Origin of the sequence: Thiocystis violacea, assembly GCF_016583565.1 — a bacterium.
Lineage (GTDB): Bacteria > Pseudomonadota > Gammaproteobacteria > Chromatiales > Chromatiaceae > Thiorhodococcus > Thiorhodococcus violaceus_A.
In genome coordinates, this window is the sequence record NZ_NRRF01000025.1 from 1 (window position 1) to 57,671 (window position 57,671).

At 64.2% G+C, this 57,671-nt stretch carries 49 protein-coding genes (1 of these 49 running past the window's edge); 28 read left to right on the plus strand and 21 right to left on the minus strand.

Annotated elements, in window-relative coordinates:
- The first annotated feature begins 149 nt into the window (after positions 1-149).
- Positions 150-1,028, plus strand: a complete 879-nt coding sequence (locus CKO23_RS11780; RefSeq protein ID WP_200331308.1) for a DMT family transporter — start codon at positions 150-152, stop codon at positions 1,026-1,028.
- Between the two features lie 7 nt (positions 1,029-1,035).
- Here the strand turns inward: CKO23_RS11780 and CKO23_RS11785 are convergent, their stop codons facing one another.
- The 3 genes from CKO23_RS11785 to CKO23_RS11795 form a co-directional block, all read right to left on the minus strand.
- Positions 1,036-1,977: a CysB family HTH-type transcriptional regulator gene (locus CKO23_RS11785; protein WP_200331310.1), complete on the minus strand. Its 942-nt coding sequence runs from the start codon at positions 1,975-1,977 to the stop codon at positions 1,036-1,038.
- Between the two features lie 71 nt (positions 1,978-2,048).
- Positions 2,049-3,488, minus strand: coding sequence for a methyl-accepting chemotaxis protein (locus CKO23_RS26375; protein ID WP_274600211.1), 1,440 nt, complete (start codon positions 3,486-3,488; stop codon positions 2,049-2,051).
- On the minus strand, positions 3,478-3,996 hold the full coding sequence (locus tag CKO23_RS11795) for a PAS domain-containing protein (protein ID WP_242482388.1): 519 nt from the start codon (positions 3,994-3,996) through the stop codon (positions 3,478-3,480). Before CKO23_RS11795 ends, CKO23_RS26375 begins: the two co-directional genes overlap by 11 nt.
- Before the next feature lie 795 nt (positions 3,997-4,791).
- On the opposite strand from CKO23_RS11795, the gene CKO23_RS26565 reads away from it, so the two are divergent.
- From CKO23_RS26565 to pabB, 3 genes are read left to right on the plus strand one after another with little or no spacing between them, the layout of a single operon-like run.
- Positions 4,792-4,986, plus strand: a complete 195-nt coding sequence (locus CKO23_RS26565; RefSeq protein WP_200331314.1) for a hypothetical protein — start codon at positions 4,792-4,794, stop codon at positions 4,984-4,986.
- The gene (locus CKO23_RS11805) at positions 4,976-6,025 is read left to right on the plus strand and encodes a hydantoinase/oxoprolinase family protein (RefSeq protein WP_200331316.1); all 1,050 of its coding nucleotides are present in this window, start codon (positions 4,976-4,978) and stop codon (positions 6,023-6,025) included. Before CKO23_RS26565 ends, CKO23_RS11805 begins: the two co-directional genes overlap by 11 nt.
- A complete protein-coding gene (pabB, locus tag CKO23_RS11810; protein WP_200331318.1) occupies positions 6,022-7,410 on the plus strand; it encodes an aminodeoxychorismate synthase component I in 1,389 nt (462 codons plus the stop codon). The genes CKO23_RS11805 and pabB overlap by 4 nt, the downstream gene beginning before the upstream one ends.
- Here the strand turns inward: pabB and CKO23_RS11815 are convergent.
- The 9 genes from CKO23_RS11815 to CKO23_RS11855 all read right to left on the minus strand — a co-directional run bounded on the left by CKO23_RS11815 (position 7,395) and on the right by CKO23_RS11855 (position 16,484).
- Positions 7,395-7,595, minus strand: a complete 201-nt coding sequence (locus CKO23_RS11815) for a hypothetical protein (RefSeq protein WP_200331320.1) — start codon at positions 7,593-7,595, stop codon at positions 7,395-7,397. The genes pabB and CKO23_RS11815 overlap by 16 nt on opposite strands.
- Positions 7,596-8,144: a chemotaxis protein CheW gene (locus tag CKO23_RS11820; RefSeq protein WP_200331322.1), complete on the minus strand. Its 549-nt coding sequence runs from the start codon at positions 8,142-8,144 to the stop codon at positions 7,596-7,598.
- Positions 8,134-8,538 (minus strand): hypothetical protein, encoded by a 405-nt coding sequence (locus CKO23_RS11825; protein ID WP_200331324.1) that lies wholly within the window; start codon positions 8,536-8,538, stop codon positions 8,134-8,136. The genes CKO23_RS11820 and CKO23_RS11825 overlap by 11 nt, the downstream gene beginning before the upstream one ends.
- Entirely contained in the window at positions 8,535-11,471 is a 2,937-nt protein-coding gene (locus CKO23_RS11830; protein WP_200331326.1) for a hybrid sensor histidine kinase/response regulator, read from the minus strand. Before CKO23_RS11830 ends, CKO23_RS11825 begins: the two co-directional genes overlap by 4 nt.
- A 15-nt stretch (positions 11,472-11,486) precedes the next feature.
- Complete coding sequence (locus CKO23_RS11835; protein ID WP_200331328.1) at positions 11,487-13,277, minus strand: methyl-accepting chemotaxis protein; 1,791 nt, start codon at positions 13,275-13,277, stop codon at positions 11,487-11,489.
- 28 nt (positions 13,278-13,305) lie between these two features.
- Positions 13,306-14,469, minus strand: a complete 1,164-nt coding sequence (locus CKO23_RS11840; protein WP_200331330.1) for an ABC transporter substrate-binding protein — start codon at positions 14,467-14,469, stop codon at positions 13,306-13,308.
- A gap of 161 nt (positions 14,470-14,630) precedes the next feature.
- A complete protein-coding gene (locus tag CKO23_RS11845) occupies positions 14,631-15,179 on the minus strand; it encodes a chemotaxis protein CheW (RefSeq protein WP_200331331.1) in 549 nt (182 codons plus the stop codon).
- Positions 15,180-15,206: 27 nt separating this feature from the next.
- Positions 15,207-15,563 carry a response regulator gene (locus tag CKO23_RS11850; RefSeq protein ID WP_200331333.1) on the minus strand — a complete coding sequence of 119 codons (357 nt, stop codon included), beginning with the start codon at positions 15,561-15,563 and terminating at the stop codon, positions 15,207-15,209.
- Positions 15,564-15,677: 114 nt separating this feature from the next.
- Positions 15,678-16,484, minus strand: coding sequence for a response regulator (locus CKO23_RS11855; protein WP_200331335.1), 807 nt, complete (start codon positions 16,482-16,484; stop codon positions 15,678-15,680).
- Between the two features lie 304 nt (positions 16,485-16,788).
- Here CKO23_RS11855 and CKO23_RS11860 point away from each other — a divergent pair, with 304 nt between their 5' ends.
- Positions 16,789-16,938: a hypothetical protein gene (locus CKO23_RS11860; protein ID WP_200331337.1), complete on the plus strand. Its 150-nt coding sequence runs from the start codon at positions 16,789-16,791 to the stop codon at positions 16,936-16,938.
- Positions 16,939-17,181: 243 nt separating this feature from the next.
- Here the strand turns inward: CKO23_RS11860 and CKO23_RS11865 are convergent, their stop codons facing one another.
- Genes CKO23_RS11865 through CKO23_RS11875 form a run of 3 tightly spaced genes read right to left on the minus strand, consistent with a single transcriptional unit; the run spans position 17,182 to position 19,640 of the window.
- Positions 17,182-17,916 (minus strand): DUF4388 domain-containing protein, encoded by a 735-nt coding sequence (locus tag CKO23_RS11865; protein ID WP_200331339.1) that lies wholly within the window; start codon positions 17,914-17,916, stop codon positions 17,182-17,184.
- A 43-nt stretch (positions 17,917-17,959) separates the two neighbouring features.
- Positions 17,960-18,796: a phosphate/phosphite/phosphonate ABC transporter substrate-binding protein gene (locus tag CKO23_RS11870; protein WP_200331341.1), complete on the minus strand. Its 837-nt coding sequence runs from the start codon at positions 18,794-18,796 to the stop codon at positions 17,960-17,962.
- A gap of 13 nt (positions 18,797-18,809) precedes the next feature.
- On the minus strand, positions 18,810-19,640 hold the full coding sequence (locus CKO23_RS11875; RefSeq protein WP_200331343.1) for a HAMP domain-containing protein: 831 nt from the start codon (positions 19,638-19,640) through the stop codon (positions 18,810-18,812).
- A gap of 573 nt (positions 19,641-20,213) precedes the next feature.
- Between CKO23_RS11875 and CKO23_RS11880 the strand changes: the two genes are divergently transcribed.
- Positions 20,214-22,523, plus strand: coding sequence for a hypothetical protein (locus CKO23_RS11880; RefSeq protein WP_200331345.1), 2,310 nt, complete (start codon positions 20,214-20,216; stop codon positions 22,521-22,523).
- A gap of 67 nt (positions 22,524-22,590) precedes the next feature.
- Here the strand turns inward: CKO23_RS11880 and CKO23_RS11885 are convergent, their stop codons facing one another.
- Positions 22,591-23,298, minus strand: a complete 708-nt coding sequence (locus tag CKO23_RS11885; RefSeq protein WP_242482390.1) for a DUF447 domain-containing protein — start codon at positions 23,296-23,298, stop codon at positions 22,591-22,593.
- Between the two features lie 171 nt (positions 23,299-23,469).
- A complete protein-coding gene (locus tag CKO23_RS11890) occupies positions 23,470-23,808 on the minus strand; it encodes a hypothetical protein (RefSeq protein ID WP_207168528.1) in 339 nt (112 codons plus the stop codon).
- Between the two features lie 365 nt (positions 23,809-24,173).
- Here CKO23_RS11890 and CKO23_RS11895 point away from each other — a divergent pair, with 365 nt between their 5' ends.
- From CKO23_RS11895 to CKO23_RS11905, 3 genes are all read left to right on the plus strand, one after another.
- A complete protein-coding gene (locus CKO23_RS11895) occupies positions 24,174-25,607 on the plus strand; it encodes a DUF1800 domain-containing protein (protein WP_200331347.1) in 1,434 nt (477 codons plus the stop codon).
- Between the two features lie 18 nt (positions 25,608-25,625).
- Entirely contained in the window at positions 25,626-26,789 is a 1,164-nt protein-coding gene (locus CKO23_RS11900) for a DUF1501 domain-containing protein (protein WP_200331349.1), read from the plus strand.
- 278 nt (positions 26,790-27,067) lie between these two features.
- Positions 27,068-27,349, plus strand: coding sequence for a hypothetical protein (locus tag CKO23_RS11905; RefSeq protein WP_200331350.1), 282 nt, complete (start codon positions 27,068-27,070; stop codon positions 27,347-27,349).
- Between the two features lie 163 nt (positions 27,350-27,512).
- Here the strand turns inward: CKO23_RS11905 and CKO23_RS11910 are convergent, their stop codons facing one another.
- Positions 27,513-28,565, minus strand: a complete 1,053-nt coding sequence (locus tag CKO23_RS11910; protein WP_200331352.1) for a phospholipase A — start codon at positions 28,563-28,565, stop codon at positions 27,513-27,515.
- A gap of 351 nt (positions 28,566-28,916) precedes the next feature.
- Here CKO23_RS11910 and CKO23_RS11915 point away from each other — a divergent pair, with 351 nt between their 5' ends.
- The 6 genes from CKO23_RS11915 (at position 28,917) to CKO23_RS11940 (ending at position 36,920) form a co-directional block, all read left to right on the plus strand.
- Positions 28,917-30,242, plus strand: a complete 1,326-nt coding sequence (locus tag CKO23_RS11915) for a ribonuclease J (RefSeq protein ID WP_200331354.1) — start codon at positions 28,917-28,919, stop codon at positions 30,240-30,242.
- Positions 30,243-30,407: 165 nt separating this feature from the next.
- Entirely contained in the window at positions 30,408-30,836 is a 429-nt protein-coding gene (locus CKO23_RS11920; protein ID WP_200331419.1) for a YqaA family protein, read from the plus strand.
- Between the two features lie 408 nt (positions 30,837-31,244).
- A complete protein-coding gene (locus CKO23_RS11925) occupies positions 31,245-33,458 on the plus strand; it encodes a peptidoglycan-binding domain-containing protein (protein WP_242482391.1) in 2,214 nt (737 codons plus the stop codon).
- A 127-nt stretch (positions 33,459-33,585) separates the two neighbouring features.
- Entirely contained in the window at positions 33,586-34,122 is a 537-nt protein-coding gene (locus CKO23_RS11930; RefSeq protein ID WP_242482392.1) for a TRAP transporter small permease subunit, read from the plus strand.
- Position 34,123: 1 nt separating this feature from the next.
- Positions 34,124-35,578 carry a TRAP transporter large permease subunit gene (locus CKO23_RS11935; RefSeq protein WP_200331358.1) on the plus strand — a complete coding sequence of 485 codons (1,455 nt, stop codon included), beginning with the start codon at positions 34,124-34,126 and terminating at the stop codon, positions 35,576-35,578.
- A 391-nt stretch (positions 35,579-35,969) separates the two neighbouring features.
- Positions 35,970-36,920 (plus strand): Hpt domain-containing protein, encoded by a 951-nt coding sequence (locus CKO23_RS11940; RefSeq protein WP_200331360.1) that lies wholly within the window; start codon positions 35,970-35,972, stop codon positions 36,918-36,920.
- Between the two features lie 95 nt (positions 36,921-37,015).
- Here the strand turns inward: CKO23_RS11940 and CKO23_RS11945 are convergent, their stop codons facing one another.
- Positions 37,016-38,101, minus strand: coding sequence for a TRAP transporter substrate-binding protein (locus CKO23_RS11945; protein WP_200331362.1), 1,086 nt, complete (start codon positions 38,099-38,101; stop codon positions 37,016-37,018).
- Positions 38,102-38,533: 432 nt separating this feature from the next.
- On the opposite strand from CKO23_RS11945, the gene CKO23_RS11950 reads away from it, so the two are divergent.
- Positions 38,534-41,716, plus strand: coding sequence for a response regulator (locus CKO23_RS11950; protein ID WP_200331364.1), 3,183 nt, complete (start codon positions 38,534-38,536; stop codon positions 41,714-41,716).
- Here the strand turns inward: CKO23_RS11950 and CKO23_RS11955 are convergent.
- The gene (locus CKO23_RS11955) at positions 41,698-43,002 is read right to left on the minus strand and encodes a cation:proton antiporter (protein WP_200331366.1); all 1,305 of its coding nucleotides are present in this window, start codon (positions 43,000-43,002) and stop codon (positions 41,698-41,700) included. The genes CKO23_RS11950 and CKO23_RS11955 overlap by 19 nt on opposite strands.
- 50 nt (positions 43,003-43,052) lie before the next feature.
- Positions 43,053-43,535: a Crp/Fnr family transcriptional regulator gene (locus CKO23_RS11960; RefSeq protein WP_200331368.1), complete on the minus strand. Its 483-nt coding sequence runs from the start codon at positions 43,533-43,535 to the stop codon at positions 43,053-43,055.
- Positions 43,536-43,963: 428 nt separating this feature from the next.
- Between CKO23_RS11960 and CKO23_RS11965 the strand changes: the two genes are divergently transcribed.
- The 12 genes from CKO23_RS11965 to CKO23_RS12020 form a co-directional block, all read left to right on the plus strand.
- A complete protein-coding gene (locus tag CKO23_RS11965; RefSeq protein ID WP_242482393.1) occupies positions 43,964-45,880 on the plus strand; it encodes a sensor histidine kinase in 1,917 nt (638 codons plus the stop codon).
- 181 nt (positions 45,881-46,061) lie between these two features.
- Entirely contained in the window at positions 46,062-46,679 is a 618-nt protein-coding gene (locus tag CKO23_RS11970; protein ID WP_200331370.1) for a response regulator transcription factor, read from the plus strand.
- Positions 46,680-46,952: 273 nt separating this feature from the next.
- On the plus strand, positions 46,953-47,210 hold the full coding sequence (locus CKO23_RS11975) for a type II toxin-antitoxin system ParD family antitoxin (protein ID WP_200331372.1): 258 nt from the start codon (positions 46,953-46,955) through the stop codon (positions 47,208-47,210).
- Positions 47,197-47,490 carry a type II toxin-antitoxin system RelE/ParE family toxin gene (locus CKO23_RS11980; protein ID WP_200331374.1) on the plus strand — a complete coding sequence of 98 codons (294 nt, stop codon included), beginning with the start codon at positions 47,197-47,199 and terminating at the stop codon, positions 47,488-47,490. Before CKO23_RS11975 ends, CKO23_RS11980 begins: the two co-directional genes overlap by 14 nt.
- Before the next feature lie 749 nt (positions 47,491-48,239).
- Positions 48,240-51,014: a sulfatase-like hydrolase/transferase gene (locus CKO23_RS11985; protein ID WP_200331376.1), complete on the plus strand. Its 2,775-nt coding sequence runs from the start codon at positions 48,240-48,242 to the stop codon at positions 51,012-51,014.
- A gap of 365 nt (positions 51,015-51,379) precedes the next feature.
- On the plus strand, positions 51,380-51,742 hold the full coding sequence (locus CKO23_RS11990; protein ID WP_200331378.1) for a hypothetical protein: 363 nt from the start codon (positions 51,380-51,382) through the stop codon (positions 51,740-51,742).
- A gap of 61 nt (positions 51,743-51,803) precedes the next feature.
- Complete coding sequence (locus CKO23_RS11995) at positions 51,804-52,661, plus strand: hypothetical protein (protein ID WP_200331380.1); 858 nt, start codon at positions 51,804-51,806, stop codon at positions 52,659-52,661.
- A 113-nt stretch (positions 52,662-52,774) separates the two neighbouring features.
- Positions 52,775-53,317 carry a hypothetical protein gene (locus tag CKO23_RS12000; RefSeq protein ID WP_242482394.1) on the plus strand — a complete coding sequence of 181 codons (543 nt, stop codon included), beginning with the start codon at positions 52,775-52,777 and terminating at the stop codon, positions 53,315-53,317.
- 85 nt (positions 53,318-53,402) lie between these two features.
- Positions 53,403-53,828 (plus strand): response regulator transcription factor, encoded by a 426-nt coding sequence (locus CKO23_RS12005; protein WP_274600212.1) that lies wholly within the window; start codon positions 53,403-53,405, stop codon positions 53,826-53,828.
- Between the two features lie 189 nt (positions 53,829-54,017).
- Positions 54,018-55,685, plus strand: a complete 1,668-nt coding sequence (locus CKO23_RS12010; RefSeq protein ID WP_242482395.1) for a DUF1254 domain-containing protein — start codon at positions 54,018-54,020, stop codon at positions 55,683-55,685.
- A gap of 115 nt (positions 55,686-55,800) precedes the next feature.
- Positions 55,801-57,072 carry a DUF1214 domain-containing protein gene (locus CKO23_RS12015; RefSeq protein WP_200331384.1) on the plus strand — a complete coding sequence of 424 codons (1,272 nt, stop codon included), beginning with the start codon at positions 55,801-55,803 and terminating at the stop codon, positions 57,070-57,072.
- Between the two features lie 280 nt (positions 57,073-57,352).
- Positions 57,353-57,671, plus strand: partial view of a DUF1214 domain-containing protein gene (locus tag CKO23_RS12020; RefSeq protein ID WP_200331386.1) — the beginning only. It continues 1,433 nt past the right edge of the window; only the first 319 of its 1,752 coding nucleotides appear in the window; it begins with the start codon at positions 57,353-57,355; its stop codon lies beyond the right edge, outside the window.

Genomic DNA, 57,671 nt, shown 5'->3' on the forward strand with positions numbered 1-57,671 from the left:
CCGATGCTAGTGTGGGGCCTCCCCATGCGAAAGTAGGTCACCGCCAGGGCCTCTCCCAAAAACCCCCTCCACTTATCAGCGGCGGGGGTTTTTCCTTTGGGAAATCCACAGAATCGGCGACTCGGCGAGGATCACGGCCTGGTCCGCCTATGACTTTGCCCAGCTGGCTCTTCGCCCTGCTTCCGCCCTTGTTCTGGGCGGGCAATGTAGTCCTCGGTCGTGCGCTGCACGCCGAACTGCCACCGCTCGCCTTGGCGTTCTGGCGCTGGCTACTGGCGCTGATGATTCTGCTGCCCTTCGCGGCCAGGACGTTACGGGGCCAGTGGCCGATCCTGCGCCGCTCCTGGCCCATCCTGTCCTTGCTCGCGTTGCTCGGTGTCAGTGGCTACAACACGTTTCTATACGTCGGTCTGCAGACGACGACCGCAACCAACGCCGTCCTGCTGACCTCGACTATTCCCGTCCTCATCCTGGGGCTGTCCTTTCTGATGCTGCGCCAGGGCATCGGCCGGTCCCACGTCTTGGGGATCTTGCTGTCTTTGCTCGGCGTTGTGGTGATCATGACCCAAGGGGCGACGGCTCGGCTCTTCCATCTCGTGCTTGCCCCGGGCGATCTCTGGATTCTGGCTGCGGCAGCGATGTGGGCGCTCTACTCGGTCTGTCTGCGGTGGCGTCCGCCGGATCTGAGTCCCCTCGCGTTCCTCGCGGCGATCATGATCCTGGGGTTGATCCCGCTGTTACCCCTCTATCTCTGGGAGCTGTCTCAAGGCCGTCGGCTCGACCCCGACCTGCTCAACCTCGCGGCAATCGGCTACGTTGCCCTCTTTCCGTCGGTGATTGCGTACATCGCCTGGAACCGCGCCGTCGCGGTACTTGGCGCCAACCGAACCGGCCTCTTCATTCATCTGATTCCCGTCTTCGGCGCCTTGTTGGCGATGCTCTTGCTGGGCGAGCGTCTGTTCTGGTTCCATGCCCTGGGTAGCGGCCTCATCGTCGCGGGCATCTGGCTCACCGCTCGTCGTCACTGAGGCGTGCTCAGATGGCGTAATCGCTGCCGCACGCGTGGATTGCCAGGTCGATGACCTTGCGTGTTAGATGGGGCGCGAAGAGCTCGATGAAGTCGTAGGTGTAGCCGCGCAGCCAGGCATTGCGGCGGATTCCGAGGTGGGTGACGCTGGAGTCGAACAGGTGGCTCGCGTCCAGCATCTCCAGCCCGATGTCCATCTCCCGATCGTAGGCCATCCTCGCCAAGATCCCGATTCCCAGTTGCATCCGCACGTAGGTCTTGATGACGTCGGCGTCCAAGGCGGTCAGGACGACGCGCGCCTCGAGCCGGTGGTTCTGGAAGGCGCGGTTGATCTGATTGCGACCGGTGAAGGCGGAGTCATAGGTGACGATCGGCCAGCGCGCGATCTCCTCCAGGCTGAGCGGCCGAGCGTTCAGAATGGGATGGCCGAGCGGTGCAATGACGGAGTGATTCCACTCGTAGCAGGGCAGGCTGAGCAGCTCCGCATAGTCGGCGACCGATTCGGTCGCGATGACCAGATCCGCCGCACCCGAGCGGACCAGCTCGCAGACTTGGGGCGGATTCCCCTGCTGCAGCGATAGAGCGACCTCGGGGTAGCGCGCGATGAAGGCTTGGATCACGGGCGGCAGGACGTAACGCGCTTGGGTGTGCGTCGTTGCGATGGCGAGCGTGCCGGCCGATTCCGCGCTGAACTCGGCACCCACCTTCTTTAGGTTGTCGAGGTCTCCGAGCATCCGCGCCGCGATAGCAAGCACCTCGCGGCCCGGCTCGGTGACGGCGACGAACCGTTTTCCTTGCCGCGCGAAGATGTCGATTCCCAACTCCTCCTCGAGCTGGCGGATCTGTTTGGAGACCCCGGGCTGAGAGGTGAAGAGCGCGTCCGCCGCGGCCGAGACGCTGAGTCCATGGCGAGCGACCTCCTGAATGTACCGCAGCTGTCGGAGATTCATGTGCCGAGCCTGCTTCATGACTGCGGCCTATTCTAGCCAAGTCTGAAGGACTGCTGGACTGCTTAGGGCACTCAGGCGCCGTGCTTCTCCAGCACCATCCGGTCGACGATCTGCATCACCTCGGCACTGGCGGTCTCGGTTTCCCGCATGGCCTCCAGGATGCTTCTCTGAAGCGCGAGATCGTTCTCCCAACCTGTCCCGAGATGCTCGAGCATGCGGTGGACGCTGGAGTGGACGCGCGCGTGCGGTGCCTCCAGGGTTCCGTAACTGCGGGTTTCCCCGAAATGCTCCCGCCCGCTCGCGTCGTACCATTTTCCGAGTCGGCAATGGTGGTGATCGACCTGGATCGCGGCGGTGTGCTTCTCGTCCTTGCCGTCGGTGCCGATCGCCATGTAGGCGCGTTGCTTGTAGATAACGTGGTCGACCTTGACCAAGGTGCCGAAGCCCAGATCCTGGGCGCGTGCCGCCCGGCTTTGCGTCTCCCGGGCCGAATGCGCGAAATGGGCGAAGCGGCCTTCCATCTCGCCGATCACCTGGCTCGAATTGCTGGCCATGTCGCGCATGGCGTCCGAGTCCTCCAGCATGCGCTCGGTCTCGCCCTTGAGGGTGCCCATGATGCGTGCGATAGACGTGGAGGCCTCCTTGGTGCTCTCCGCCAGCTTGCGCACCTCGTCCGCGACCACGGCGAAGCCCCGGCCGGCTTCGCCCGCGCGGGCGGCCTCGATGGCGGCGTTCAGCGCCAGGAGGTTGGTCTGGTTCGCGATGGCTGTGATGAGCTGGACCGCCGTGGTGATCTCCTGTCCACGCTCGTTCAGCTCGACAGCGGTATCGGCGACGTGATTGATGCGCTCGGTGATGGCGCCGAGGTGGGTCACGACCTGGCTGACCGATGTCTGACTCTCTTCGGCATCGCCGGCCGTGGTCGTCGCCAGTTCCAGCACGGCCTGCATCTCTCGGTTCACCCGCATCAGGTCCTCCTGATTCGAGGCCAGATTGGTTAGCAGGTTCTTGCTGTTGAGCTGCTGGACCTGCGTGATCAGCTGGTTGCGCATCTTCTCCTGTTGCACCTCGGCGACGCTGCCGAGGAGTCGGTTGTGGCTCTGCAGTCCGCGCTTGAAGCCGCCATGCAGACCGTCCGGGAATGCTTTGCGGAAGACATGGCCATCCATGTGCAAACGGAACGCGGTGCCTTCTTCTCGGAAGTAGGCCTCCAGTTGATCCAGCATGTCGTTCATGCTCCAGCACAGCCGACCGATCTCATCCTGTTGTCGGATGCCGGTGATGCGCTCGTCGAAGCGGCCTTGGCTCACGTTGTTCGCGAGTACGCTCAGTTGGCGCATGGGTTCGAGGCAGCGCGCCAGCAGGGCTTGTCCCCAGACCGCAATGGCGATTCCGATGCTTGGGAAGACGACCATCCAGGGGTCGATGCCCGCCTGGATCCAGGTGTAGGCCGGTGCGAGGAGGGTCAGAGCGGCAAGCGCCCAGAGGAGACCGGAGATCTTAGATTGCAAGGACAAGCGCGTCATAGGTCATGCCCTTTTCGGTCAGAAGGTCGGTGAGGATCCGGGTCGATGCCTGGATGGCGTCCCTGGCGCCGGCCGCTTGCTCGGCGGCGCGCATGCTTCGGTAGAGATCGGTGACGGCGGCGACGGCGGATGCCCTTGGCTTGCGGCGAACCGAAAAATAGCCGGTGATGTTGCCGTGAGCGTCCAGATCGGGCGTGATGTTGGCGAAGACCCAGTAGAAGCTGCCGTCCTTCGCCATGTTCTTCACATAGGCGTTGCACTCACGCTTGTCCTGGATGCTGTCCCACAGGAGCTTGAAGACGCCCCTGGGCATGTCCGGATGGCGGATGATGTTGTGCTGGCTGCCGATCAGTTCTGACTCGGTATAGCCGGAGAACTCGATGAAGATGCGGTTGCCATAGGTGATGCGCCCTCTGGGGTCCGTCTTGGAGACGATGAAGTCATCGTCGCGCAGCACCTTTTCCACGGTTGTGGGAGTGATCGTTCTTTTCATGTGTGTCCACTCGTTGCGAGAGGCCGTCGGCCATGGCCGGCCTGTCGAGCTGGAGCGGAGGTGGTGCGTCGGGATGCGGCGAAAGGCGCTCCCGACCGATCAGGTCGACGTGACCGTTGATGAGGTCTCAGTACAGCAGATCGCCGAACGTGATAGGCCAAACCTACGCAGGTCAGGTCGACGCGCGAGCCAATGCCCGCAAGCCGATGATCCGGTCGTCTCCGCCGGCGTCGCGCGGATTCGACCAAGATCGGGCAGACAGCGAAACCAATGTGCCTCTTTGACTGCGGGTGGGATCAGGCTGCTCCCAATTGAGCGGCAGAGCGCTGGCGCCGCTGCTCCGCCGCGAAGGGGCAAGACCGAGTCCCTGTCAGAGGCTGAGTCGAATCCTAAGATGGCCAATCGGGCGTCACAAGCGGCGTCACGCCAAAGCGTGACGCGCGTCCAGATTTGCCCCGCTCGTCGCTCTATCGGCTATCGCGGCCTCTCGCCCTCCCTGGCGCGCGAGGACGATCTCATGCTCAGGGTCCTCGCCTCCGACCTTGGCCCCTGGACGGTGTAGACTGTCTCAGGACATGAGATGCCCGCCTCGAAGCCTGCGGCGAGGTGCTGGATCTGGTGGATGCGGTCTAGCCCATCCTTCCTGGGCGTCCGTCCACACGAGCGCATGACGGGGCCATTCTGGCGTCCGGGCGCGGATCGGCACGCTCCAGACGCTGTGTCCGCGCGAGTCGGCCGGCATCGCCGTCGTGTCGATCTTCGGCCCCGGCGTTGTACTGCCCGATCTCAAGGGGCGTGACGTCCGATGTGCCGCGGGTGCTTGAAGTCAATCCGCGCCTCACGACCTCCTACGCCGGGCTCGCGGAGGCGCTGGGGATCAACCCGGCCGAGCTGGTGCTCGGCCTTCAGGCCGGTCGCCGACCGGCGCCGAGGCAGGCGCCCGTCGGTCGATCGGTGGAAATCTGTCTGGAGTACGCCGGTGTCGCTTGATGCATGGATTGGCTGGGATCTGGGTGGCGCGAATCTGAAGGCGGTTCAGCTCGATGCCGCGGGCGCCGTGCGTGCGGTCGTCCAGGTCGCCTGCCCGCTCTGGCAGGGGCTGGACCGACTGCGCGCCAGCATCGATCAGGTGCTGGAGAAGCTCGGGCCGCGGCCCTCTTGTCACGCCCTGACCATGACGGGGGAGTTGGCGGATCTCTTCGATAACCGGGCGCAGGGTGTCGCGGCACTGGTCGCCCTCATGCGCGAGCGCTTTCCCGGCGAGACGCTCATGGTCTATGCCGGCACGGCCGGTTTCGTCGGGCCAGACGCGGCGGGCGCGCTCGCGTCCCAGGTGGCCTCGGCGAACTGGGTCGCGACGGCATCGCTGGCGGCGGCCGAGTTGGGCGATGGCCTGGTCATGGATATCGGGACCACCACCACCGATGTCGTCCCCTTCCTCGATCAGGAGGTGGCTGCCTGGGCCTTCAACGACCACGAGCGTTTGGTCCATGGCGAGCTGGTCTACGCTGGCGTTGCCCGCACGCCGGTCATGGCCCTGGCTCGACAGCTGCCCTTCGATGGCGCCTGGGTGCCGGTCATGGCCGAGCCGTTCGCCACCACCGCGGACGTCTATCGCCTCACCGGACTCCTGCCCGAGCATGCCGATCTCCTGCCGTCCGCCGACGGGCGTGACAAGACGCGCGCGGCCAGTGCGGCGCGCCTCGCGCGCATGCTTGGCATGGATGCGGACGCGGCCGATTCGAGCGCTTGGGTCAGCGTTGCCGACTACATCGTCGAGTGCCAGCAGCGCCGTCTCTTCGACGCCGCCTCCTGTGTGCTCTCGCGTGGCCAGATCCCGCCTGGCGCGCCCGTCGTCGGCGCCGGCGTGGGGCGGTTTCTCGTGAGACAGCTGGCGACTCGGCTCGGTCGGCCTTACGTGGGCTTCGAATCGCTGTTCACATCGGATTGGAACGGGGTGCCCGATGTCTCCGACTGTGCGCCGGCGGCGGCCGTGGCCCGTCTCGCCGCGGAGATGAGCTTGAGATGACCCCCTTCGCGGTCCGCGCCTTTCCTTACCGGGCGGATAGCACGCGGTTCTTCGATGCCTTGGTCAGACGTTTCTGGCCGGTCTTTCTCGACAGCGGCCGACCGACCAGCACGCAAGGCCGCTTCGACGTCTTGAGCGCGGATCCCTCGCGCACCCTCGTCACCCGCGGACTCAAGACCGAGGTGCGGGGCGCGGGGGAGAGCTTCGCCTCCTTGGCCGATCCCTTCGCCCTGCTCGCCGAGTCACTCGGCCCGGCCCGGCCCGGCCTGCCGGGGCTGCCCTTCTGTGGCGGTGCCATCGGTTATTTTGGCTACGACCTGGCCCGGCGTCTCGAACGCCTGCCAAGCCTGGCGCTGGACGCCGAGGGCATTCCGGAGATGGCCGTCGGCATCTACGACTGGGCCTTGATCGTGGATCACGGGCTGCGTCGCAGCCACCTGGTCGCCCGCGACGCGGACTTGCTAGGCGCCTATTGGGGGCTGCTCCACGGCGCGCTCCAGGGGCAGGCCCACGTCAGGCAGCGGGGCGGTTTTCGCGTGCTCGACAGGGTCATGTCGAATATGACGCACGGCCGTTATTTGGCGTCCATCGCGCGGATCAAGGACTACCTGCGCGCGGGCGACTGCTACCAGGTCAACTTCGCGCAGCGCTTCGCGGTGCCGGCCGAGGGCGACCCCTGGCACGCCTACAAGGCGCTGCGCGAACTCAATCCAGCGCCCTTCGCCGCCTATTTCGAGACGCCCGAGGTCCAGGTGCTCTCCTCCTCGCCCGAACGCTTCCTCCAGGTCCGCGATGGCGCCGTTGAGACCAAGCCGATCAAGGGGACGCGGCCGAGAGGCGCGAACCCCATCGAGGATCTGCTCCTGGCCGATGAGCTGCGCCGGAGCGCCAAGGACCGGGCAGAGAACGTCATGATCGTGGATCTGCTGCGCAACGACCTGAGCAAGGTCTGCGCCTTCGGTAGTGTTCGCGCTCCGCGACTCTTCGAGATCGAGCGCTTCGCGCGCGTCCATCACCTGGTGAGCACGGTCACTGGGCATCTCGCGGAGGGCCGCGCGGCGGTCGATCTGCTACGGGCCTGTTTCCCCGGCGGCTCCATCACGGGGGCGCCCAAGGTGCGCGCCATGGAGGTCATCGATGAGTTGGAGCCGCATCGCCGTGGTGTCTACTGTGGGGCCATCGGCTATCTCGGCTTTGATGGGGCCATGGATACCAATATCGCCATCCGCACCCTCGTCCACTCCGGCGGCCTCACTCGGCTCTGGGCGGGCGGTGGCATCGTGGCGGACTCCGACCCCGAGGCCGAGTATCGGGAGACCTATCACAAGGCCGCGCCCCTGCTCGATCTGCTTGAGCGCCTGCGCCTCGGTCATGTGGGTAGTTGAGCTCGGCGCTTCACCGAGATCGCCCAGCGCGACAGCCGTTCCCTGCGCGGGATCTCCCGGAGCTTGCCGGGCGGCACCGGCTTGTCCGCGATGTGCGGCACGTCCTCCATGGCGAAGCCGATGTGCGTCTCCCCGAGATAAACCGCCAGCGGCAACCGTTCATGCTTGTTGTCCGCGGCCTCCACTCAGATAGGCATTCGCGATGCTCGGGCCGGTTGCGTCGTAGCGACCGAGACGCCGCTTCCAGGGCGCACGTCAAAGATGGGCTGGCACGCGCCGGACATCTCACTCGGGCGTGAAGAAAAGACCCTGTCCAGATCGATGATCGGCACCGGTTCATTCTGATGTCCAAAACAAGCGAGCACCACGCCCTGCGGTCCTCGAAGCTCGTCCGAAACAGCGATCGCCTCTGCCGACGTAACCACGATGGGCTCCGGTGCCTGTGTCAGCAGGATGCCGCCAAAACCAATGCTTGTGTCGCCCGATGAATAGCGCACCAACGCGCAGTGCGAAAACGTGACGGTATTGCAGGGTTCTGCCGTTCGTAAGACATGGCGCAGGTCAACCAAAGGGATCGGCTGATCGCGCCAGATCAAGATCCCCGCGCACCAAGGGGGCAATGCCGGAAATGGCTCCGTCACCGGATGGCGTATCACCTCCAATAACTCAGGCACTGCGATCGCTGCCTGACCCTGGCCATATGACAGCAACCAGGCTTGAGCCTCAGTGGTCATTGAGGAAACCTCCTAGCGAATCCGCAGTAGCGACACCGAAAACGGCCCCATCGCTCGACAGACCAATACCGGTCAGGGGCGAGTTCCCCCAGGCCATCACCGGCGGCGTCTCGAACACCTTGATCTGTTTGTAAGCCTCGCTGTCCACGCCAAACACGACAAGCCACAACGTCTGCTCCGCGCTGGCGATACGGACCAGGCATCGATGTTTACCCGGCTGCGGTGTGCACAGCTGCAAGCTGTCGTCGATGCAATAGCTCGAACCATGAGCATCGACAAAACCTTCGTCGACCAAGTTCGTTCCGAGCCACTCGATATGCTCGACGTGATCTTCAGGCACGGCGATGGTGAAGCTTCCCAAGCGCAAGAGCACCCAATCGCTCGGCTGGCTCATGAGGCATACCTACGCAGCAAGTCGAGGACTTCGAGCTCTTGGTATGGCTTCGTCAGATACGCATTGACGCCTGCTTCCTGCGCCCGCTTGCGATGTTTGTCCTGTGAACGGGACGTAATCATGACAATCGGTAATGACTTCGTCGCCTGTCGGCCACGCAGATGCTCGGTGAGCTCGATTCCGTTCATCCGCGGCATCTCCAAGTCCAAGAGCACCGCCGCGGGGTGTCTCGCCTCGATGGCGTCCGCCGCTTCCAGACCATCCTTCGCCGTACGCACGCGATAGCCCGCATCATTGAGCATTTGGCTTAGGCTGTTGCGAACGCTGAGCGAGTCGTCGACCACCAAGATGTCTTTTTCGTCTCGTGGGTTGTGAAGCGGGCGCCCCCGTGGCAGTGCATTGGACGAGACGGTTTCGGAGCGCAGCAGCAAACGCCCGGCATCGACCAATGGCACGACATGCCCATCTCCCAGGACCGAAATCCCGATCAAGCCTGGGATATTCTCGAGATAGCGACCTGGCTGTTTGAGCACCAAATCGTCGGCGTCCAGCACGCGATCCACGACAAGTGCGAGCAAGCCCGCGGTCCCGCCATTGACGAGAAGCACTGGCCGCGCGTCCGTCGCGTCGTCCTCTAGGGCGCGTTGCCCGGCGTAGGCGAACAAATCACCCGCCAGTTTGACCGAGCTCGCCGTATCGTCTATCCGAAAGATCCACTCCGACCCCATCTTCGCGATGTGCCGCGTCCCCCCGTGAACGACACGCTTCACGGCGTCCACCGGTATCGCCACGGTCTGTTGTGCCACCTCGATCAACATGGCATGAACGACCCCCAGCGTCAGCGGCAGCCGCAGTGTCATGACCGCGCCTTGCCCGGTGCGGCTGGAAATGCCAAGGCTTCCCTTGAGTTGCTGGACGCTTGAATTGACGATATCCATTCCGACACCGCGCCCCGACACTGGAGTGACTTCGGCCGCGGTCGAGAAGCCTGGTTGCAGGATCATATTGGCCAGCACGCCTTCGCTGGGGTTCTCATCTTCACGCATCAGACCGAGTGACAGTGCTTTCTCGCGAAGTCGCACATAGTCGAGACCACGGCCATCGTCTTGGCATCGAATGACGACCTTGTCGCCTTCCCGTGCAAAGCGGACTTCAACCGCTCCCTGTGGCGACTTTCCGAGCCGCGCTCGTTCTTCCGGCGACTCGATCCCATGGTCGATGGCGTTGCGAATGAGGTGGATCAGCGGTTCGGCGAGTTCACCGAGCACATAGCTGTCGACGAGCACATCCTCACCGCTGATGCTGATCGCGACGTCCTTACCCGTCTGATGGCCGGTGTGCCGAACGGCACGCTTGAGCCTGTCGCAGATGCGCGCGGCTGGAACCATGCGCGATTCCAGTAGACCGCCCTGCAAATCATCCTGCATCCTCGTTTGCGCAGTGAAGGTGTTCTTGAGTGTCTCCAACTCGGATTGGACGCGGTCTGTCAGCAGATTGAAGTCGGCAAAGGACTCGATGAACGCGTGGGAGTGGCTGTGCAGTTCGTTGTAGCGGTCCATCTCCAACGCATCGAAGGTGTCACTGCCTTCGCTGGTGCTGGCGGCTCCCTGCGAGCGCCCGGCACTCACGCCCTGCACGTCGACCAACTGCTCCATGGCATAGGCATGCTCTCGCAGCAAGAGATTCTGACGTTGCAGTGCATCGACGACGTCGGAGAACCCGCCGAGCAAGCTGCGGATCCTGCCTTGGCGAATCGTAATCTCGCCCGCGACCCGCGCCAGGCGATCGATATGCGCGGTCGGCACGTTCAGCATCGCCGTCCGCTTCGTCACCTCTGGCCTCTGCTGCCCCGAGTCCGCCTTAGGGGTAGGCATCTTCTGGACCGGTGCTGCTGCATCCGCTGATGTGTGCCTCGGCTCCTGAGCGGTTGCCAACGGCTCCGCCAGCGTCATCTCCGGGACCGAGAGCGCAGACATCCAACCCGGTTCACCCACCGTCGCTTCAGGCACGCCCTGAACAGCGACGCCAGCCATGACGCCATCGAGTCGGCCGGCGACATCGAGAACGGCCTGGAGCAGCTCGCCGCGATCCTCCGGAGCCGGCTCCTCCCCGAGCAGGCTGCCGACCATCGACTCGATACAGTCGGCGATGCGCACCAAGAGCGCGGCCAACGCCGGATCCGGCTGCGTGTCGCGTCGAACGAGGGCCTCCAGGATATCCTCGGTGTGATGGGTCATGGCCGCGATCGCGCGCACTCCGATCGTGCTCGCGGCGCCTTTCAGCGTATGGATGACACGCCTCGCCTCATCGATCGCGCTGATGCCTCCTTGGCCTCGGGCGACCTCTGCAATCACCGACGAATAGTGCGATGCATGCCTGGGGGCTTCCATCAGGAAGGACTCGATCAGCTGCGGATGCAAGTCCCCTGGGAGTTCCAAGCTCAGATCGTCGGCGCCAGATACCGGCTGCATCGGCGCGGTCGGTTCATCCGCCTGCCCGTTTCGCTCGATATCCGAGCACAGGTGCTGAAATGTTTCCGCGCGTTGATGCTCATCCATGGGCATCGGCCAGTGCGCGCTCGCGAGGTGCTCGACGAGCCGTCTGGCACGCTCCTGGTCATGCGGCTTCGCCAGATATTCGAGCAGGTGTTGCGGCCATTCGGCGAGCAGATCGAGCACAGCCTCAGGCGTTTCGTCGGCCAAGGCGAGCACGTTGCTCTGAACGACGTCACAGAGCGTCTCGATGCCGGTCAGCTCCAGCATCTCGGCGACATCGTGGACACGCGTGACCTGGTCGACGTAGCTGGTGCATGCCGCGTTCGCCACGTCGGCCTGGCCTGTCGCATCGCGCCACGCATGGGCGGCAGTGCGCATCACGTCTTCGGCTTCGACGACCTCGTCGTGTAAGACCGCCAGCAGCTCTTTGATGGACATTGGTTTCGGCCGACCTCAGGAGGCTTGAGGAAGCTGGAACACCGCGACCGAGCGCGTCAGTTGCTCGGCAAACCCAGCGAGGTTCGCGCTCTGCTCACGTTGCACCGTGAGCTCCTTGTGCGTTTCGAGCGATTGCTGCCTCAGCACATCGGCGCTGTCGGCAATCTCACCCGTGAGCTCCGCTTGCCTTGCCGACGAGCCGGCGATCTGTTGGACCACATCCGCCAGAACGTTGGCCGTGGTTCGGGTGGCGACCATCTGTTGTCGCGCCTGCTCCGAAAGCTCGGCACCGCTGACCACCTCGGAGACGGCCTTCTCCATGGTTGCGATCGTGTCGTTGGTCTCGAGCTGAATGTTGTGGATCAAGGAGGCGATCTGGTCGGTTGCCTTACGCGAGCTGTCCGCCAATGTCTTGACCTCCTCGGCGACGACCGAGAAGCCCCGTCCCGCTTCGCCGGCACTCGATGCCTGAATACGTGCGTTGAGTGCCAAGACATGGGTCCGTTCGGCGATGTCCTTGATGATGCCGACGATGCCGCTGATCTCCTGCGAACGCTCACCCAGCCGTTTGATGCGTTTGCTGGTCTCTTGAATGGACTCGCGGATGCGGCTCATCCCCTCGGTCGTGCTGAGAACCGAACTCAGACCCTGTTCCGTCGAGCTGGTCGCTTCTGCGGCGACCACTTGACAACGATCGGCAAGCTCCACCACCTGTGCCATCGATGTCGACGCCTGGCTCAACTTCTCGAGCGTCTTTTCCAGGATCGACAGGTTCATATCGGCCGCGTGAGAGACCGTGTTCGCCTGACGATCCACGGAAGCCGAACCCTCCTTGACACGCTCAGCAATGCCGCGAACGTCGTTCAGAACCTCAGCGATGTCCGCCACGGCACCGTTGATGGAGTCGGAGATCGCCCCCGTCACGTCGTCCGTCACCGGCACGTTGATGCGCAAGTCGCGGTTCGCCAGATCCCCCGTCGCCTCCAGGATGCGAATGATCGAGTTGTTGAGGGAGTCGTTTTCCTTCTGGATCTCCGCGAACTGTTCAACGCGCTCATCGAGGAGACGGTCGAAGGCCGTTGCGAGCACGTGCAGCTCGTCGCCATTGCCCAGTCGGCAACGGGCGCTGTAGTCCCCGGCCGTGATGGTTTCGACCACACGGATGATGTGGTCGGTGGAGCCGATGATCTTGCGATAAAGCAGGTAGATCGCGAGCGGAACCAGCACTAGCAGCAGTGTCGTCGTCGCAATCAGGACGCTGCGCGCTTGACTACCGGCCGCCGCAAGCTCGGTCGAGTTGGTCTGGAGCTGGCCGCGGATCGCCCGCGAGTTCTCCTGGAGCGCACCCAAGACGTCGCCGGCAACCGCTTTGAAGCCGGTCTCAGGCTCGTACATGAGACGGTTTCCCGCCTCGCGGCCTTCGAGCAGGTAGGCCTTGGACATCTGAACACCGAGAGGACCGAGATCGGCGAGCTTGCGACGGAGGTCCTCGACGAAGCGACTGTCCTCTCCCAGCGCGATGTCTCCCAGACGGGTGTTGACCCCGGCCAACAGCGCTCGGGCTTGGGCGTCGCTTTCCAGATCGCCCGTCAAGGCGATATTGCGCAAATGGGAGATGGCGTCGCCAGTCTCGGACAAGGCGTCGGAGGACGCCAACATCGCCGTGGCAAGCTCATTGTCGCGTCCGAGCGCATTGTCGAGCTTGTTGAGCAGAAGGATGTCCTCCACCAACAACAGGACAAGCAATCCAACCATGCCGATGGCAAGCGCAGACAACGCCCGACGGATGCTGATTCTACGTAACATGCTTAGGTCTCCGAATGTCGCGCTTGATTTAGTAAAGCCAGCGATGGTTGTCGCCAATGACAGTGATATTCACGAGTTCCGAGCCCTGATGCTGGGTCGGATCCCAGTTGATTTTGAAGCCGCCAACATCGAACTCACCGAATGACTCGAAGGCTGCTACCAACCGCTCTCGCGTGAGATCCCTGCCCGCGTCCTGCAGCCCTTTCACGAACACCTTCGCGGCAATGAAACCTTCCAGGCTACCAAAGGAAATCGGGCTTTGCGGCGCGAAACGCTGAAGCAAGGCGTTGTATTCCTTGACCACCGGCACGTCGAGATCACCTGGAAACGGCATCACCTGTGAGACCACGACACCGCGTCCATCCAGCCAGAGATCCGTCGCCAATGCCTTACTGCCGACAAACGACACGTTATAGAAGCGTGCGTCGATCCCCTCGCTTTTCGCCCGACGAATGAACTCCGCACATGAGGAATAGGCGCTGATCATCATGACCGCGTCTGGGTCGGCGGCCTTTATGCGCTTCACTGCCTCTGCGACATCGATGCTGTTGCGTTCGACCGTAGCCGTGGTGCTCAGCGCCAGATTGCGTTTTTCGAGAGCGTTTTGAACGCCTGTTAGACCAGCCTTCCCATAGCTGTCATCCTGGTAGAAGACCGCGATGTTGTTCAGCCCCGCGCGCACTGCGTCCTCGACCATCGCATCGGTCTCCTGGCCATAGCTCGCCCGGAGGTTGAAGACGTTGTGGTTGGTTGGCGTACGCAGCAGTTCGGCACCTGTGAAGGGTGCGATGAAAGGCACCTGATACTTATCGACGAGCGGCAAGGCCGCTTTGCTCGTCGGTGTCCCGATGTAGCCGAATAGGCCGAAGACATGATCGTCGTTGATCAATCGCTCGGTGTTGACGACCGTTCTATCCGGCTCATACCCATCGTCGATCGAGACCAGCATGATGTTGCGACCATGCACGCCGCCCTCGCCATTGATGTAGTCGAAATACAGCATGGCACCACGCCGAAACTCGGTACCAAGCGCAGCGGCGGGGCCCGTGAATGCCGCTGATTGACCGAGCACGACGAGACTGTCGTAGACGCCTGGTTCCGCTGTCGGGCGCCGCTCGCCCGAGTAGAGGGAGCCTGACATCAGCAGTAATCCGAGAGCGAGATTGATTAGGTGAAAGCGTCGTTGGCTCATGTTTTCTCCATGAGCGGCGGCTTGAATGAGTTCAAAATGAATCGTGTAACTGCAACCGGGGCCAATGTGCGGGGTAACCCATGCCCATGCCGCCTCTTAAACCATGATTGCGCGAAAAGGGTCTCTCGCGATAACTGATCTCCTGGTGTCCAGCGTTCGGGCTACTGCACGCCAATGAAGCTCTGTTCCGTGAATGCCTCCAGCAGAGACTCGAGTGCGACGACGATCCGCAGAACGCCATCGTCGTCATACGCAGCGACGACGTGGTCACTCAGGCGCGCATGCAGCGCCGCCTGGCCCTCGCTGAGCCGACTGTTCCGATTGAGCATCAAGGTATCCGGCAGCCCGTCGACAAGAACGCCCAAGGGCTCGTCGGACCGGCCCGCGACCATCAGCCAGCGTTTACCATCGGTCGACGGGAACCCCAGCAGCGCCGTCAGGTCCGCAACTGGGAGGATCTTGCCGTGAAGAGTTGCGGTGCCAACCAGGCAGTCGGGAAGATGAGGAATCGGAAAAATGACCGGTACTTCAGCGACCTCGGCGACGGATTCGAGCGCACAGGCGAGATTGAATGGGCCCACGGTAAACCCGAGGACTTCTTCTTGCCCTCCGTCGGCGACTGCTTGCGGCGCAGTGCGGACAGCGTCGAACTGACGACGACCGGACAATGCAGCAACTGGGTCAGGAATCGGAGAGAATTGGGTACTCATAGGTCGTTCCATCGCTGACTCGGGGTGTCAAAGCGCTTTCAAACAGTCGAGTATCTGTTGGCTTTCATAAGGCTTGGGCATCAGGCCGGACGCCCCGACTTGCTTTGCGTACATATGGTCGACACGCTGGCTCTTAGAGGTGACGAGGAACACCGGAACCGCGTTCATGTCCGCCTGTTTCTTGATCTCCCGGCACGCCTGAAAACCGTTCGTTCCCTCCATGACGACGTCAAGAAAGATGATGTCAGGCCGCTCCGACTGTGCCTTTCCGATCGCCTCGGCGCCAGACGTTGCAGTGATCACGGTATGTCCGACATCACTGAGAATTTGTTGAATACGTGTCAAGTCGGTCAGTGAGTCATCGACCACAAGGATCTTAGTCATTGACATAGGAAGCTCCCAATTCGTTTGAAGATCGCCGCTCCGCAAGGCAGTGCCATCTGCATCAATCGCGACGAAGAAATAGATGGATTCTTGATCCGATCACCCTGCGCAATGCTAGAGGTCTAGATGTTTCTTGAGTACACGCTCAAGGTCTCCCTGCGAAAGCGGTTTGGTCAAATAGCTGTTCGAGCCCGCCATCTTTCCCTTTACCTTGTCAATGGGGGAGGTTCTTCCCGTGAGCATGATGACCGGCGTTTCCCGTGTGGCCGGGTTGGCTTTGATGCGTCTACAGAGTTTGTAGCCATCCAATAAACCCGGCACCTCGACGTCGAGAAAGGCGATATCGTAGGGGCTGTCCATTGCGGATTTCGATGCCGCGTCTGCGCTCTCGAAGGCGTCGCAGGCGATGCTCAGATGAGATAGGCTCAGCGTCATCAAAGAGCGTACCGTCGGGCTGTCATCGACGATCAAGGCTTTGAATCGTGCTGCTCGATTGGATCGTTCGGCCTCCGCGACTGCCATCCCGCGAAGTTGTACTTCATCGATGCCGCCCTCGGCGATCGAGGGCACGAAACCCAGCTCCGTCAGCACGATCCTGTCGAGTTCGCGCAATAGATGTTGGATGCGCATCGGGCGTTGCACGATGCGATCCCTCATCTCGGCGGCAAGATCGGTTCGGGCCGTGACGGCGATTGCGATCGAGTCGGCGGATCGAATTGAATACGTCTTCCACAACGCGACTGCATCGGCATCGTCGTAATCGATCATGTTGATGGGGGCTGGCTCGGCGAGGTCCATTCCATCGACGATTTCATAATGCCAGGCCCGGTTGCCGTGGAGTGAAAACAGGTTGTGGAGTACCCTGCGTTCCGCATTCCGCAATCCGAAGACGCCAATTGTGTATATCGTATTCCTATCCAAGGTATCAGTCCTGCCGCAGTGCGGGGCGTCACATCGCTGCCATGATCAATCCCTCCGCCACAATGGATCGCTGTGAGGTTGTCACCTGCCATTAGCGGGTTCGCGAACAGCGACGCCACCGATTCAGTCACGAATGGATGAGGAGTGCTACGGGCTCCAAGGCACGCGGAGGGAATCATAGTCTTCAGAAGACGCAGGGAGTGTGAGAGCGTCCACTCTTTCGCCCGAAAGAGCAGCGCCGAGCGATACCGCGCCAGGGACTCCGCACGCGGCTCGATCTGCTGGATGACGAGCGGCGGGCGTCTTGGACGAGGATGTAGCGATCGAGGACATCATGGCCTGCGTCGGCTCGGTGCCCGATCGCAGTGGGGCGGACGGCATCAACCAGGAGCTGAGCGACCAGTTCTTCGAGGAGGCCGCCGCCTTACCTTGCGCCGGCTTCGCGTCTGGATGAGATGGCGTCAGTGGCCCGCTCGCGGATCAGGCGGTGCCGCAGAGCTGGGACATGACGTCGGACGCGCTATCGGGCTAGCGTCCTGTATCCGCTGCTGTCGGATCTCGCGATGCGGATCTGGGTGCCCGTGCATCTGTTTTCGACTCAGGACGCGAAAGCGCTGGCGCAGCGCCGCGGTTTCTTGCGGGCTCAGGATGCGCGCCCCTCTTGATCATGAACGTCGGGCGGTCGGGAGGATCCGCCTTACTCGGTTGCCAACGCCAGCACGCCGCGGTGGAATTGCTCGGCTAGAGTCGGGTCGCCGATCTCCCGCGCGATTTCGGTCAGGATCTGGTCCAAGGTATCGAACGTTGCGACGGTCAGCAGGTCCGTTCTGTAGTCCGCGGTCACCATGGGCGCGATCGGACCCAGGTAGAGGGCCAGCTCGCGGTTCACGATCTCGTGAAGGGCATGGCCAAACAGGCTCAGCGATGGACCGCTGGAACCCGTTTCGGCCTCCAGTTCGGGCGGCAGTGATGCGGTTTCTTGCGTGCCGAGCAGGCCCTTGAGTGCCTTCGGAAGCGCTGTGACCCTCTCGTCCGAGGCGGCATGCGGCGGTTCGACCCCAGAGGCTGCGCGGCGCGGCAGTGGGCTTCCGCGGACTGGATCTTGGGCCTCACTGGAGTAGGCTGCGTCTTGCAGCCACTCGATCAAGGCCGATGTGGGCGGGAGAGGGAGTTCGCTGGTGCCGCTGACGACGTCTTCGGCGAAGGAGTAGATCGCGGATTGGATCTGCCCGATGTGCTCCAGGGCATCCTCGCCGCGGTATTTCCCAAAGACGAGTTGGGCGATACGTCCCTGTTTCAGGCCGATACGGGCATAACGCTTGGCGTCCGTCAGCAGGTAGACCGTCCCCGTCTTCTGTGCCTGCACGAGCTCTCGCAAGGTTTGCGTGAGCTCGCTGAAGCTCAGCTTCGTGTTCTCTGTGTTGATGGCCATGCTCTTCTCCCGGACCGACGCTGGAGCCGACAGTCTAGCCGACTCAGCGTTTCGGGATGGCCAAGCCGAGCGCCTTGCGGTAGACGTCGTAATCGGCGTCCGAGCCAGGGACGAAGCCGTTCGCCTTGATGACCTGCAGCACCGGGTCGCCCGGCTTGAGGTCGAGCACGGCTTGACGAATCTTGTCCTTGATGTCCTGGGGCAGCGAGCGCTTCACCGAGATCGCCCAGCTCGGCATCCACTCGCCACGCAGGATGACCCGGATCTGGCTGGGCGGCACATACTTGTCCGCGATGTGCAGCGCGTCTTCCCTGATGAAGCCGACGTCCGTCTCCCCCAGATAGACGGCCAGCGCCACGTTCTCCTGCTTATTGTCCTTGGCCTCCTGCAGGCGCATCTCCGTTTCCGGATGAAGGCCCTTCTTTTCCAGGGCCACCTTCTGCGAGAGATAGCCGCCAACCGATTGCAGGCTCACGATCGTTGCGGACTTGCCCTTGAGATCCTCGGGCGACACGATCTCGCTGTCCGCGCGCGTGATGACGAGCCCACGCAGCTTGTCGCCCCCCTCGCCCTTCGAGACGATTGCCAGGGCTTCGTGGGCGTCGGACGCCAGCGGATAGATGATGGGATTGACGTAGGCGATGTCGATCCGACCCGCCTTCATGTCCTGTTCCATCGCCTTGAAGTCCGATGTCAGCACCACCTTGACCTTTTCCCCGAGCACCTCGGTGAGTCGTTCCGCCAAGGGTGTGATCTGCCTCAGGAGTTCGTCTGGCGAGAACCTGGGCGTGATGGAGATGCTGTAGTCCGCGAAGGCGACTGGTGCGCTCAGCACCAAGGTCGCGAGCAGGGTGAGATGACGCAAGCTTGGTGACTTCATGCTGAGTACCCGCTCATTTCTTCGGCTGGCCGCGACGCATCTGAGAGACCGCATAGCGGACCGATGCCTGCATGCGTTTGAAGGACTCCGCCAGCTGCCAGATCTCGCCGCCGGCCTTGATGTCGATCTCTTCGAACAGCTGGCCCATGGATACCTTCTCGGCCTGCTCGCTGAGCAGGCGGATGGGTCGGGAGACCGTGCGCGCGACCAGGATCAGGGTCAGGATTCCGGCGACCGCCATGATCGCGAGCAGGATGAGCAACGGGAGAAGGGTGGCCTGCTCCGCGGCGTGGACTTCTTTGGTCAGGAGGCCGACATGGACGACGGCGTCAGTCTGTGGCAGCCGTAGCGCATAATCCATGATTTCCTGGCCACCGGCGGTCAGAAGCTTCTTTGCGCCCTCTTGGCCCTGTGCGAGCTGGGTTTCCGTGATGATGTCCGGCGGGAAGCCGCGTTGCTCGACCAGCGCGGTGAAGTTGGGGTCGAATCCGCTCATGTCGCCGAAGATTCCAGCGACGGCGATACCCCGGTCGTTCACGGCGGCGGCATAGGCGACGTCCGGCAGCTTGGCTGTTTCTTCCGCGAGCTTGTTCACCAGGAGATAGTCACGCTCCAGGATCGGTTTGAAGCTGGAGGAGGCGAATGCGCGCGCCAAGGACTCCACGCGCAGCTCGACCTGCTGGATGACGAGCGGCGGGACATAGTGACGGTACACCACGACCAGCAGCGCCCCTTGAACCAGGATGAAGCCCAGGAAGGCAATGATGAGCTTCTGCGCGATGGTGAGGCCGGGTGCCTTCGTCTGTTTGGGGTCTTTGCGAGAGGGTGCGCCGCGGTCAGTCATCAGGCGTAGCTCCTTGCGAGAGTGAAATCTGGCTTTTGAGGGTTCCGGCGACACTGGGGGAGCGTGAACGCTGGGGATGAGTCGCGGCCGCAGCAGGCCGGATCATCCTCGACGATCTCGATGATATCCAGATTTTGGCCGGGGTTTCCTGTGCCGAGTAGCAGGGCTGTGGGCTGAACCGCTCCTTGGCATGCGACGGGCTTGGCGTCGAGTGTCGCATGTTACGGGGATTCGATCGCCCAGACTTTGACGGAGATCGCAGAATGCCGGGCTTTGGTGGGGTTGCGAGTTTCGGCGAGCGGTCTTGGTTGAGCGGTCTTGGTTGAGCGGATCGCTGGACGATGGCTGGCGGCCGATCGGCCGCCGCCGCGCTCGACTGCGGCGAGATCGATCGACCGGTCTCTCCGATGGCAGCGTCATCGGCTCGTACTTAAGACGGGTTTTTCGCTTCCATTCATGCGGTTGTGGCTCAGGTTCTTCCTTTGCGAGGGGCTTTCGCAGATAGTTGCCGCACGAAATGTGCCCCGTCCGTCCCTGATGACGGGAGATGTGCCTCAAGCGGAGAACCACGAGATGGCAGTCGATTCCCAGAAAGCATCGCATCGCTGGCGATTCAATCGCCTCGGCGGATTCGATCAGGTAATGATCGAGTCGGGTGAGGACATCCGGCACCTGCCCGACCTGGAGCAGAAGCTCTGGGCGGCACTCAGCTGCCCGGCGCGGGGCGTCGCCCTGGACGCGCACACCCTGGCGCTCTTGGATGCGAACGGAGACGGTCGGATTCGCGTCACGGAAGTGCTGGACGCGGCAACCTGGACCTGCACGCTGCTGAAAGATCCGAACGACCTCTTCAGGCACTCCGAAGGACTTCCGCTCACCGCCATCGACGACAGCACGGAAGAGGGCAAGCAGGTGCTCGCCTCGGCCTGGCGCATCCTGGAGAACCTCGGCAAGGGAAAAGAGAAGGTCATCACGGCGGCTGACACCGCCGACAACACGCAGATCTTCGCCGGCACCCGTTACAACGGCGACGGAGTCGTCCCTCCGGCCGCCTCGAAGGAGCCCAAGATCGTGCAAGCGATCGAGGACATCATGGCCTGCGTCGGCTCGGTGCCCGATCGCAGCGGGGCGGACGGCATCAACCAGGAGCTGAGCGACCAGTTCTTCGAGGAGGCCGCGGCCTATCTCGAGTGGTGGGCGGAGGCGGAGGCCGATCCCGAGCGCATCCTGCCGCTCGGCGAGGCGACGACGGCCGCCGCCGAGACCTTCGAGCGCGTCCGGGCCAAGATCGACGACTACTTCACCCGCACCCGTCTGGCCGACTACGACATCCGGGCGACGGATTTCCTCAATCCGGCCGAGGCCGACTACACGGCCCTGGCACTCAAGCCACTCTCGCGCGCGACCGAGGCTCTGGTCGACTTCCCGCTCGCCCGGGTCGAGGCGGAGCGGCCGCTGCCGCTCGCGCAGGGACTCAACCCGCGCTGGACCGACGCCATGGCGACGTTTCGCGCGCAGGTCGTGGCCCCGCTCTTGGGTGACGTGGAGGCGCTGAGCGAGGCCGAATGGCTCGACATCAGTGAGCGCTTCGCCGCCCACGAGACCTGGCGCGGCGCGCAACGCGGCTGCCTGGTGGCGCCGCTCGGGCTGGCGCGGGTCAAGGAGCTGACGACCGGCAAGGCCAAGGCGGCCGTCGATGCGCTGATCGCCCAGGACAAGGAGCACGAGGCCGCGGCCAACGCCATCGCCTCCGTCGACCGGCTGGTGCACTACTACCAGCACCTGGAGCCGCTGCTGCAGAACTTCGTCTCGCTGCGCGACTTCTATACGCCCGGCAAGAAGGCCATTTTCCAGGCCGGCACCCTCTACCTGGACGGGCGCAGCTGCGACCTCTGCGTGCGCGTCGACGACGTCGCGGCGCACAGCCTGCTGGCGACCCTGAGTCAGATCTATCTGGCCTACTGCACCTGCCGGCGGCGCGGCGGTGAAGAGACCATGACCATTGCAGCCGCCGTGACGGACGGTGATTCGGACAACCTCATGGTCGGCCGCAACGGCGTCTTCTACGACCGCGACGGTGCGGATTGGGATGCCACCATCGTCAAGATCATCGAGCACCCCATCAGCGTCCGAGAGGCCTTCTGGCTGCCCTACAAGCGCATCGGCCGCATGATCTCGCAGCAGATCGAGAAGTTTGCCGCCGCGCGCGACAAGTCGGTCGACGACACGGCGGCCGCGGGCGTCGCCGATGCCTCGGCCAGTGCGGAGGCCGGCGCGCAGGCGGCCAGCTCCTTCGATATCGCCAAGTTCGCCGGTATCTTCGCCGCCATCGGCCTGGCGGTCGGCGCCATCGGCACGGCGCTCGCGGCCGTGCTGACCGGCTTCCTCGGGCTGGTCTGGTGGCAGATGCCGCTCGCGATCCTCGGCATCGTCCTGGCGATCTCGGGTCCATCCATGCTCATCGCCTTCATGAAGCTGCGCCAGCGCAACCTCGGGCCCTTGCTGGACGCCAACGGCTGGGCGGTGAACACCCGCGCCAGGATCAACATCCCCTTCGGCGCGACGCTCACCAGCATGGCCGAGCTGCCCAAGGGGGCGGTGCGCTCGCTGCGCGATCCCTTCGCCGAGAAGAAGCGGCCCTGGAAGACGCTGATCGTCCTCATCGCGCTGGTCGCGGGGCTCGTCTACGGCTGGCGCGGCGGCTACCTGGACCCCTGGCTCGCCAAGCTCGGCCCCATGCTGGGTGTCGAGCTGCCGGCGGCGCAGACCGCGCCGGAAACGCTGGAGCCGGAGGCCGCCGCCCCGGCCGAGGTGGAAGGCGGCGAGGCGCCACCCGCGGACGCGTCAGCGGGCGCCGCGACGGAGCCCGGCAAGGCGGAGTGACGCCCGCGATACCTGGAATTAGGACGGGGTAGCGACCCTGTCCGGCTGGTGCTCCGTCATGAAGAGGTCACTGACCCTGCTCCGCGTTGCTCGGGTGCGCGGTGATGCGCTCCATCAGCCACTCCCAGGCCCGCTGCTCGCGCGGACCCGCGGTCTTCTCGACCGCAGTCAAGAGGTAGGCCATTTCCTCGACGATCTTCTGCAAGGGCAGCCGTTCGAGCCGGCTGACCAGGATTGCCAGCTCCAGCACGGCGGCCTGAGCGCGGTTGAAGCCATGGAAGGGGCGATGCGTCTCTTCGTGCAGGACACGGCAGAGCAGCTTGGGCCGAGTCGCGTCCTCCTCGACATCGACCAGCTCGACCTCGCGATGAGCCAGCGCTTCGGCGAGCCGTGGCGCGGCAATTCGGTTCGCGGCAAACAGCGGCCAGTCGTGCCGGCCAGTCAGGCAGCCGGCGAAGATGCGCACGTCGTCGGTAAAATTGACTGCGGCGCAGCGGGTCTGCAAGAGGTTCTCCAGGGTCGTGGACGGCTGAGCGGGCGAGATGACGACCAGCTCGCCCCGCTCGCGAATGCCCATTGGCGCGATGTGCGTGACACCGGATTGGCTGGTGGTGGTGACGATGACCTCGTGGATCATGGCGTTTCCTGCTCTGGTGTCCAGGTTCGTCTGCATCTCCGGCGCGGTATCGCAGGCGAAGAGGATGCTGGGGATGCGACACTTTCCGGCCTGCGCGTCGCTATCGGTGATCAGCGAGTCCGAGATCCCATGGGCCATCTGAGCAGTTCGCCCTCCCGCTCCAGCAGGCGGCGCGCGCTCTTGGCGCTCACGCAGGTCTAGTGGCGGAACGACGACCGAGTCCGGCGTGGCGCTGGGATCGAGGCCGTGATCGCCGTGACAGCGCCGCCCCGGGTTCGATGGTCACGGCGTCGAGCGGCGCTTCCTACACTATTTGCCCGCGAAGCAGCGGATTCCAGTCTGCGATTTGAACTCCTCGCAAGAGGTCATGTAGGACAGGCTATTGTCCTTATGGATGCGCACGACGTACTGTCCGGCGCCGGAGCAGGCAACGGCCACCAAGGTATCGCCGCTGGAGACGGTTCCGATCGCCTGCGTCTTCTCGATCGCCTCGCAGTCCTCGCCCGCCTTGCTGATCACGATCCTGAACCCCGCGTCAGCCAGCTGCGACTGGGCTGGGTCCATTGGAAAGACCAAGGCGACGAGGATGGGGGCGCTTCTGAGGAACCTTGTGCCCGGCCATGGGATGTCCGCTGTTCGTTTTCTCAAGGGGCCACCTCGTCTGTGACGCTTTGCTGATGTGAGTCTGTGCTCTGTTCGAGTCGAGTCCGGTTGGGCGTCTGTGCATCGACGCTTGCTTCGCCGGTGCCATTCCGCATGGTACGCGCAAACAGGGTTGCGCATGAGCCTAGCATTGCGATCCTCGCTCAAGCATCCCGGTGCCCTGTTGCAGGGGCTGTCGGCTCCTGGCCCTTGCCGCCGACTGGGCGAACTGAAGACGTCACCCTTTCGTGCTAGCTTTTAGGGTTGCAGCCCCGGTGATCGCCGCGGCTGAGGGCATCGGCCGATTGCGTCATCGGCTCTGCGCGCATCTGGCCAAGGGTTTGGCGTCTTTGTCCCCCGGCGGTACGTCTATGAAGATTCTGCGTCTGTTTCTGGTCGTCATCGCTCTCGCCCAGGGCGGAGGCGTGTTCGCGGCCGGGATGGGGGTTGGGGATGCCCGACACCTGCTGTCGAGAACCGGATTCGGCCCGACTTGGGCGGAGATCCAGGCCTACGCGAGCCTGTCGCGGGCGGATGCCATCGAGCGGATCCTTGCGGATACCAGGGTCCAGGCCAGCGTGCCTCCACCGTCCTGGGTCGCCACCTTCGAGCCTCCGGTCAAGATGAAGGCATTGACCGAGGAGGAGCGGCAGCGGGTTCGCAAGACGAGACGTCAGCAGCAGCTGGCGCTCAAGCGGTGGTGGTTCGCTGAGATGCGCGCGACGCCATCGCCGCTGACCGAGCGTATGACGCTCTTCTGGCATGGCCATTTCACATCGGCCCTGAGCAAGGTCCAGTCGCCGGTGCTCATGTATCGGCAGAACCTGCTCCTGCGCGCCCATGCCCTGGGACGCTTCGATGCCCTGCTCCACGACATCGCCAAGGATCCGGCGATGCTCATCTATCTCGATGGTCGCGCGAATCGCAAGGGCCGACCGAACGAGAACTTCGCCCGCGAGGTCATGGAGCTGTTCACCCTGGGCGAAGGCCACTACACGGAGGCGGATGTCAAAGCCGCCGCCCGCGCCTTCACCGGTTGGACGGTCGATCGCAATCGCGGCAGCTTGGTGTTTCGTCCCGGCCTGCACGACCGCGGGGTCAAGCGATTGCTCGGCCGGCGCGGTCGATTCGACGGGGATCAGGTGTTGGATCTGCTGCTCGCGCGCCCGGAAACGGCCGCGCACATCACCTGTAAGCTCTGGCAAGAACTGGTATCGCCGCTGTGCGACGAGGCGGAGGTCAAGCGCATCGGCGCGCTGTTCCGCGAGCATCACTACGACATCAAGACGCTCGTGCACGCGCTGCTCGGCTCCGATGCCTTCTGGGCCGCATCGAATCGCGGCGTCATCGTGAAATCCCCCGTGGAATTCCTGATCGGGACGCGCCGTCAGCTCGGGCTCCCAGTGGTCGAGGACGCACGTCTGGTCAGGCTGTCATCACAACTGGGGCAGAATCTCTTCGAGCCCCCGAACGTGAAGGGCTGGCCAGGCGGGGAGAGCTGGCTCGACGGTCGCACGCTGCTCTTGCGCCAACAGGTGCTGCGGAATTGGTCGCGTGCGCAACGGCCGAGACCGGCAAGCGCGGCGGCGGATCCCAAGGGTGCGGACAAACCGGCCAAGCCTGGCAAGCCTGGGGATTTCGCGGTGAAGACCTGGGTCGAAGCCTTGGGCGGCGGAGCTGACTGGCACGCGCGTGCGCGGCAGCTGCTCTTGCCCTTGGCGCCCTTGAGGCTGCCTGACGAGGCGCAGCCGTCGCTTGGCTATGTGCGTGATCTCTTGTTGGATCCGGTCTATCAACTGAAGTAGGCCCGAGGAGCATACCTGATGAAACGTCGCACCTTTCTTCTCGGCTTGGCCGCCGCGCCCCTGGGTCTCACGGCCGTTACCCGGGTCCAGGCTGAGTCCTCGGCTGGGTCCAGGCTGCTGGTTCTGGTGGCGCTCAAGGGCGGCAATGACGGGCTCAATACCCTGATTCCCTTCGCGGACCCGGCCTACTACGACCTCCGCCCCAAGCTGGCCGTTGCGCGGGATCAGGTGATCAAGCTGACGGAGGGCGAGGGGTTGCATCCAAGTCTCGAACCCTTGCTCGACATCTGGGACGAGCGCGAACTCGCGATCCTGCGCGGTGTGGGCTATCCCGCGCCGAATCTCTCGCACTTCCGATCCATGGATATCTGGGAGACCGCCTCACGCAGCGATGAGACGCTGACGACCGGCTGGCTCGCGCGCGCCCTTGCCCCCGAGCCCGGACCGGCACGAGGCATCATCGATGGCGCCGTGGTGGGCACCGAGGCGACCCAGTGCCTGCAGGGGGCGGATGCGCGCGTCGTGACCATCAGCGATCTGAGGCAGTTTCAGCGGCAGGCGAAGCGCATGGGCGCCAGCCCGTCCGCCGCCCCGGATCAGGCGTCACTGCGCCACATGGTCCACCTCGAGGACGACATCCGCGCCACCGCCGAGCAGCTCAAGGGCGGACGCCAGTTCCAGACGACCTTTCCCGATGGGGCCTTCGGCCGCTCGATCCATACCGCTTCCGAGCTGATCGCCAATCGCGCGTCCCTGGGGCTCGCCGTGGTTCACCTCACGCTGACGGGTTTCGACACCCACATCGGTCAGGCGCCGAAGCATGCGCGCCTGCTGCAAACCTTGGGCGCGGGTCTAGCGAGCCTGCGCGCGGCCCTGAAGGAGCTGAACGCCTGGGACGATACCCTGGTGCTCACCTACTCCGAGTTCGGACGCCGGGCGCGGGAGAACGCCAACGCCGGGACGGATCACGGCACGGCAAACCCGCACTTCGTGCTCGGCGGGCGCGTCAAGGGCGGACTCTACGGCCATCCGGTGGATCTCGCGGATCTCGACGGGAACGGGAATCTGAAAGCGACGCTGGACTTCCGCAGTCTCTACGCCAGCGCGCTGGAGGGCTGGTGGGGGATGGACAGCCAAGCCGTCTTGGGCGGACGGTTCGATACACTGGCGCTCATTGCGTGATCGACACTCGCGGCGCGCGCCTCACCGGGCGCGTGGAGATCATGGGGCGCGTCGCGTGAGGGCGATACCAAGCCTTCATCCAAACGCGATGGGCAGCCCTGTTGCGAGGGCCACGCGAGGAATTCTTTTTCGTCTGAATGGTCAGTGATACTTGCACGCGCACTGCGTGGCATGCGCACTGCGTGGCATGCGCACTTCGTCGATTGAGTTTCAGCACGGAGTCAGTCGATTCCAGGATCAGTCGACCCCTACAAACTGGCAGCGACCGAGAAGCAATCATGAAAAGAGCACTGTATGCGCAGACCGATCGTCACCTCCGCCCCTGGGTCGCCGAGGTTGCTCGCGCCCTGATCCATGATGGGACCGTGGCCCGCCGTCTCCTGGAGGCGGACTTGGATGGCTGGATCGAGCCGCTCGCGAGCAACCGGCTCGACGTCTTGCATGGGGCGTCGCGCCTCGAGGCCAGGATTCGCAGCTTGTTCACCGGATTCACTGGCTCAGCCCTGACCCACGCAGGTTTGAACGGCAGCTTACTCGCCCGCGGGCGTCATTGGAGATAGCTCGGCGCGGGGTCGCTCGGGCACGGCCGCTCGCCGCGCAGGTGGGCTGGACCGGCGCCCGTGGGTACGAGCCTCCGTCGGAGCCAGGTGGCGTTCGTCAGCGCGTCACGGAAGCGGCAAGCGCCATGGGCGGATCTTCCCGAGGTGGCGCTCGCCGCTCGACTCAAGGCCACTCGTTGACCAAAAAGCCGACCCCGATGCGGTTCACTGAGTGGTTGTAGTCCAGCAAACTCTCGCCATAGCCGTTGAAGTACTGCACGTAGAAGCGGATTGTGTCGCCCAACGGGTAAGTCCAGTCCAACTGGACGGTGGGGTGGGCGGGATTACGGAACATGACCCCGAAGTGATGTTTTTTCAGATCGTAGGCCGCGTGCAGTTCGCCGTAGCCCAGATAGTCATAGATATCGGGGTTGTCCGACGGGCTCGTTTCGAGCGGGGACCAGAGGCGCAGTCCGAGGGTCAGATCGCCGCGATTGGCCTCGAGCTGCCCGATCAGGCGGTTCCAACTGCGTGAGAGCGGCTCGGAGCGGCCATTCGATTGATGGTTGAGCATGGCCCTCGCGGAGCGCAGCTGCCAGCCGAAGGCGGAGACATCCGGTTGCCAGTTGAAACCGACCTCGGGCTCGTAGTTGGTTTCGCGAAAGGGTGAGGAGTATTCGCGGTTGTAGGCCTGGAAGAAGGCCAGCTGTGTGTAGGCGAAATACAGATCCAGCGGCTGATCGAGGATATCTGTCCAGACAGGCACCTCGAAGCTGATCTGGAACTTCATCTCGACCTTGTCGAGGGCGTCGCCCAGGAAGGGGATGTCGATGGTCTCTTCCGCGGGCAGGTTCCGATTGGGGTTGTCGTTGTAGGTGACGGGCAAGAGGTAGTTGGGTCGATAGAGACGCACCCCGAGGGCTTGCCGTTTGTCCCCTTCGTCCAGTTGCATTCCCGCGCTCTGCGCCCTTGGTGCGGCTTCAGCCGTCATGGGCGCTGTGGGTGGGGCGGCGCTCGCGGACGTATTGGCTGGAGCGGGAGCCAAGGTCAGCGCGGCACTCGATGAGGTCTTGGCGGCGCTCAGGGCATCGAAGCAGCTCAAGCGCTGGGTCGAATCCTCCACCTGGGCGCAGCGCGCGAGGCTCGCTGAAAGATCGGATTCGGTGGCGAGGCTGGTGAGCGGCAAACAGAGCAGAGGTGCGGCGAGCGCGATTCGAGTGTTGGGCGGATGTATCATGGAATCTCAGTCGAAGCGAAGGATGACAATCTCCTGACTCTCTTCAAAATCAGAGTCGAGATCAAGCCTGACGGGTACGGAGCCTTGCTGCGGGACTCGGCGATTTCTGTCAAGACCATGCCCATCGACTGGTCTTTTCGCCTGCCTTCCGTGTCACACTCACCCTCAGATAGTCCGGCGACGCGCCGGTGAGTGCTCCTTGAAGGCAGGCCAACGTCTGGCGCCATCGGGTGCAGTCTTTTCCGGCAATCGCCTTATTCTCAGCAGATGGCTGTCGACGACCCCTCCGACCTCATTCCCAAAGCCGATGAAGTCCTCTTTCTCCCACTCGGCGGTGTTGGAGAGATTGGGATGAATCTGGCCCTCTACGGGCACGACGGTGCCTGGATCATGGTCGATGCCGGCATCACCTTCGGTGGCGACGACTTCCCCGGGTATCGGGTCATGATGGCGGATCCGCACTTCATCACGGCACGGCGCGAGCGTCTCGCCGGCATCCTGCTGACGCACGGGCACGAAGACCACATCGGCGCCTTGCCCTACCTCTGGCGGCGGTTGCGCTGCCCCGTCTACGCGACGCCGTTCACGGCGGCACTGGTGCGCTACCGGCTCGCGCAGGCGGGCGCGGCGGATGCGCCCGTGGTGGATGTGAGCTGCGGCGAGCGCTTTTCGGTTGGCCCCTTCGGTGTCGAGTACATCGGTATGACGCACTCCATTCCGGAGCCCAGCGCCATCCTGCTCAGCACCGCCAGCGGAGCTGTACTGCACACGGGGGACTGGAAGCTGGACGACCGGCCTGTGGTTGGTCGCCGCTATGACCTGGCCCGACTCCACGCCCTGCGCCGCGAGCCCCTGCTGGCGCTGGTCGGTGACTCGACCAATGCCGTGGTTCCCGGGGTGACGGGGTCGGAGAGCGCCCTCTTCGAGCCACTGCGCGAGGTGGCGGAGCAGGCGGCCGGGCGGGTGGTGGTCACCAGCTTCGCGAGCAATGTCGCACGTCTGGTGACCCTGGCGCGGGTGGCCGAGTCGCTCGGGCGGCGCTTCGGCGTCATCGGTCAGGCGATGGAGCGCATGGTCGCGGTGGCGCGCGGCGCCGGCTACTGGCCGGAGGATCTGCCCGCTCTGGTGGACGCCCGCCATCTGGGCTTTCTGCCGCGTGAGGAGGTCTTCGCGGCTTGCACGGGCAGTCAGGGCGAGCCGGGATCGGCCTTGGTGCGCATGGCGGCGGACCGCCATCGCGATCTGCTGCTGGATCCGGGCGACAGCGTCATCTTCTCCTCCAAGCTGATTCCGGGCAACGAGCGCCCCGTCGAAGCGCTACAGACGCGCTTGCGGGCGCTGGGTGTGGAGGTGACGACGGACACGGACGCTGAGATCCATGTCTCCGGCCACCCGGCGCAGGGGGATCTCGCACGGCTCTATGGCTGGATTCAACCGCCCTTGCTGATTCCGGTCCATGGCACGCCCAGGCATCTTGCGGCCAATGCGGCCGTCGCGGAGGCCTGCCACGTTCTCCAGGTTCGACTGATGCGCAACGGCGACCTCTGTCGACTGACGCCGCAGGGCGCGCGCCTGCTCGGCAGCGTCGACAGCGGGCGCTTGACGGTCTGTGACGACGGCCGACTGCTCTCCGTGCCAAGTGACCTGCTCGGGCAGATGCGGACCAAGGTGCATTGAGTTTGGCTCAGGGGCAGTCCGGCAACCGACCAGTCTCGCAACCGATCGGCCGCTCGTGACGGGCTTTGCGGTGTCAGGCATCCCTGCGCGGGCACCGCTCGCCCCGAATGGCGACATCGACGCCCCGCGCGCCCTTTCTTGCAGGCTGGCGGGCTTCCCTGAGTGATGACGTCCTACCTGGTGCTCTTCGGCTCCGCCTTTCTCGCCGCGACCATCTTGCCCTTCTCCTCGGAGGTGATGCTCTTCGCGCTGCTGCGCGAGGGTGGGGATCCGGTCGCCTTGGTCGCCACCGCCACCGCGGGCAACACCCTGGGCGCCGTCGTCAACTGGCTGCTCGGCCGCTATTTGCTGCACCTGCGCGATCGCCGCTGGTTCTATTTCAGCGCCGAGCAGATCGAGAGGGCGCAGCAGTGGTTCCAGCGCTACGGCATTTGGACCTTGTTGCTCGCCTGGATGCCCCTTGGCGGTGATGCCCTGACCCTGATCGCCGGCATCATGCGTGTGCGGCTTTGGGTCTTCCTCCTGCTGGTCGGTGCCGGCAAGGCCGCGCGCTATGTCTCGATCGTTTACGTCAGCGCCTGGTCGCCGATCTGAGCCTCGTTGGGAAGAGACGGGCTTTCGGTAGTTGTCAGGTGTCAGGTGGGATCGTGGCATTGAATTGCATGCAGGGCTGTCTGCGGGCGGTCGTGTCCGTCGTCGGTTTTCCACGTCACTTCGGCTCATTCCAGAATACTCCTGGATCCAGCGACGCCAATGCGGCGATACTCTGTGTATTCCCGCCATTGCTCAGAATCCTAATAAACCGATATGTATCAGGAATTTCTTAGCGCCCTTCTCCTTAATCGAGGCTTTCGGTCCATTGCCGTTGCGGCCCTCTGCATGCTGGCGCCGGCTTGGGCCGAAGAGCCGCCAGTCGCTCCCGCAGTGTCCTCGGCGTCCTCGGATTCTTCAGCTTCTTCGGATCTCTCTGCCTCTTCAGGCCCCGTCGAGTCCTTGGAGTCCTTGGAGTCCTCGGAATCCGTCGAGTCCGTCGAACCAGCCAAGCCAGTCGCCGAGGTGACGCCCTTCGCCGAGGCGCTTGCCGCTTACCGCGCCACGGTGGCGGAGCAGGCGCGCAACTACGATCAGACGCAGGACATCTCGCCGCGACAGATGCTCATTCTGCTGGAGGTGTGCGAGCGCACCGGAGCCAGCCTCGGGCAGGTCCTCGCGACAGGGGAATACGAGAGCGCCAGGACCTGGAATGACTACGTCCGTCCCACCTTGGGCAGCGGCAGACTGGGGTCCGCGACCGGGGTGTGGCAGTTCATTCCGAGTACCTTTCACCGGATCATGAAGCGTTTCGGGACGCAGCTGCTGGCCGCCAGCGAGCCGGATGCGGCGACAGGCCGCGCGCGCCTCGACCTGGGCGACGGCCCCTTCACCGATGAGCAGGTTCGGCGCCTGATTCAGGACACCGTGGACGGCAAACGCAGCGCCGACGACGCGGAGGTGCTGCTCTTGCGCCACAACTTCGCCGTGTTGGCCTTTGCGAAGCACTATCTCAGTGTCGACTCCGGCGCCAAGACCGCTGAGGAGGACTACCTCTTTCACTTCCTTGGGGAAGATCGCGGCCGCAAGGTCCTTGCCCTGGCGCGCGGAGATGTTCGCGATACCCTTTGCGTCAAGATGCCCGACCTTGAGGAGCCGCTCCCCATGGAGGTGGAGGCGGAGCCAGAACTGGCCGCCAACGACTATCTGAAACCCAGGCCGCAGGCGCGTGCGATTTTGCAAAGCGCCTCTGTGATGACCTCTGACATCGGTCTCCTGCTGCCGTCCAGACCACTTGGACTTACGTCCGATCCCCTCGGGCAGCCGCGGATCATGGCGCGGCAGGGGCTGACCTCCGAGCTGCAAGCGCACGCACTGAGCCGACGGATCACCGTCCTCGAGGACTCGGCCACCTTTCAGGCCCCGTCGCCCTTGCCCGCCGAGTCCGCGGTCTGGTCGGAGCCGACGCCCAAGGCACCGCCCCCGATCTCGTCCGACTGGGGCCTGCCGGCGGACTCCCCGGTCGTGACCGGCAACCTCGGGATGTTCTACCGCGACGGCAAGGGCCAGAGCCAACCCTATACCTGGGCCGAGTTCTTCGAGAAGCTGGGTAAGCGGGTGCGCTCCAAGGAGCAGCCGGCCATGGTGCGGGCCAAGTATGGCGTCGGTTTCCGCCTGAACGGGGGGGATATGCCGCAGTGGACCTTCGACCCGAACAAGACCTTGGAAACGGTCGAGCTGCGTCACGAACTCAGCGGCAGCCTGCTGGTGCCCGAGAAGCTGATGACAGGTCCACTCGACCCCAGCGAGACCCAGTACTACAAGCAGCGTCTCGCCGAGTTGCTGAGCCAGGGCGAGGACCAGCCGCTGCGGACGCTGCCCGCGCGCGCCCTCTCTGCGCTGCAACATCTGGAGCTGCTGGCCCCGGACGTCCAGGACCTCAGCACCGACAGCCCGCAAGTGCGCAAGGCCTTGGAGTCCTTCCGGGCGATGGTCGGCAAGGATGCCCCCGACGACCCGGCCCAGGCCGCCATGCTCATGCCGACCGAGCGGGTCGCGCTCGAACTCTACGACCAGCGTCTCGCGCGTTACGCGGCCCTGCAGGCCGGTCAGCAAGCCGCGCTCGACCAATCCCTGGATCTCCCCGGCATCAGGCGCCTGCTCAAAGGGCAGCGCCAGTCCTCCGTGCCGCACATCGCTGTCGTGCAGAAGGCGCTCGCGGACGAAGGACTGCTGACGCAGTCGACGAAGAAGGTCGTGTGGCGAGACAAGCGACGCAAGCGCCATGTGAGCTACGAGCCGGCGCCCTTCGACGGCATCGCCGGCAAGTTGACACTGGGTGCCCTCAGTCGTTTCCAGCTGCGCAATGGCCTGCGACAGACCCAAGGCATCCTCGATGGCGTGACCCTGGCGATGCTGGGACTGCCGCCCATGGGGCCTGAGATCTTCCTTCCCCCCGCCGGGCCTCAGTGCCCGCTCGATCCGAATGCCGAGACGACCCCGGTCTGCGAGGTGCCTGCCAAGGTCAGCCAGCTCGCGTTCTACGACCTCATCCCGAGCGGGGCCGATTCGCTGCCGCGCTGGTGGAGTCTCGTGCAGGGCGGGGTGGCGGCTGGGTCCAGCGCGTCGAGCGGCCCAGTCGAGCCGGATTCGCAGCCCGCCGCAGAGGCCTCCACCAGCTCGTGACGCCAGGCGGCGATGTCGCCGGGGCCTGATCGGCGCGGGCAGCGAGACCGCGCCGCGGCGTCCTCTCTTGGTTCGCTCTGCCGCCTCTGTTAGTGTTGCCGGCTATCTCAATTCCCGGAGCCGACTGATGATGGGTGCGCTCTTGCGTCTCTCGGACTTCATCGATGCCGTCAATCGCCGCGTCGGTCAGGCGGCCATGTGGCTGATCCTGGGCAGTGTGCTGCTGAGCGCGCTCACGGCGACGCTGCGCTATACGATCGACTGGGGATCCAACGCCATGATCGAGGGCCAGTGGTTCATGTTCGGGCTGGTCTTCCTGCTCTGCGCACCCTGGACCCTGCTGGAGCGCGGCCATGTCCGCGTGGACATCATCCACAACCGCTTGCCGCCGCGTTGGCGGGTTGGGATCGACATCCTCGGCGGCCTGCTCTTCCTGCTGCCGGTCTGCGTGCTCATCATCGTGGACGCCTGGGGCTACTTCCTCATCTCCTTTCACCAGAACGAGGCGTCCTATAACCCCGGCGGTCTCCTCTGGTGGCCGATGAAGCTGGCGATTCCGGTCGGCTTCAGCCTGCTGGCGCTTCAGGGACTCTCCGAGGTCATCAAGGGTGTGGGCATGCTGACCGGCCATCGGCCGCTGCCGGCCGTTCAGGGAGGTCATTGAGGTGGAGGCCTGGCTGATTGCCAACATGGCGCCGGTGATGTTCATGGCGCTGGTGCTCATCCTGCTGCTGGGTTATCCGGTCGCCTTTTCGCTTGCCGCGGTCGGCATGCTCTTCGGTTGGATCGGGATCGAGTTGGGCATGCTCACGCCCGCGCTGCTGCAGGCGTTGCCGGACCGCGTCTTCGGCATCATGCGCAACGAGATCCTGCTCGCGGTGCCCTTCTTCACCTTCATGGGCTTGATTCTCGAGCGCAGCGGCATGGCCGAGGAGCTGCTGGACACCGTCGGGCAGATCTTCGGTGGCGTGCGCGGCGGCTTGGCCTATGCGGTGGTCTTCGTCGGCGCGCTGCTGGCGGCGACGACGGGCGTGGTGGCGGCCTCGGTCATCGCCATGGGGTTGATCTCCTTGCCCATCATGCTGCGCTACGGCTATCACCCCAGGCTGGCGACCGGTGTGATCGCCGCGAGCGGGACCCTGGCGCAGATCGTCCCGCCGTCGCTGGTGCTGATCGTCATGGCCGACGTGCTGGGCCGCTCGGTGGGGGACATGTACAAGGGCGCCCTGATCCCCGGGCTGCTGCTGACCGGCTTCTACGCGCTCTTCGTCTTCGGGACCACGATCCTGCGCCCGGAAACCGCGCCGGCCCTGCCTCCCGAGGCGAGGACGCTCCATGGTCGCGCATTGGCCTGGCGCGTCATCATCGCGCTCATTCCGCCCTTGGCGCTCATTTTCCTGGTGCTGGGAACCATCTTCATCGGCTGGGCGACCCCCACCGAGGGCGGTGCCATGGGCGCCGTGGGAGCCCTCTTGCTGGCGATCGCCAAGGGGCGGCTGAATCTGACCATGCTGCGGGAGTCCATGACCTCGACCGCACGCATCACCAGCTTCGTCATCTTCATCCTCATCGGCTCCAGCGTCTTCAGCCTGACCTTCCGCGGCGTGGACGGAGATCTCTGGGTCGAGCACCTGCTGACCGGGCTGCCGGGCGGGGTGATGGGCTTCCTCATCTTCGTCAATCTGCTGGTCTTCTTCCTCGCCTTCTTCCTGGATTTCTTCGAGATCTCCTTCATCATCCTGCCACTGCTGGCGCCCGTCGCCGCCAAGCTGGGGATCGACCTGGTCTGGTTCGGCGTCCTCATGGGCGTGAACATGCAGACCAGCTTCATGCACCCGCCGTTCGGCTTCGCGCTCTTCTATCTGCGCTCGGTCGCGCCGGCGAAGGTCCGCACGGTCGATATCTACTGGGGGGCGGTGCCCTTTCTCGGCATCCAGCTGTTCATGGTCTTCCTCATCATCGCCTTCCCGCAGCTGGTGAGCTGGGGGCTGGATGGGCCGACGATCCGCGAGACGCCGACCGAGATCAGCGTCCCCGAGCCGAAACGCGGCTCCAGCCTGCTCGATAGCTCGGATTTCGATGGGCTCCTGGGCACGCCTCCAGATTCCCTTGGGCAATAGCCGAACGGTGTTCCGCTCCGTCATGTCCGCGGATCGGCGTTGGGCCTCTTGCAGGGGGATTCCGGGAGAGCGAGGCTGGGTGGCGCGGTCTGCTGGCAATGGCGCGCGCGTGGGCCTTGAGCCAAACGGGTGATGCCTCTTGATTGGCGTTCAAAATCCGCGATCTAGCTCACATACCCACGCAAAACACCTGCGTCAAGGGTAGCAATCCCCTGCCGGGCATCCGAGAATCTGGCAGCGAGAGCGTGGCGGATTGGCGGAGCCGAATCGCGATAGATTCGTGGAGTCTCCGTGCCGTCGATTAGCAGCATCCGGTCCAACGCCGGCCGCAGCCCGGCGAGGCGTTGGGCGCCTGTGGGCACCGTACGGGATTCCATGAGGGACGTGAGGCATGTCGACAATGACGATAGATGAGGACGACCAGGAAATCATCGACATCTTTGTGGAAGAGGCCGCAGAGGTCCTTCAAGAGATGGGTCGTAACCTGAAGGCCCTGAGCAGCAATCCGAAGGATCGGAACGCGCTGGGAGAAGTCCGCCGCGGCTTCCATACGCTCAAGGGCAGCGGCCGCATGGCCAAGGCCCTGGATCTTGGCGAGCTGGCCTGGAAGATCGAGAGCATGCTGAACCGGGCGATCGAGGGAAAGATCGCGGTCAGCGACCCCATGATCAGTCTCCTGACCAAGTGTCACGGCACCATGCCGAAGCTGGTCGACGCCTTCAAGCGCCATCGGCCCTCGGGCATGGATGCGGACATGGAGTCCATGATGGCCTATGCCGATGCCCTTGCCAGTGGACAGACTCATCCTGTGGCTGCGCAGCGCCCGGTCTCGGCCACGGCCCCGGCTGGCGCCGGCGATTTGGGCGCGATCCAGGGCAAGCTCGGCGAGCTGCATCGGCAGTTCGAGCAGTCGACCCGACGGACCGACGAGGCACTCCATCGCGCCGAGATGGCGCTGCAACAGTCACGCAAGCTGGCCAAGTATCTGGACGCGCTCGCGGCGGAGGTCCAGGGGCAGCATGCCAGCGCCGATCTCAAGCCGCTGACCGAGCGCGTCAACACCCTGTCGCGCGACATCCTGGAGCTTCGCGAGGTCACGCGCGGCGGACAGGTCCCCGCGGCGGCTGGCGCACCGGATACGCGCGAGATTCAGCACATCATCGACCAGCGCATGCGCGAGCGCGGTCACGCCGGTGATCGCTCCAGGCAGGAGATGGAGAAGACGCTGGACGAGGTCCTGCAAACCGCGCTCTCGGCGCGGCGTCTGGGCGTCTGGGCGCTGACCATCGGTGTCCTGCTGATGGTGGCCGCCGCGGGGACGGCCGCCTACTTCCTCGCCTGAGCCGTCAGCTCACCGACGCCGAGGTCCTCACGCAAGAGCCCCGGCACGCCGTGCGTGCCGGGGCTCTGGGCAAGGCGTGAAGTGTGCGCCGTCGTCTACTTCATGCGTCGCACGGCCTGGCGGAAGTTGGACATGGATGACTCGGCGACGCTCCACCAGACGTCGGAGCTCTTCTGGAAGGCGATCATGGAATCATAGATCTTCTTGAAGGTCGGGTTCTTGGCGGCTTCCTCCGCATAGACCTGTTGCGCGACCTCATAGGCCTTGAGCAGGACATCGTCGGGGAAGCGGCGCAGCTCGGCGCCGCTCGCCATCAGCCGCTGCAGGGCGGGCGGGTTCTTGGCGTCGTAGGTGGCCAGCATCTCCAGATGGGCATCCTTGGCCGCGATCGAGAAAGCGGCCTTGTAGGCTGGCGGCAATGCCTCCCACTGCGCCTGGTTGACGTAGAAGACCAGGTGCGTGCCCGGCTCCCACCAGCCGGGGTAGTAGTAGTACTTCGCGACCTTGTAGAAGCCGAGCTTCTCGTCGTCATAGGGGACCGTCCACTCGGCCGCGTCGATGGCGCCACGCTCCAGGGCGGGATAGATCTCGCCGCCCGGCAGTGACTGGGGCACCGCGCCCAGCCGCGAGAAGATCTCGGCGCCGAATCCGGGGATGCGAATCTTGAGCCCCTGCAGATCCTCCAGCGACTTGATCTCCTTGCGGAACCAGCCGCCCATCTGGGCACCCGTGCTGCCGCCAAGGAAGTTGACGATGCCGTACTCGGCGAACATCTCCCGCAGCAGCTCCATGCCGCCGCCCTCTAGCACCCAGGCGGTCAGCTGGCGCGTGTTGAGGCCGAAGGGGAAGGTCGTCTCCATGGCCAGCGCCTTGTTCTTCCCGTAGTAGTAGTAGGAGGCGGTGTGCCCGCATTCGACCGTGTTCTGTTGCACGGCATCGAGCACGCCGAAGGGGGGCACGATTTCGCCACCGGCGAAGACCCGAATCTCGAAGCGACCATCCGTGAGCTCGGCCACGCGCTTGGCCAAGGTCTCGCCGCCGCCGTAGATGGTGTCCAGGCTCTTGGGGAAGCTCGACGCCATGCGCCATTTGATGGCCGGCGCCTCTGCCTTGGCCGGCAGTGAGAAGCCGGCAGCGACAGCGCCGACACCGGCGGTTCTCAGGAAGTCACGTCTCTGCATGCTGTCCTCCAGGAGGGATAGAGTGCCTTTGCAGGCTCGGGTGCTTGTGTGGGATGCGGACGGAATGTCTCGTCGCGACCGGCGCCGTGGGTGTTCGGCCCCAGCGGGGACGCATTGTATCCGCATCCGCGCGTCGATGATGCGCCATGCCCGCTGCGGCCCTGACGCGCGGCCTCTCCGGCGCGGATGTCCTGGCCAGCGAGCCCGCTTCAGACGCCGCGAGCCGATAAGGGCTGGCCTCGCCATTCCAGGTGGCTTCTGCGCGCGGATTGGACCTTGATGCGTTTGTTACGATTGGCGCACAGAAACGCCGGTGCGCAGGCCGTATCCTCAGGCCATACCCGGACAGGTGTCCGTCGCGATCCGTGTCCTCGGAAAGGCGCCGCTGGTTTTCTCTACCGGGGCCACGCGGATCCGGCTGGAGTCCTCATTTTGACCGAGTCCACACCTCACTCAGACGCCGATAGCGAGCCGGCGCGGGCATCTGCCGACGAGGATCGATCGCCCGTCCATGTCTTCGTCTGCGCGCACTGGATCAAGGAGGTGCGCGCTGCCCTGGAGGGTCGTGCGGCGCCCTTGCACCTGAACCTGCACGCGTTCCCGGTGCGCTGCGGATCCCCGCCCATCAGTGCGCGGGAGCTCGATCGGCGCATCGCCACTCTCCCTGACGGCCCCATCGTCTGGCTTGGCGGACGTTGTCTCGCCGAGCTGGCTTCGCGGGATGTGGATGCCCGCCAGGGTCTGGATCAACGCGTGGACATCCAGCACATGGGCGAGTGCCTGTACCTCCTGGAAGATCCGCGCTGGGTCGACGAGCAGTTGAGGCGCGGCGTGTGTCTCTGCACGCCGAGCTGGGTGGAGCACTGGCAGGGCTGTCTGGCGCGAGCGGGCGGCGGGGATCTGGCCCCGGACCCGAGGCTCCCGACAGCCGGCACGCCCGAGGTCTTGCTGCTGAATACCGGGCGCGATGCCGGGGTCGAGGCCAAGTTGGCCGAGGTTTCCGCGCGCCTCGATCGACCCATGGCCACCAGATCGACCGGTCTCGGCTATCTCCGGCTGAATTTGGAGCGGATCCTGGACCGTGCGCGACTCAGGGCCGAGCAGCGGGCCTCGACCGCACGCATGGCGCTGACGCAGCGTCAGGTCGAGGCGGCCGCGTTGGCCATGGACCTTCTCAGTCGTCTCTCCATGGCGGCCAGCGAAGCCGAGGCGGCGGTCAAGATCCTCGACATCTTCACCGCGCTCTTCGCACCCTCGCGGCTCTTCTACCTGCCGGTCGACGCCCAGGGGATCCTCGGCGAGCCCATTGCGGCTCGGCAGCCGACGGCGGCGTCGCTCCGCGAGGCCGCCCGCTTCATCGCCTCGGGGGCGGCCAGCGCCAGGACGGACTCCGGTCAGGGGGTCTTGCTGCGCATCCATCACGCGCGGGAGACCTATGGCGTCATCTTCCTGCGTGGCTTGGCCGGCGCGGACGGCGGCGAGCCGGTTCCCGCGCTGGCCCTGCGCATCAGCGGACTCTGTGCCATGGCCATTCAGCGCGCCCGCGCCCTGGACCAGCTGCGCGAGAGCGAGCGCCGCTATCACACCCTGTTCACCTCGATGCTCGAGGGCTTCGCGCTGCATGAGGTGATCTGCGACCCCAGCGGGCAGCCGGTCGACTACCGGTTTCTCGATGTCAATCCGGCCTTCGAGGACATGACCAAGCTGACGCGCGAGACGCTCGTCGGTCGAACCGTCAAGCAGCTGATGCCAGACATCGAGTCGGTCTGGATCCAGCGTTACGGCGCCGTCGCCCTCACGGGCGAGCCGACACGTCTGGAGGAATACTCGGTCTCCCTCGGTCGCTACTTCCGCTGCTATGCCTATTGCCCCTCGCCAGGCTGGTTCGCCGTCATCTGTGAGGACGTGACCGAGCGCACGCGTGCCGAGCAGGAGCTGGCCGAGCATCGCCATCAGCTCGAAGCACTGGTCGAGCGCCGCACCGAGGAGCTGGCGCTTGCCAAGCTGGAGGCGGAGCGCGCGAGCCAGGCGAAGAGCGAGTTCCTGGCCAACATGAGCCATGAGATTCGCACGCCGATGAACGCCATCATCGGCTTCGCGCACATCCTGACCCGCGAGATCGCGGATCCGAGGCAGCGCGACCGCCTGGAGAAGATCGAGGTCGCGGCCAACCACCTCCTGTGCGTCATCAACGACATTCTCGACATCTCCAAGATCGAGGCAGGCAAGCTCGAGCTCATGGCCGAGGATTTTTCGCCGCCTGTCCTGCTCCAGCAGGTGAGTGCCTTCATCGCGGAACGCGTCCAGTTCAAGGGGCTCGCTCTCTCGCTCGACTGCGGCCACCTGCCGCAGGTGTTGAGCGGGGACGTCACCCGGTTGCGCCAAGCCTTGCTCAACTACCTGAGCAACGCCGTCAAGTTCACGGATCGCGGCTCGATTCGGCTCAGTGCCCACGCCGTCGAGGAAACGGACAGTGACGTGCTGGTGCGCTTCGAGGTTCTGGATTCAGGCATCGGTATCGCGCCGGCGGATCAGGCGCGGGTCTTCAGTGCCTTCGAGCAGGTGGATGGCTCCATCCACAGGCGCCACGGCGGAACAGGGCTCGGGCTCGCCATCACCAGCCGCATCGCCGCGATGATGGAGGGCGAAGTCGGCCTGGAGAGTGCCCCGGGGGCGGGCAGCCTCTTCTGGCTGACGGCTCGGCTCAAGAAACGCCCGGACGCACGGCTCAAGGGACTCATCGAGATACCCAACCGCAGTATCGCCCAGGACCAGCTGCGCGAACGCCGCCGAGGTGCGCGCATCCTGGTCGCGGAGGACAACGGCATCAATCAGGAGGTGATCGTCGAGCTGCTGCGCGGGGTCGGATTGACGGTGGAGCTGGCCGCCAGCGGTCGCGAGGCGCTGGAGCGGGTGAGCCAAGGGCGCTATGACCTCATCCTCATGGACATGCAGATGCCCGAGATGGACGGTCTGGAGGCGACGCGCCGGATTCGCGCGCGACCCGCGTGCGCGCAGGTGCCCATTCTGGCGATGACCGCCAATGTCTTCGGCGCAGACCGCCTGCGCTGTCTCGAAGCCGGCATGAACGACCACATCGCCAAGCCGCTCGATCCGTCCAGACTCTTCGAGACCCTGTTGCGCTGGCTCCCCTGTCCGGACGAGGTCGAGGGGGCGCCGCGACCGAGTCCGCCATCGCCGGGGGAGAGCGGCGCTGTGCCGACGCTCTCGCCTCGTCTCGGCCCGGCCGCGGGTCTGGATGTGGTCAGCGGGCTCGAGTGCGTGGATCAGGACCAGGAGCGCTATCTCCGCCTGCTCAAACGACTCGTCTGCGAGCACGCCGAGGATGCGGGCAGGATCCTGTCCTGTCTGGCCGCTGGAGACAGGTTCGAGGCACGTCGTCTCGCACACTCCCTGAAGGGCTGCTCCGGGACGCTGGGTGCATTTCGTGTCCAAGCGGCGGCGGCGGCGCTCGAGACGGCCATCGAGAACGACCGACCGGATGCGGATATTGCACGGCTCATTCAGCACACCAAGGCGGCGCAAGCGGTGCTGGCCGATGCACTGGAGCTCGACCCGGAAGCGCGCGACGCCGTTCAGGCGCCAGGTTTCTGAGGCGTCTCCCCGGCCCGCGGTCCGGCGAGGCTGGTCCGCGCCAGCTCGCGCTCCGCGCGCGCCCCCATGACGCGCACCAGGGGACCGAGCGTGAGACCCTGCACCAGGATGGAGAAGACCACGATCACATAGGTCACGGTGACCAGGATGTCGCGCGTCTCCCCGTGCGGCAGCGACAGCGCCAGTGCGACCGAGATCCCGCCGCGGATCCCGGCCCAGGTCAGCAGGCTGACGACGCCGGTGGAGAAGCTGCGGAAGCGCCGCATGATGCCGATCGGCACGCCCACGCTGATCCCGCGCGCGACCAAGACCAGGGGGATGGCGAGCGCCCCCGCCAGCAGGTGGTCCAGGCTGAGGCTGATCACCAGCACCTCCAGCCCGATCAGGACGAAGAGCACGGCGTTCAGGACTTCGTCCACCAGTTCCCAGAAGTCGTCCAGATGCTGGCGGGTCTTCTCGGACATCGCCCGCTTGCGGCCCTGGTTGCCGATCAGCAGCCCGGCCACGACGATGGCGATGGGTGCAGAGAGGTGCAGATGCTCGGCCAGCGCATAGCCGCCGGTCGCCAGTGCCAGGGTGACCAGCACCTCGACCTGATAGTTGTCGATGCGGTAGAGCATCAGGAAGGCCAGCCCGCCCGTGACCAGACCGAAGAGCACACCGCCGATCGCCTCGCGGCCCAGGAGTTCCAGGAAGCCGAGCGTGCTGATGTCATGACCGCCGCTCGCCAGCCCGGCGATGGTCAGGAAGACGACGACGGCCACGCCATCGTTGAACAGCGACTCGCCCGTGATCTTGGTCTTGAGCGATTCCGGTGCGCCGGCGTTCTTGAGCACGCCAAGCACGGCGATGGGATCGGTCGGCGAGATCAGGGCGCCGAAGAGGAAGCAGTCGATCAGCGGCACCTGCAGGCCGACGAGCGGGAAGAGCACATAGGCACCAACGCCGATGATGAGCGTTGCGCCGACGACGCTCGCCGTGGCCAGGATGGCGATGACCCACTTCTGACGCGCCAGGTCGTTGAGGTCGACGTGCAGCGCGCCGGCGAAGAGCAGGAAGCTCAGCAGCCCGTGCAGCAGGGTGTCATCGAAGCGGATGTGCTCCAGCATCTGCTGGATGTCCGCTTGAAAGCCGCTGTCGAAGGGCAGGATCAGCAGCCCAAGCGAGACCAGCAGCGCGATGAGCATGAGCCCGATGGTCGTCGGGAGCCTGAGATAGCGGTCGTTCAGCCAACTGAAGATGGCGGCGATGCTGAGCAGGGTCGCGATGATCTCGAAGAGCGTCATTGGGATTCAGCCGGGCCGGGCGTCTGCGCGCGGGCGCGGCTTGGCTCGACTCAGTAACGTCCGCCGGTGCCCAGCATGTAGTTGCGCAGCTCGGCGCTCTCGAGGTTCACGCGCATCAGGTTGCCGTGGGTGATGCGGAAGATGGCGCGCATCACCTTGTAGACCAGGCGCGGATGCGTCTCGATGAGCGCTTCGAAATCCTCCGGCTCCAGTGTCAAGACCTTGGCCTCGCCCTCCGCGCGCAGCGCCGCCCTGCGTGTGGAGCCGTCGACGAAGGCGCGGGTGCCGGCGCACTCGCCAGGGCGCATCTGATAGACGGTTTCTTCCGCGGTGCCCACGGTCTTGCAGACACAGAGCCGACCCTCCGCTAGGATGAAGAGCGTCCGTCGCGCCTCCCCCTCGTTCACGAGATTCTCGCCCGCCTTGAGCGAGACCATCCCCAGACGCTCGGACAGCACCGCGCGCTCAGGGTCGTCGAGTTCCGCGCCGAGCGGGGATTGGGTCAGGATTTCCGATCTGTTGATGTCGTGCATGGGCTCATCTCCTCTAAGTTGCCGACCCGGAGCACGGACAGTGCGCGATGCCAATTCCACGCGTTGAGACTGGTCCGCTCCAGGCTGAAGTGTACCGTAAAGCCTCTGCGCTGAAGCCTTGCGGCCGCACGACTCGGGCGCGGCGTCGGAATGGACGGCTTCATCGAGTTGGCGAGTGCGCGCTCCTGGCCTCCCGCGAGCGACCGCGGGCCGGCTATGCGCAGGCGTCTTTGGCTGCGTCAGCGAGACGGTTCCGACAGCGGGATGCAACAATGACGGATCGATGTGCGTATTTACCCCGATTGAGGTCGAGCGGATGCGGATCTGATTCCGCAACCCAAGGTGCTTGCAGGTATTTGCTGTCGGCGCCGAGGATCATGGCCGTCATGGAGACGATGCCGTGCATCGCCATTGAGAAGAAGCCACCATTGAGCAGAAACCACGTCCAGGCCGTCAAGCCGCGCCCATTGCGGCGCGCCCCGTCGAGCGCAGCGCGCGTGCGGCGGCTGCGCTGGAGCGGCCTGTGCTCTCTGTTTCTGGTGCTGATCGCTCCCGTGACGGCAGGGGAGCATCCGCACGTCTTGGTGCTCTATGGCTATGATCGCCTGCTGCCGGCGATTGTGAGGATGAACGCTGGGCTGCGCGAGACGATCTCGCCCGAGGTGCAGATCAGCACCGAGTTTCTTGACTATCCGCGCTTCTCCGGCGAGTCCTATGCCCGCACTGTCACGCGGTTCCTGGTCGCGAAATACGCGGCCCAGCCGCCCGACCTCATCATCGCGGGGGGTGAGAATGCGCTGACCTTCCTCCTGGCCAAGCGCGCGGAGCTGTTCCCGCGCGCTGGGGTGGTCCATATGGCCACTCGCAAGTATTCTCTCGACCTGCTCCCAGCACTGCCAGCGGACGTGGTCGGCATCCCGGTCGAGTACGATTTCAGCCGCACCATCGAGCTGGCATTGCGCCTGCATCCGCGCGCCGACCGTCTGGTGCTGGTGACGGGTGCAACGCCCTATGACCGCTCCTGGGAGACACGCCTGCGCGAGGAGGCGCCTCGCTTCGCCGGGCGCGTCAAGGTCGAATTCCTCGCTGGATTGCCCACTGCGACGGTGCTCAAACGCCTCGGCGAGCTGGGCACGGACGCCATCATTTTCAGCCCAGGCTACTTTCAGGACGGCACCGGCAAGACGTTCATCCCGCTCAAGGCCGCGATTGGGATGGTCGAAGCCGCCACCGCGCCCTTCTATGCGCCGTCCGACACGGCAATCGGCATCGGCATCGTTGGCGGCTACACGCCAAGCTTCGTCGCGATGGGCCGGGAGGCGGGCCTAGAGGCGAACGCACTGCTCGCCGGTGTCGCACCGCAAGATCTGAAGCTGCCCAAGGTCATGCCCACAACCCTGAAACTGGACTGGCGACAGATCTTGCGCTGGGGCATCGCCCAGCACGCCATCCCGGACGATGCGGAGATTTACTTCAGGGCGCCGACCTTTCTGGACGCGCATCGCAAGGAGGCGATCTCCGCCGCGGTCGTTTTTTTGCTCCAGAGCGGCCTGATCGGATGGCTGCTGATCGAGCGTCGCCGTCGCCAGCAGGCCGAGCAGGCCGAGCAGCAGCAACGCTTCGAGTTGGTCCATGCCTCACGCCTTGCGGTCGCCGGCGAGCTGACCGCCTCGATCGCCCATGAGATCAATCAGCCCCTCGGAGCCATCCTCAACAATGCCGATGCCGCTGAACTCATCCTCGATTCCGGACCTGCTTCCGATCACACCAGGCGCGAGGCGCTACGTGCAATTCTGGCCGACATCCGCCACGACGATCTGCGTGCCAGCGAGGTGATCCGGCGGCTGCGCGGATTGCTGGCCAAGCACCAGGTCGAGCGGCAGGTCTTCGACCTGCGCGAAGCGACTACCGACGCGGTGCACTTATTGCGGATCGAGGCGCGCCGACGCAGGATCGAGTTCATCCTTCGCGTCACTCCGACGCCCGCGACCATGGTGGGTGACCGGATTCAGATCCAGCAAGTGGTCATCATCCTGCTGATCAACGCGATGGACGCGATCGGCGATCTGCCGGACGATCGACGTCAGGTGGTGATCTCGATCGAGGAGCGACTCAAGCGTTTCCTCCTCAGCGTGAGAGATCGTGGCTGCGGTATCGCGTCGGAGCATCCGCGGCAGATGTTCGATTCGTTCTTCAGCACCAAGCACGCGGGCATGGGGCTCGGACTGTCGATCGCTCAGACCCTGGTGAATGCGCACAAGGGTCGCATCTGGGCCGAGCCTACGCCCGACGAAGGGGCGCTGTTCCATGTCGAGCTTCCTGCAATCGGCGCGCCGGGCAAGTAGCCTGAAACCCCGCCAAGGCCGCGACCGCGCGTCCTGGCCTTCCCACGCTCGCAACCAGGACTGTCGTTTGGGGAGGCGCGATTTGAGCGGTGCCGGCGGCCGTGCTGAAGCGCGCTGACAGGCGCGAACCCCATGCCCGAAACGACAGGTCGAAGATGCCGGAAGCGGTTAGGAGGCTGATATGAGCAACGCCGCATTGATCCACGTCGTCGATGACGATGCGTCGCAGCGAACGGCACTGCTGAGGCTGCTCGGCGCGGCCGGCTTCGACACCCGCGGCTATGCCTGCACCGGCGAGCTCCTGCTGCACCCGCCACAGGATCGGCCTGGCTGCCTGCTCCTCGACATGCACCTCCCAGGTCCGTCCGGCCTGGAGCTGCAGGCCGCCTTGCAACCGCTCGGCATCAGGCTGCCCGTGGTCTTCCTGACCGGCTATGCCGATGTCACCTCGAGCGTGCAGGCAATGAAGGCGGGGGCCGTGGACTTTCTGGCCAAACCGGTTCAGCGCGACCTCCTGCTGGACGCGATCGAGCGCGCGGTTGCGCGTGATGCGGCCCAGCGCGCCGAGCGCCAGGAAGCCTCTCGGCTGCGGGCGTGTTTCGGTGCGCTCACACCCCGCGAGCGAGACGTCTTCGACCAAGTCGTCGCAGGCATGCTCAACAAGCAGATCGCCTATTCGCTTGGAATCGCTGAGCGGACGGTCAAGATGCAACGGGCGCAGATGATGAAGAAGCTGAACGCAAGCTCGGCGGCCGAACTCGGCGCCCTTGCCGAGCGCCTGAGCCGTCTCTCCGACTGAGCCCGAGCGTCCCGAACGCCCCTTCCGTCGCGTGGTGTCTCGATCTCGGAGCGCCCTCATCGGATCCCGGTTGCAAGGCTAGCGGTGAGGCGCTCTTGGCGTCTTCGCTGACTTTGGCGCGGCTGCTGTCGGCGCCTTTTCAGAAGCCGTTGCGGCACCAAGAACCAGCCAGATCGGTCCAGATCGATACATCCCGGGTGTTGTGCCTGCCTCGCGGTGATCTGAGCGCTATACTGCACCAAGAGTATGACGCGCTACACGAGGGAGAGAAGCATGGGAACGGTCCGCAAGACGATCACACTGACTGACCAGCAGGGCGCATGGGTCAAGGCGCGCATCGCGCGCGGGGACTTCACCAACGATAGCGAATACATCCGCGACCTGATCCGGCGCGATCAGGAGCGAAGCGCGGAAATCGAAGCAGTCCGCCGTGCGCTGATCGAGGGCGAGAACAGCGGCATCAGCGCCCGGACGCCGGGCGAAATCGTGCGCGCCGCGAAGGAATCGCTTAAAGCCGATGGTCGGATATAGGCTGACGACCCGCGCGGCGCAGGACTTCGAGGACATCTTCGTCTACGGCGCCGTGACCTTCGGCGTTGAGCGCGCCGAGAGTTACGCCGCGGGCTTGGAAGCGCGCTTCGAGCACTTGGTGGAGCACCCCCGGCTCTATCAAGCCGTGGATGACATCCGTTCCGGCTATCGGCGCAGTGTCTACGGCAGCCATGCGATCTACGATCAAATCGTGGACGACAAGCAGATCCTCATCGTCCGCATCTTGCGGGGCCAGGAGCTCGGCACAGCGCTGCGTTAGGCATAGCCGCGCACCGGATCATGCTGGCACCATCAATGACAGTGAACTTCGATCAGCTCGGTCGGGGATGCGACATGCGTGAGTACCTCCACGTCCAGAAGCCGTTTCTCGATCAGCTCGCCGCGCTGGGCTGGAAGGCTGTCGACCAGGCCCAAGAATTCATCCCTTAGACTCTTTAGAAGAGCCTTCGCGCGAGCTTCCGTGACTGGCTGCTCTCCGGCCTTATGAAAACCTTTGCATAACCGAGGCATTCCGCGACGCCGTCCGCACGATCAACCTCACGCCGGTCGGAAACCCGTGGCTGACCGACCGGCAGTTCGACGACGTGCGCTAGCCGCGGCTCTTCTACACGAACCTGCTGCTGATCCAAACCCGCGGTTAGAAGGCCGCATTCGGCACCATCAGCTCCGGTCAGGAGCTCTGCTGCGCCTGGAAGGCGGAAGGCGGACGATGACGCCAGGAAGCGCACATTGCCCTTTCGGGCAAATCGCGCTGCCCCTTCGACGCATAGTGCGCATGGGCGTTCGCCTTTACCCTGTCCACTGTGAATAGCGTCGCTCGCCAACGCGAAGACGCATCCATCCGTTCCGCGCGCAACCCAGCATTTTCCTACTCGACGGCAACGGCAACGGCAACGGCGTCTAGTACACGTCCATCTGCGCCGACGACATCAACGCCTTCTCTCCGACCGCCGCCCAGCAGGCGGCTCTCGACCGAACCTTTGATCAACTCGATTGAGCGAGGTATCCATGAACATTGATGTGAACTCTCCTCGACGCGCGCCGCGACAACTCCTTGGCGCGCTGGCCGTTGTGGCCTGTCTCTGTGTCGGTAGCGCCCACGCGGGCGACAGCGGCGCGCGCCATCATGCGCGTGGGCCATACGACGCCTCCACCTATGAGGTGGTCACGGGCGACGACCTGGCCGCGATCGCCGCGCGTTTCGGCGTCACGGTCGAGGCGCTGAAGGCAGCCAATAAACTTGGCTCGGACCAGATCGAGGTTGGTCAGAGGCTGGTGGTGGCCGCCGGCACTCAGACGGGTGCCGCGCCAGGCACGCCCGAGATCACCGGCGTCCTGGGCTCGCCGAGCGCGACGACGACGATCGATGGGGCTCAGCTTCCCGCGCCGGAGCCGGCATTCGGCGGCGTGATCAAGAACGATGCCCTGCAATCGACCCCCTGGTGGGCACCGCGCATCGTGCCGCCCAAGACGGCGCCCAATGTCCTGCTCATCATCACGGATGACGCCGGATTCGGGGTGCCGAGCACCTTCGGCGGTGTCATCCCGACGCCGGCGCTCGATCGCATCGCGAACAACGGCCTGCGCTACAACAATATCCACTCCACCGCCCTCTGCTCGCCGACTCGGGCCGCGCTCATCACCGGACGCAACCATCACTCGGCCGGCTTCGGCGTCATCTCCGAGCAGTCCACGGGATTTCCGGGCTACAACAGCATCATCGCCGAGGATAAGGCCACCATCGGGCGGATCTTGCTCGACAACGGCTACGCCACCGCCTGGTTCGGCAAGGATCACAACACCCCGGCCTTTGCCGCCAGCCAGGTCGGACCCTTCGACCAATGGCCGACCGGGATGGGTTTCGAATACTTCTATGGCTTCGTCGGCGGCGACGCGAATCAGTGGCAGCCGAACCTGTTCCGCAACACGACCCAGATCTATCCCTTCGAGGGCAAGCCGGAGTGGAACCTGATCACCGGCATGGCCGACGACGCTATCGATTACCTCAATCGCGTCAACCAGACCATGCCCGACAAGCCGTTCTTCATCAAATACGCGCCGGGCGCCACCCATGCGCCGCATCACCCGACCAAGGAATGGGTGGAGAAGATTAGCGCCATGCACCTCTTCGACGGGGGATATAACAAGCTGCGCGAACAGATCTTCGAGAATCAGAAGAAGCTCGGCGTGATCCCGGCCGACACCCAACTCGAGGCCTGGCCGAACGCGGTCCTCAAGCCTTGGGATGCGCTGACACCCGAGGCGCAGAAGCTCTTCATCAAACAGGCGGATGTCTTCGCGGCCTTTGCCGCCTATAGCGATCACGAGATCGGGCGAGTCATCCAGGCCATCGACGACATGGGCAAGCTCGACAACACACTCGTCATCTACATCAACGGCGACAATGGCACCAGCGCCGAGGGCGGTCCGCTCGGCACCCCCAACGAGGTCGCCTTCTTCAACGGCGTCAACGAGATGCCGGTCGAGGTGCAGATGAAGTGGTATGACGTCTGGGGCACCGAGCAGACCTATAACCACATGTCGGCGGGCTGGTCCTGGGCCTTCGATACCCCCTTCACCTGGTTCAAGCAGAACGCCTCCAAGCTCGGCGGCATCCGCCAGGGCATGGCGGTCTCCTGGCCAGCGCGCATCAAGGACAAGGGCGGCCTGCGCGAGCAGTTCATGCACGTCATCGACGTGGTCCCCACCATCCTTGAGGTCACCGGCATTCCCGCGCCCGAGACGGTGGACGGCATCCCGCAGGCGCCGATCGAGGGCACCAGCTTCGCCTACACCTTCGACGCCAAGAACGCCAAGGAGCCATCGCACCACAAGACCCAGTATTTCGAGATGATGGGTCAGTGGGCGCTCTATGACGAAGGCTGGCTATTGAGCACCCAGGTGAACCGCGCGCCCTGGGAGGCTTTCGGCGTTGCCAATCCCGACCCGCTCAACAATCAGGTGCTCGAGCTCTACGATCTCAACAGCGACTTCAGTCAGTCCCAGAACATCGCCGATCAGCATCCGGACAAGGTGAAGGAGCTGAAGGCGCTGTTCATGGCGGAAGCCAAGAAGTATCAGGTCTTCCCGATGGACGCCTCGGTGGCGTCGCGCGTCGTCGCCTCGCGTCCGAATATCACCTCTGGCCGCACCGAGTTCGTCTACACCTACCCGATGGTCGGTCTGCCGCAGGGCGACTCGCCGTTCCTGCTCAACAGCTCCTACACCATCACCGCGGACATCACCGTCCCCGAAGGCGGTGCGGAGGGCATGATCCTCACCTCGGGCGGACGCTTTGCCGGCTATGGGTTCTACCTGCTCAAGGGTAAGCCGGTCTTCCTCTGGAATCTGATCGATCTGAAGCGCGTCAAGTGGGAAGGCACGGAGGCGCTCACGCCCGGCCAGCACAGCCTGGAGTTCGACTTCGAGTACGACGGCCTCGGCGTCGGCACGCTCGCCTTCAACAACATGAGCGGTCTCGGCCGATCCGGCACCGGCACGCTCAAGGTGGACGGCAAGGTGGTGGCGACCGAAAAGCTGGAGCGCACGCTGCCGATGATCCTGCAATGGGACGAGAGCTTCGACATCGGCTCCGACACCCTGACCGGCGTCAACGACGCGGACTACCAACCGCCGTTCCCCCTGACTGCCAAGCTCGACAAACTCACCATCAGGGTGGATCGCCCGCGGCTGACCGAGGAGGACATCAAGACGCTTGAGAATACGGAGGCCATCGCGGTGGATGGCAAGCCGATTCATCACCTGCAGAGCGGACCTCAATAGCGCTTGGCCTATCGGTGTTTCAGGTGAATTCCGGCAATGAGCCGACCCAAGAAGGCACGGCTCGGCAGGGTGGGCAACCTGGGGCTTGTTCGGCCTGTCGGCCGAGCTACTGGCGTCGGGTGGAACGCGAAGCGGTTCCACCATGCGGCGTTCAGGCCGGTCGCCACCGTTGCAGAGGCGAATCGCTCTGTCGGGCCATCCGCCCTAGCGGTCTGTTGGTTTTCCTGAAATCACCCTGTTCGACAAGACCTGGCGGCCGGGTGAGATCGAGCCGCACGCCTAAGAAATGGTTTGAAGCCCCCTCGCCGCCAGCCGGTCGAGGGGCATCCGCCTAGGTCCCTGAATCACAGCTCTGGAGACACGCGATGAACCGACACCATTCCACGTCCAATCCATGGTCTCGCATCCGCCATGCCCGCTGGATACTCCCGGCCATGGCCCTGTCGCTGTTGACCGCTTGCGCATCGACCGGAGCGCATGTGAGCGGCGTCATGCAGGTCAGCATCAAGCCCGGAGACACCGCCAACTGCGACTCGAGTCCCTGCCAGGTGACCTTCCAGATGCCGCCGGGGTCGGGGACCTACGAGGTCACCGGCAACGAAACCAAGATCGGCGACTTCCCCGCCGGGCAGAGCGTCTCGCTCGGCGGCTTCTACGAGAGCAACGCCATCAAGGTCGTCGGGGCGAATGTCCCGGCCGCCTACGTCTATATTCCATCGCAGCCCTGAGCCGAGAGACGACGAACGCTCAACGGGGCTCAATCGATCCATGAGGTGACGGAGAGAAGCCATGGTCGTACCCGCATCCCTATACCAGACGCTGACCGCCCTTGCGGCCGTTACCCTATCGGCGTCTCCGATCGCCGCACTCGCGAAGGATCAGGTCGATCCTTACGACGGCGGCTGGCACTTCACGCTGACGCCCTATCTCTGGCTGCCGAACATCAACGGCACGGTCAACGGACGGATGTCAGGGCCGCGCGCACCCGATGGCACGTCCCTCGGCGAGCTCAGCGCCAGCAGTAAGATCGGCCCGAACGACTATCTGGAGCACCTCAAGCTCGGGTTCATGGCGACCGGCGAGGTGCGCAAGGGGGATTGGTCGGCCTTCACCGACATCATCTATATCGACTTCGGCGATCAGCGATCGCGCGTGCGCGACCTCACCGGTCCCGACGGTCGCCCCCTGCGCGGCGTCGACCGCAACGCCACGACCAGCCTCGCCGCGACCGTCTGGACGCTGGCGGGCGCCTACACGCTGGTCCGCGAGCCAAGGGGAAGCCTCGATCTGTTGGGCGGTTTTCGCTACGTGGGGATCGAATCGGACCTCAAACTCAACATCAGCGGAAGCCTGGGCGTTCTCGACACCACCAGACGAGCCTCCCGCGACATGACCGAGTGGGACGGCATCATCGGCGTCAAGGGCCAGATCCAGCTCGGCGACGGCAACTGGTACATGCCCTACTATCTGGACGTCGGCACCGGATCCTCGAACTGGACTTGGCAGGCGCTGCTGGGCGTCGGCTACGGGTTCGACTGGGGTGAGGTCAACCTCTCCATCCGCAGCCTCTCCTACGATTTCGACGACAAGCGCGACGCGGATCTGCGCATGACCGGCCCGACCCTTGGGGCCACTTTCCGCTGGTGATCGACGTCGCGCAACGGAGGCCGAGTGAGCGCCATGCCGCTCGCATCCGTTGAATCGCGGCGCGCCCCGATCGCATGGCTCGCAACCATGCCTCAACCCTGAAGGAGATCACGATGACCACCCGACGCGACCTGCTTGCCGCCGCGGCCCTGCTTGGGCCGCTTGCCATGACGATGAACTCCGCTCGGGCAACCGAGAACGACCAGAACGGCACCGACTCGGCCCACGGGATAGCCGATTTCTTGTTCGTGCAGAACGCCAGGGAGATCACCTACGCCGACGGCACCCTGACCCTCAAGGGCGTGAGCCCGGCCACCCTGATGTTTTCCGACCGCCCGGAGCGGATCGCCGGACACATGAAAACGACCCGTTTCGTTCCCTTTTGGGCCGAGGGCAGCGACAGCTTCCTGAAGGATCCACCCAACGCGACGCTGTCGTTCCTGGACGATCGAGCGCTCGAGGACGTCGTCTTGGTGCTGCGCGATCCGATGCTCACGGGAGAGGATCTGAGCTACGAGGTGACGATTCTGGAGGGCAAGCCCCCGGCCAGCACCGGTCTAGCCTCGCTGTTCATCGACATCATCGGCATGCCGATGACGCCGGTCTCTTTCGCCGGTGCGGGCCGACGTGCTTGGCGCCGCGCCGTGATCTATTGAGCGTCCATCGCTCGGGCGACTGCCCTTTGGGGCGGCGCCCGTTTCCTCTTCGCTCGGATGGTTCGCTGGCCTTGTCTGAACGATGATGCCATCAGCGGCCGACCAGTCCGCCAAAGCCTCAGCAGCGAGGATCGCCATCGTGGCCGCGAGCCCCTGGGTTCTTGTCATCGAGGATGACGACAGCATGCGTCCTGCAATGGAACGTCTGCTGGTTGCCGCCGGCTTCGCCGTTACGCTCTACCCTTCCGCGGAGGCGCTGTTGGCGGATGCGTCCAACCCGGACGCCGCCTGCATCGTGACCGATCTGAGACTGCCGGGCATGTCCGGTCTCGATCTGCTGGCCGCACTGCGCGGGCGGGGCGATACCACGCCGGTCATCCTGATCACCGCCCATGACGCACCGGGCCTGGGCGATGCGAGCCTGCGGCAGGGCGCGGCGAACTACCTGGCTAAACCCTTTCTCGGCAGCGCCCTACTGGGTGCCATCAGGGCAGCGATGGAATCGACATGATGTGCCTCATCATCGTTGACCGGCCGGAGACCCGCGCAGGGTTTCGCACCCGGCCGCGGACGCATGGCTCGGACCGCCATCCGAGCCGAGACATGGCGCGCGGCAACGCTTGAGCGGATGTGAACTGAAGTCGCCACCGGAGCAACCCGTCATTTGACTATCATTGCCCCTTCCATGGAGAAACGACGCATGCAGCTCGATCAATCCTCACGGCTCAATGCACCCTCCATCAGTGGGTTCGGAACCGTCTCCGCGACCCTGACGCTGATGACCTGCTTGGCCATCGGTAGCGCCCAAGCGGTCGGCCCAGGTGTGAGCAAGACGACAGTCGAGTCCCTCTCGGCACCGGATTCGATCGAGACCCGTATCGGCAAGCTGGAGTTCAGCGACGGCGTGCCGAGCGCGGAAACCGCCCGGAAGGTCTACGACACCCTCGACTTCACCCGAGCCTTGAACGTCTACAACAACAGCTTCCGCGGCGCCTCGGCACTGGCGATCGCCAAGGGCATGCAAGGCATCGGCGCCGGGTACAACGATGTCGTCATCTTCTCCGAGCTGATGGATTCCAGCTCGCTGTTCCTGACCGCCAATGCCGACACGGTCTATTACCTGTCGGTGGTTGACCTCTCGAATGGGCCCATGGTGATCGAGCAGCCGCCGGACGGGCTTGGCAGCATCAACGACATGTGGTTCTCCTGGGTCATCGATATCGGCAAGCCGGGGCCGGACCGCGGGCTGGGCGGTCGCTATCTGATCGTCGGGCCAGGCTATGAGGGGCCGCTTCCCGAGGGCGGGTATTTCGTGGCCCATGCGAAGACCAACAGGATCCTCTACGCGGCCCGCGCCTTCCTGGTGAACGACGACCCCAAACCGGCGGTCGAGAACATCAAGGCCCACATGAAGATCTACCCCTATGCAGCGGGCGGCTTCGGCACCAGCATCGCCGAGGCGTTGGAGGGAACGGTCAAGCTGGGCGGCGCCCCGAAGATCCCGGACATGAAATTCATCGAGGGCAGCGGCCTGGCATTCAACACCATCCCGCCCAGCGACATCGGCTTCTTCGAGATGATCGACGAGAACGTTCAGAACGAGCCCGCGATCAGCTATGACGTGGAGCTCTCGGGCCAGCTTGCCGCCATCGGGATCGTGCATGGCAAGGCGTTCAAGCCCGACGACCGGATGAGGAAGATCCTGACCGATGCCGCCGCCGTGGGACAAGCCACGGGGCGGGCGCTGCAATGGCGCTTTGCCGACGCCCATCCCGAGTGGGCCTATTACCAAGACTCGCACTGGGGCAACATGCTGTTCGAGGGCGGCGCCTTTTTCGAAACCCCTCCGCCCGCCTTCGAGGACGGAGCCTTCAAGCCCTTGCCGCCGACCGGCGCGCGGACGCTCGATTCACGGACCGCCTTCTACTACGCCTATACGCTCGATAGCCCCGGCATGATCATGCGCATCCCCGGCGTGGGCTCGCAGTACCTGATGGGCTTCCTCGACGCGGAGGGTCAAGCGTGCGACGGCGCCAAGACCTACAAGGTGACCTTGCCCAAGGACATCCCGGCGGCGGCGTTCTGGTCCTTTACGGCCTACGACAACCAGACCCGTTCGATGCTCCAAACGCTGCAGAAATACCCGCGCGCCGGCTCGCAGAGCTATCCCTCGCCCGCCGCCGAGACGGCCGACGACGGTTCCACGACGGTCTATTTCGCGCCGGAACAGCCCGAGGGCATCGCCCGCGGCAACTGGATCCAGACCGATCCCGAGAAAGGCTGGTTCACCATCCTGCGCCTCTACAGCCCATTGCCGTCCTTCTTCGACAAGACCTGGCGACCGAGCGAGATCGAACGCGTCAACTGAGTCGAGACAGGTCTTCAACAAAACACCAGCCATGAGCAGAGCGGCCTCGCGGCAGCCAAGCCGTTAGATTCTGCTGGAACCTCAGTAACCCACTGAAATAAGAAAGGTATTGCGGATGAAACTCAAGAAATCTCCAGCCCTGAGGGCACCGGTCAACAGCGGGTTCAAGACGGCCATTTCGGTCCTGACGCTGATGAGCTGTCTCGCGATCGGCAGCGCCCAAGCGGCCGATACAGGGCCACGTCACCACGCCCAGGGCCAATACGACACCGTGACGGCCACCTATGTCGTGGTCGAGGGCGATGATCTGATCGCGATCGGCGAACGCTTTGAAGTGCCCGTGGATGCGCTGAAGGCGCGCAACAAGCTGTCGTCGAACGAGATCAAGGTTGGCGACAAGCTGGCCATCGGTGCTGCCGATGCTTCGGCCGAGTCAGCAATCGTCGTCAACGTTGACAATTTCGACAGAGCGCAGACGGACTTTGAATACGCCGGCATGGTCAAATTGGCAGGGGGCATCAACAAGATTCACAGTAATCGGACGCCCACGCCGATTGACAAGCAAAACGTGATTCGAATGAATCGCGACACCCTTTACAGCCTGGGCGTCGTCAACATTTCAAAGGGGGCGACAATCACATTGCCAGATGGCGGCAAACGCTATATGTCGCTGATGGTGATCAACAACGATGGGTATGTGAACGATGTCTACTACGGCGAAGGTTCCTACACGTTGACGGTAGACAAGTTCGATACGCCATACGTCGGTATCGTCATTCGTACGCTTGCGAACCCGGAAGACCCGGCGGACTTGGCAATGGCCCACAAACTTCAGGATCAGATCAAGATATCCGCGGGATCCGACGAACCCTTCGTTCTTCCAAACTACGACAAAGCCAGCTATAAGGCGACGCTTGAGGCCATTCTTGATTTGGCCAAGGGATTGAAACGCTATACCCAGACATTTGGCTCCAAGGCGGAGGTCAACCCGGTTCATTTCCTGATTGGCACGGCCTCCGCCTGGGGTGGCCTGCCGGACAAGGATGCGCAGTATGTCAATGTGCAACCTGGCCTCCCGGTCGGCGAATACGAACTGACGGTAAGAGATGTTCCAGTTAAAGGCTTTTGGTCAATCAGCCTCTACAACGCAAAAGGCTATTTCCAGCAGAATGACCTCAATGCATACAGCCTCAACAACCTGATCGCAAAACCAAACAGCGATGGGTCTTATACGATTCGGTTTGGAGGCTGTACGGCGACAACTGAGAATTGCCTTCCGATCATGGATGGTTGGAATTACGCCGTGCGCATGTATGAGCCGAGCCAAGCGATCATCGATGGAACCTGGACATTTCCGGGTCCGCCGAAACCACGAAGCACTCACTAATTGTAGCGAGCTGCAACCATCGGTCTCGGTTATCAGTTGAACTGGTCGGGTGGACGAGCGAGAGCGAAGTCCACCGAAGCCAGCGCCGTTGTTGGTGGACTGCGCTGCGCTTGTCCAGCCTAAGAAGACGACTGAGCGGAAGGGTGATCGACGCCCGAACATCGGACGCATGCGTGCGATGTTCGGGATGTTGGCGGGTATTCACATCGATTAAGGGCTTTTGGCGACCTGGTCAACACCAGTGACCCAGTAACCCAGCGAAACGAGGAAGGTATTGCGGATGCAACTCAAGAAATCCCCAACCCTGAGAGCGCCGGTTAACACCGGGTTTAAGGCTGCCCTTTCGGTCCTGACGCTGACGAGTTGTCTCGCGATCGGCGGCGTCCAAGCGGCCGATACAGGGCCGCGTCATCACGCCCAGGGCCAGTACGACACCGTAACGGCCACCTATGTCGTGGTCGAGGGCGATGATCTGATCGCGATCGGCGAACGCTTTGAAATCTCCGTGGAGGCGTTGAAGGCGCGCAACAAGCTGTCGTCGGAGAGCATCGAGATCGGCGACAAGCTGGCCATCGGCGATGCCGATGCGACACCGCCAA

Coding starts and splice junctions, on each gene's coding strand:
- CKO23_RS11910 (WP_200331352.1), bottom strand. CDS start 28,565: ATGATACATCCGCCCAACACTCGAATCGCGCTCGCCGCACCTCTGCTC.
- pabB (WP_200331318.1), top strand. CDS start 6,022: ATGACCCCCTTCGCGGTCCGCGCCTTTCCTTACCGGGCGGATAGCACG.
- CKO23_RS12005 (WP_274600212.1), top strand. CDS start 53,403: ATGCCATCAGCGGCCGACCAGTCCGCCAAAGCCTCAGCAGCGAGGATC.
- CKO23_RS12015 (WP_200331384.1), top strand. CDS start 55,801: ATGAAACTCAAGAAATCTCCAGCCCTGAGGGCACCGGTCAACAGCGGG.
- CKO23_RS11825 (WP_200331324.1), bottom strand. CDS start 8,538: ATGAGCCAGCCGAGCGATTGGGTGCTCTTGCGCTTGGGAAGCTTCACC.
- CKO23_RS11840 (WP_200331330.1), bottom strand. CDS start 14,469: ATGAGCCAACGACGCTTTCACCTAATCAATCTCGCTCTCGGATTACTG.
- CKO23_RS11835 (WP_200331328.1), bottom strand. CDS start 13,277: ATGTTACGTAGAATCAGCATCCGTCGGGCGTTGTCTGCGCTTGCCATC.
- CKO23_RS11820 (WP_200331322.1), bottom strand. CDS start 8,144: ATGACCACTGAGGCTCAAGCCTGGTTGCTGTCATATGGCCAGGGTCAG.
- CKO23_RS11995 (WP_200331380.1), top strand. CDS start 51,804: ATGGTCGTACCCGCATCCCTATACCAGACGCTGACCGCCCTTGCGGCC.
- CKO23_RS11930 (WP_242482392.1), top strand. CDS start 33,586: ATGATGGGTGCGCTCTTGCGTCTCTCGGACTTCATCGATGCCGTCAAT.
- CKO23_RS11905 (WP_200331350.1), top strand. CDS start 27,068: ATGAAAAGAGCACTGTATGCGCAGACCGATCGTCACCTCCGCCCCTGG.
- CKO23_RS11975 (WP_200331372.1), top strand. CDS start 46,953: ATGGGAACGGTCCGCAAGACGATCACACTGACTGACCAGCAGGGCGCA.
- CKO23_RS11895 (WP_200331347.1), top strand. CDS start 24,174: ATGAAGATTCTGCGTCTGTTTCTGGTCGTCATCGCTCTCGCCCAGGGC.
- CKO23_RS11870 (WP_200331341.1), bottom strand. CDS start 18,796: ATGAAGTCACCAAGCTTGCGTCATCTCACCCTGCTCGCGACCTTGGTG.
- CKO23_RS11865 (WP_200331339.1), bottom strand. CDS start 17,916: ATGGCCATCAACACAGAGAACACGAAGCTGAGCTTCAGCGAGCTCACG.
- CKO23_RS11785 (WP_200331310.1), bottom strand. CDS start 1,977: ATGAATCTCCGACAGCTGCGGTACATTCAGGAGGTCGCTCGCCATGGA.
- CKO23_RS11960 (WP_200331368.1), bottom strand. CDS start 43,535: ATGCACGACATCAACAGATCGGAAATCCTGACCCAATCCCCGCTCGGC.
- CKO23_RS12000 (WP_242482394.1), top strand. CDS start 52,775: ATGACCACCCGACGCGACCTGCTTGCCGCCGCGGCCCTGCTTGGGCCG.
- CKO23_RS11780 (WP_200331308.1), top strand. CDS start 150: ATGACTTTGCCCAGCTGGCTCTTCGCCCTGCTTCCGCCCTTGTTCTGG.
- CKO23_RS11875 (WP_200331343.1), bottom strand. CDS start 19,640: ATGACTGACCGCGGCGCACCCTCTCGCAAAGACCCCAAACAGACGAAG.
- CKO23_RS11845 (WP_200331331.1), bottom strand. CDS start 15,179: ATGAGTACCCAATTCTCTCCGATTCCTGACCCAGTTGCTGCATTGTCC.
- CKO23_RS11990 (WP_200331378.1), top strand. CDS start 51,380: ATGAACCGACACCATTCCACGTCCAATCCATGGTCTCGCATCCGCCAT.
- CKO23_RS11850 (WP_200331333.1), bottom strand. CDS start 15,563: ATGACTAAGATCCTTGTGGTCGATGACTCACTGACCGACTTGACACGT.
- CKO23_RS11940 (WP_200331360.1), top strand. CDS start 35,970: ATGTCGACAATGACGATAGATGAGGACGACCAGGAAATCATCGACATC.
- CKO23_RS11915 (WP_200331354.1), top strand. CDS start 28,917: ATGAATCTGGCCCTCTACGGGCACGACGGTGCCTGGATCATGGTCGAT.
- CKO23_RS11955 (WP_200331366.1), bottom strand. CDS start 43,002: ATGACGCTCTTCGAGATCATCGCGACCCTGCTCAGCATCGCCGCCATC.
- CKO23_RS11985 (WP_200331376.1), top strand. CDS start 48,240: ATGAACATTGATGTGAACTCTCCTCGACGCGCGCCGCGACAACTCCTT.
- CKO23_RS11980 (WP_200331374.1), top strand. CDS start 47,197: ATGGTCGGATATAGGCTGACGACCCGCGCGGCGCAGGACTTCGAGGAC.
- CKO23_RS11900 (WP_200331349.1), top strand. CDS start 25,626: ATGAAACGTCGCACCTTTCTTCTCGGCTTGGCCGCCGCGCCCCTGGGT.
- CKO23_RS11880 (WP_200331345.1), top strand. CDS start 20,214: ATGGCAGTCGATTCCCAGAAAGCATCGCATCGCTGGCGATTCAATCGC.
- CKO23_RS12010 (WP_242482395.1), top strand. CDS start 54,018: ATGCAGCTCGATCAATCCTCACGGCTCAATGCACCCTCCATCAGTGGG.
- CKO23_RS11885 (WP_242482390.1), bottom strand. CDS start 23,298: ATGGCCCATGGGATCTCGGACTCGCTGATCACCGATAGCGACGCGCAG.
- CKO23_RS11795 (WP_242482388.1), bottom strand. CDS start 3,996: ATGAAAAGAACGATCACTCCCACAACCGTGGAAAAGGTGCTGCGCGAC.
- CKO23_RS11920 (WP_200331419.1), top strand. CDS start 30,408: ATGACGTCCTACCTGGTGCTCTTCGGCTCCGCCTTTCTCGCCGCGACC.
- CKO23_RS11830 (WP_200331326.1), bottom strand. CDS start 11,471: ATGTCCATCAAAGAGCTGCTGGCGGTCTTACACGACGAGGTCGTCGAA.
- CKO23_RS11970 (WP_200331370.1), top strand. CDS start 46,062: ATGAGCAACGCCGCATTGATCCACGTCGTCGATGACGATGCGTCGCAG.
- CKO23_RS11945 (WP_200331362.1), bottom strand. CDS start 38,101: ATGCAGAGACGTGACTTCCTGAGAACCGCCGGTGTCGGCGCTGTCGCT.